This window comes from Streptomyces sp. NPDC002104, assembly GCF_053593795.1.
Genome location: NZ_JBSFDF010000006.1, coordinates 1 through 57,671, shown reverse-complemented (window position 1 = coordinate 57,671; position 57,671 = coordinate 1). Strand labels below are relative to the sequence as shown.

The following is a 57,671-nucleotide window of genomic DNA, read 5'->3' as shown; positions in this document are numbered from 1 at the left end:
CTTCGAGCCGGGCCCGCTGCCCGGCCTCGGTGTAGAAGTCCTCGTCCCGCCAGGGCTCGTAGGGCGCCATGTACGCCCGGTTGCGCGCCAGTGTCTCGGCCCTCCCGGCGGCGTCTTCCAGCCGCAGGGCCCGCATCACCACACCGTCAATGATCATCCGGGCACGCTAACGGACGGCCCGGTCCCCGGCCAGACCCCGGCTCCTCACACGTCCCCGTACTTCGTCTCGGCGGCCGCGTCCAGGGACAGCCGGTAGCCGCGCTTGACGACGGTCTGGATGAGGTTCGGTGCGCCCAGGGCCACGCGCAGGCGGGCCATCGCCGTTTCCACGGCGTGCTCGTCGCGGCCGGCGCCCGGCAGGACGCGCAGGAGTTCGGAGCGGGCCACGACCCAGCCCGGGCGCCGGGACAGGGCCCTGAGCAGGGCCATCCCGGCCGGCGGCACGGGGCGCAGCTCGCTGTCCACGAGGACCGCGTGGCCGCGCAGCTCCAGCCGGTGCCCGGCCACCGGGAGCACGCGGGCCCGGCCGGGGAGTTCCTGGCACAGGAGCTGCACGAGGGGTCCGAGCCGGAACCGCTCGGGCTGCACCGTGGGCACGCCCTCCGCCTGCAGCGGCAGGGCCGTCACCGGTCCCACGCACGCGGAGAGCACCGCTCCGCCGGTCAGCGCCGCGAGCACCTGGTCCCGTACGCCCCGCTCGGCGGCCCGGGTGAGCAGCGAGGCCGCGGCCGGGGCGGAGGTGAAGCTCACCGCGTCCACCCCGCCCGCGGCCACCGCGTCGAGCAGCCGGTCCAGCGGCCCGAGGTCCTCCGGCGCCATCCACCGGTAGACGGGTACGCCGACCACCTCGGCCCCGCCGGCGCGCAGGGCCTCGATGAACCCGGGCAGCGGCTCCCCGTGCAGCTGGAGGGCGATGCGCCGGCCGGCCACCCCGGCCGTGAGCAGCCGGTCCAGTACCTCGGCGAGCGATTCCGAGCGCGGGGACCAGGTCTCCACGAGCCCGGCGGCCCGGATCGCGCCCTTCACCTTCGGTCCGCGCGCCAGCAGTTCGGTCTCCCGCAGCCGCCCGAGCAGTTCCTCGCCCAGGCCCCACCCGTCGGCGGCCTCGATCCAGCCGCGGAAGCCGATGGCGGTGGTCGCCACCACCACGTCGGGCGCCAGGCCGATCAGTTCCTTGGTGGCGGACAGCAGTTCGGCGTCGTCGGCGAGCGGCACGATCCGCAGCGCGGGCGCGTGCAGCACGGTGGCCCCGCGGCGGCGCAGCAGGGCGATGAGCTCGTCGGCCCGCCGGGCGGCGGTGACCCCGACGGTGAATCCGGCGAGCGGGCCGGCCGGCGGACCGGTGGGGGTGTCGTGGTCGTGCATGGTGACCTGCCTCGCGCAGTGGTCGGGTCCGGTGTCGGGGTCCGGTGCCGGGTCCGGTATCGGTTCCGGTGTCGCGGTCACACGCAGTCGTGACGCTCGCGTGGACCGAGCCTGCCCTGGGGGCGTATCAGGCTCGGTTCACGCGTATTTCGGTGCCGTTAACCGGCGTGTGCCCGCCGTTACACCGAGGTGAGCTGCGGCTTCGCCTCCGCCCCGGCCGTGGGGACCGTGACCTGGGCGGGCCGGCGAAGGTATACCGCCCAGGTGACGGCGCAGCACACCGCGTAGAAGCCGAGGAAGGTCACGAAGGCCGCCGTGCCCGAGCCGGAGCTCAGGAACGCCTCGCGGAAGACCAGGTTGATGCCGAGTCCGCCGAGGGCGCCGACCGCGCCGATGAGTCCCATGGAGGCGCCGGACAGCCGCCGCCCGTACGCGGCCGCTTCCTCGCCGCTCATCCCGCGGGCCAGCGCCTTCGCCTGGAAGATGCCGGGGATCATCTTGTAGGTGGAGCCGTTGCCGAGCCCGCTGAGGACGAACAGCCCCACGAAGCCGACCAGGAACACCGGCAGGGATTCCCGTACGGAGGCCAGGATCACCACTCCGGTGGCCGCCGCCATCGACACGAAGGTGCCCAGGGTGATCCAGGCGCCGCCGAAGCGGTCCGCGAGGGCCCCGCCGACCGGGCGGATCAGCGAGCCGAGCAGCGGTCCGACGAAGGTGAGCGAGGCCGCCTGCAGCGGGGTGCGGCCGAACTGCGTCTGGAGCACCAGGCCGAAGGCGAAGCTGTAGCCGATGAAGGAGCCGAAGGTGCCGATGTACAGGAACGCCATGATCCAGGTGTGCCCGTCGCGGACGGCCTCCCGGACGGCCCCGGTGTCGTTGCTCACGGGCGCCAGGTTGTCCATCCGCAGTGCGGCGAGCGTCGCGGCGAGCACGATGAGCGGGATGTAGGCGCCGAGCAGCAGCCGCGGGTGGCCGGCCCCGGCCGTGCCGATGACCAGCAGGGCGGCGAGCTGGACGACGGGGACGCCGATGTTGCCGCCGCCCGCGTTGAGGCCGAGCGCCCAGCCCTTCTTGCGCAGCGGGAAGAAGGCGTTGATGTTCGTCATCGACGAGGCGAAGTTGCCGCCGCCGACCCCGGTGAGCGCGGCGACCAGCAGGAAGGTGGTGTACGAGGTCCCGGGCTCCATCACGATCCAGGCGGCGGCCGTCGGCGCGAGCAGCAGCAGGGCGCTGACGACGGTCCAGTTGCGGCCGCCGAAGCGGGCCACGGCGAAGGTGTACGGCACGCGGACCAGGGCGCCCACGCAGGTGGCGGTGGCGATGAGGAAGAACTTCCCTGCGGGGTCGATCCCGTACTTCGGTCCCATGAAGAGCACCATCACGGACCACAGGGACCAGATCGAGAACCCGATGTGCTCGGAGAGCACGGAGAAGATCAGGTTGCGGCGGGCGGTCCTCTCGCCCGTCTCCCGCCAGAAGGTCTCGTCCTCGGGGTCCCACCGCTCGATCCAGCGGCCACCCTTGCGCGGTGCGGTCGTACTGGTCATCACACGCCTCCACAGCTGCTGCGATCACGTCGCGCTCGTCGCGTCTCGTCGCGTTCCGTCGCGTTCCGTCGCGTCGCGTCCCGTCCGTGGTGCCGACCGTAGGAAGGGCTCGTTTCGGCCCCGGTCCCCGCCGGATGACCGGCGGGAAACCTTGCACTCACCCGCCGCCCGGGTCTGCTGTGAGCGCGGCCGGTGCGAGCGCGGGCAGCCAGCTGTCCGGGGGCACCTCCAGCCAGCCCTGCCCGGCCCCGAGCTCCGCGGCGGCGCGGCGCAGCGCGTCGAGCCCGGGATGGCTCGATCCCTTCCGCCACACCATGGAGAGCGGCGACAGCGGCACCGGGGCCGTCAATGGCCGCTTGACGCAGCCGGGCAGGTCGACGAAGCCCACCGTGGCGAGGACGGGATGGCCCGTCTTGGCCATGACCCGGCGGAACTCGTCCTTGCCCACCGCGACCGGCGCGGGCGGCGCGGCCCCGATGCCCCGGCCGGCGAACAGCTCGCGCGCCAGCCCGGTCCACTCCCGGGTCCGCGGGTTTCCGGCCCCGGTGTACACCGTCTCGCCGCGCAGCGCGTCCAGCGGTACGGCGTCCAGCGCGGCCAGCGGGTGCCCCTCGGGCAGCAGCACGGCGAGCGGCTCGTACCGTACGGGCGTCCGCGCGAGGCGGGCCCGCAGCGCCGGGTCGAGGCCGTCGGCGTACCCGAAGGACACGTCGAGGCGGCCCGCGGCGATCTCGGCGGCGGCGTGCGTGAGCCCGGACTCGAAGCGGGCCATCAGCTCGCATTCGGGGGCCAGTTCCCGGGCCCGGTCCAGCACGCTGCGGGCGGTGCCGGGGCCGTCGGTGTTGAGGTCGACGAGCAGCGGCCGGGGCCCCGCGAAGGCCCCGGCCAGCTCCTCGTGCGCCCGCAGCACGCCCCGGGCCAGGGGCAGCAGCCGCTCCCCGTCCGGGGTCAGCTCGACGGCGCGGGTGGTGCGTACGAACAGGGGCGCGCCCAGGGCCTGTTCGAGCCGGCGCACGTCCCGGCTGAGGGCCTGCTGGGCCACGTAGAGCCGGGCGGCGGCACGGGTGAAGTGCAGTTCCTCGGCCACGGCGAGGAAGGCGCGCAGCAGGCGGGGTTCCACGTCTCGGGGCGTCACCAGCGGAGACTAACAACCCCGGGTCCACTCACAACACGGAGCGGTGAATCACTCCCGAACAGGTGTTGGACCGCCGGCGGCCCCCGGCCCGAGCCTTGGCCCATGCCCTCCGCAGCCCCGCACCCCGCCACCCCGCGCCCCGCCACCCCTGCCACCGCACCTGCCGCCGGCGCCCCGGCGGCGCCCGCCCGCCTGATGGCCGTCACCGGCTCCACCCTGGTGCTCGCCGCCGCCCCGACGCGGCGCGCGCGGCCGGCCCGCGCCCCGGGCCCGTACCGCCGGCTCTTCGCGCTCCCCGGCACGCGCGGGTTCACCACCGGGAACCTCATCGCCCGGCTCCCCATGGGCATGTTCGGCGTCAGCGCCGTGATGATGATCGCCGGGCAGCGCGGCTCGTACGCCCTCGCCGGCGCCGTCGTGGCGGCCGGCCTGGCCGCCACCGCCGTCGTGGCGCCCTGGACGGCCCGGCTCGTGGACCGGTACGGGCAGGCCCGGATCGCCGTTCCCGCCACCCTGATCGCGGTCCTCGGCTCGCTCTGCCTGATCGCGTGCGTCCGTACCGGCGCCCCCGCGTGGACCCTCTTCGCCTCCTACGCCGCCACCGCGACCACCCCCAACATCGGCGGCATGTCCCGCGCCCGCTGGACCCACCTGCTGCGCGACGACCCGGCCTCCCGGCACACCGCGATGTCCTTCGAGCAGGCCGCGGACGAACTGGCGTACATGCTCGGGCCGGTGGCCGCCGCCTTCCTGTGCACCGCCGTCTTCCCGGAGGCCGGCACGCTCGCCGGGGCCGTCCTGCTCCTCACCGGGATGCTGGTGTTCACGGCGCACCGCGCCACCGAGCCGCCGCCCGCGCCCGCGGTCCGGGGGCCGTCCCCGCTCCGCGCCCTGGGAGGGCTGCTGCCGCTGTTCCTCGCCCTCGGCGCGATGTTCGGCTCCCTGGAGATCACCTCCATCGCCCACCTCGGCGCCCACGGCCTCGGCGGGCTCTCGGGCCCGGTCCTCGCCCTCCAGGCGGCCGGCTCCTGCGCCGCCGGCCTGCTCTACGGCACCCTGCGCCCCCGCACGCTCCCCGTCTGCCTCGGCGCCTTGGCGCTCGCCATGGCCCTCCCCCTGGCCGCGGCCGCCACCGGCTCCCTGCTCCCCCTGGGAGCGGCCCTCCTGCTGGCGGGCATGGCCACGGCTCCGGTCATGGTCACCGCGATGTCCCGGATCCACGCCGTCACCCCGCCGGGCCGCCTCAACGAGGGCATGACCCTCGCCGTCACCGCGCTCTTCGCCGGCATCGCGGCGGGCTCGGCGACGGCCGGCGCGGCGATCGACCACTGGGGCACGACGACCCCGTACGTCCTCCCGGCGGCGGCGGCCCTGCTGGCGCTCCTCCTGGGCAGCACCAGCTGAAGGAGATGGCCGGGGGCGAGGAGTGAGGAGCGTCCACTTCGACCCCGCGGCCTGGGACGATTTCCTCTTCCGGCTCTCGTCGGACCGGAAGACGGCCCGCAGGATCACCCGCCTGATCGGCCAAATCCAGCGCGACCCGTTCGGCGGGATCGGTAAACCCGAACCCTTGAAGGGCGGGCTGTCGGGCTACTGGTCCCGCCGGATCGACGACGAGCACCGGCTCGTCTACCGGGCCGACGAGAAGGAAGTGAAGATCCTGAAGGCCCGCTACCACTACTGACACCAGGGCACGACAAAGGCCCCGCAGCCTGAGGGCCGCGGGGCCTTTACCCAACATGGGGGTTGTGGAGATGGCGGGAATCGAACCCGCGTCCAACGGTGCAGAAGTAGGGCTTCTCCGAGCGCATTCCGCTGCGCTTTTCTCGGCCCCGGAGATCACACGGACAAGTCTCCGACGGGCTCAGTCACTGTTTGATTTCCCTCTATCCCCCGTGACCGGGGTTAGAGGTTTAGATCCCTAATTGACGCCAGGATCCGGACCGGGACCACTTCCGGGCTGACGCTCCTCACAGAGGCTTCAGCTCACTGTTATTAGGCAGCGAGGGTGAAGCGGGAGTTATCGCTCTTGGAGTTGGCGATTATTGTTTGCGACATATGGTTAACGAGATCATTGCCGCTTCCTCGGCTCGCTTCCCCTACATCGACATCCGCTGTCGAAACCGATCATCCCCATGTTTCACGCTGTTCAGTTATGAGATCCAGCAGGCGCTCTCCATGCGTCCCGCCCGACCGGCACCACCCGCAAGCGCGTGGTGCTGACGCCATGGTACGCGAAGTGGACCACTGCGTGCCAGGACATTAAAGCTGGCCGCGCTCCTTGCGCTTCACGGCCGAGATCACCCGGTTCGTCTCGCGCGTGTCCTGCTTCTCGCGCAGCGCCTGCCGCTTGTCGTACTCCTTCTTGCCCTTCGCCAGCGCGATCTCGATCTTCGCCCGGCCGTCCTTGAAGTACAGGGCGAGCGGCACGATCGTGTTGCCCGTCTCCCCCGTCTTCGACTCCAGTTTGTCGATCTCCTCGCGGTGCAGGAGGAGCTTGCGCTTGCGCCGCGCGCTGTGGTTGGTCCAGGTCCCCTGGCTGTACTCCGGCACGTGCACGTTGTAGAGCCAGGCCTCGCCGCTCTCCACCGACACGAAGCCGTCCACCAGCGAGGCCCGTCCCTGACGCAGGGACTTGACCTCGGTACCCGTGAGCACGAGGCCGCACTCGTAGGTGTCGATGATCGTGTAGTCGTGCCGCGCCTTCTTGTTCTGGGCGATCAGCTTGCGCCCTGTTTCCTTAGCCATAGTGCGGTCATTTTCGCACTACGGACCCACTCCGATGCCACCCAATACCGTGCGGGCCCGTTCCTCGACCCGGTCCGCCGCCGCCAGGTCCGGGGTGATGCCCGCGCCGTCCAGACTGCGGCCCGCCGGAGTGCGGTACGTCCCCACCGTCAGCTCCGCCACCGATCCGCCCGGCAGCTCCGTCGGCATCTGCACCGAGCCCTTCCCGAAGGTGCGGGTGCCGACCGCCACCGCGCGGCCGCGGTCCTGGAGGGCTCCGGTGACCAGTTCGGCCGCGCTCATCGTGCCGCCGTCGATCAGCGTCACCAGCGGCCGGGCCGTGTCGCCGCCCGGGGCCGCGTACAGGGCCCGCTGCGCCCCGCGCACGTCGTACGTCGCCACCAGCCCGCCGTCGAGGAAGGCGGAGGCGGCCGTCACGGCCTCGGTGACCAGACCTCCGGTGTTGCCGCGCAGATCGAGCATGACCCCGCCGCCGGCCGGGGCGGCACGGACCGCGGAGCGGACCTGCTCACCGGACCCCCGGGTGAAGGAGGCGACCTTGATGACCGTGATCCCGCCGGGCAGTTCCCGTACGGTCACCGGCTCGCTGCGCAGTTCCTCGCGCCGCACCGTCTGCGTCAGATCGGTCCCGCCGCGGGTCAGCTTCAGCTCCACGGGGGTGCCGGCCTCGCCCCGCAGCAGGGCCACCACCTCGGCCACCCTGAGCCCGGTCACGCCCTGCCCGTCGATGCTGAGCAGCCGGTCCCCGGCGCGCATCCCGGCCCGCGCCGCGGGACTGCCGGGCTGGACCCGGTCGATCTCGATGCGGCCGTCGCGCAGCCGCCCGGCCCACAGGCCGACGCCCGTCCAGCGGCCGTCCAGGTCGTCGGCGAAGGCCTCGTACTCGCCCTGGTCGTACACGGCGGCCCAGCGGTCCCCGCTGCGGCTGACCACGTCCTGGGCCGCCGACTTGGCCGACTTGCCCTCGGCGACGGCCTCGGCGACCGCCCTGGCCACCGCGTCCCGGTCGGCGGTGGCCGCCTCGCGCGGCGCCTGTGCGGGGGCCCGCGGCCCGGGCGGGGCGGCGGAGGCTTCCGTACCCACCAGCAGCGCGGCGGAGCCCCCCGCGTACTCGGCGGCCCCGGAGCCGGAGCGCCCCCAGCTCCCGGTCCCCGCACCCACCCCCACGGCGGTGAGGAAGAGCAGCGTCACAACAGCCCCGCGACGCACGTCGCGGGGCTGGATACAGAGAGCGGGGATACGCGGCAGACCCGGCATGGCGCCGAGTCTAGGACAAGGCCCCGGGCGGTACGGGTGGTTGGCCCTACCGCTCACGGGGCGCTCGTCACACCTTCAGGTACTTGCGCAACGCGATGAAGGCGGCCAGGGAGGGCATCAGCACGCCGATGACCAGGACCAGCGGCAGCTTGGTCAGGACCGAGTCCCAGCCGATGAAGTTGATGAGCTCCATCTTCTCGCGCAGTGCGGCGCCGTGGTCGATCACGAAGTACTGGCCCGCGCCGAGCATGCCGCAGGCGAGCAGCGCGCCGATCAGGCCGGCGAAGGCCGCCTCCATGATGAACGGCACCTGGATGTAGAAGCTCGAGGCGCCCACCAGGCGCATGATCCCGGTTTCGCGCCGTCGGCTGAAGGCCGAGACGCGCACCGTGTTGACGATCAGCAGCAGCGCCACGATCAGCATGATCAGCATGATGCCGAGGGCGGCCAGGTTGAGGTAGCCGAGGAGCTTGAAGAGGTTGTCCGTCACACTGCGCTGGTCCTCGACGGACTGGACGCCGTCACGGCCGGAGAAGGAGGTCGTGAGGACCTTGTACTTCTCGGGCTGCTTCAGCTTCACCCGGAAGGACTCCTGCATCTGGTCCGGGGTGATGGAGGCCGCCAGGGCGGTCTTGCCGAACTGCTCCTGGTAGTGCTTGAAGGCCTCGTCGGCGGATTCGTAGGTGACGGCCTTCACGAGGTCCATGCCCTTGAGCTCGGCCTCCAGGGCCTTCTTCTGCTCCGGGGTCACCGCCCCCTTGGCACAGGCCGAGCCGCCCTCCGCCTCCGCGTCGTGCTTGTTGCAGAGGTAGATGGAGACGTTGGCCTTGTCGTACCAGTACCCCTTCATCTTGCTCACCTGGTCGCGCATGAGCAGGGAACCGCCGAACAGGGCCAGCGACAGGGAAACGGAAATGATGACCGCGAAGGTCATGGTCAGGTTCCGGCGGAGACCGACCCCGATCTCCGACATGACGAACTGGGCGCGCATCGCGTCTCAGGAGCCTTTCAGTGCTGGTAGCCGTAGACGCCGCGCGACTGGTCGCGGACGAGACGGCCCTGCTCGAGTTCGATGACGCGCTTGCGCATCTGGTCGACGATCTGCTGGTCGTGGGTCGCCATGATCACGGTGGTGCCGGTCCGGTTGATCCGGTCCAGCAGCTTCATGATGCCGACGGAGGTCTGGGGGTCCAGGTTGCCGGTGGGCTCGTCCGCGATCAGCAGCGCCGGCCGGTTGACGAAGGCGCGGGCGATGGCCACGCGCTGCTGCTCACCACCGGAGAGCTCGCCGGGCATGCGGTCTTCCTTGCCGCCGAGGCCGACGAGTTCCAGGACCTGGGGAACGGCCTTCTTGATCTCGCCGCGCGGTCTGCCGATGACCTCTTGGGCGAAGGCCACGTTATCGGCCACCGACTTGTTGGGCAGGAGGCGGAAGTCCTGGAAGACGGTCCCCAGCTGGCGCCGCATCTGCGGAACCTTCCAGTTGGAGAGCTTGGCGAGGTCCTTGCCCAGGACGTGCACCTGGCCGTGGCTCGCCCGCTCCTCGCGCAGGATGAGCCGCATGAAGGTGGACTTGCCGGAGCCGGAGGAGCCGACCAGGAAGACGAACTCGCCCTTCGCGATGTCCAGGGAGACATCTCTGAGTGCGGGGCGGCTCTGCTTCGGGTAGGACTTGGAGACGTTGTCGAATCGGATCACGGGTGCACCACGGTCGCCGGGAGTAGGTGTCCGTGACCATACGCGAACCGGCGCGAGGTGTGGACCCGGCGTCCGGAGTTGCCCGATATATCCCCTGGTCCGAGAGGTGCGCGACCGCGATTGCGCGGAGGGGCCGCGCCGAATGTCGCCGGAGCTGGCACAGTGGTAGGGGAACCGACCGGCTCCCGCTGCCGTTGTAACCGAGGGGACGAAAGGAGGAGCGCATGACATATGACCGGCTCGTGTGCGCGAACTGCGCCGGACCTGTCAGCCAGGGTCGCTGCCGAGTGTGCCGGGCGAACCGGGAGCGCCTCCAGCAGGAGGGCCCCTTCTCCGGTGGTATCAACCCGATGGCGCTCATCGCGCTGCTGGTGATCCTGGTCGCCGCGCTGGCACTGGTGGCTCAGCAGACGGTGTAGCTCCTCAGCCGCCACGTCCCGATCAGACGCAGAAGACGCAAGACGCAAGGGCCCGGACACCTCACGGTGTCCGGGCCCTTCCGGCTGTCTGTTCGTCTGTACGTCCGCTGGTCCGCTGGGTCCGTCGGTCCGTCCGGAGAACCTACGCGGTCTGCTCCTGCTGCTTGCGCCAGCGGATCCCGGCCTCCAGGAAGCCGTCGATCTCGCCGTCGAGCACCGCCTGCGGGTTGCCGACCTCGAACTCCGTCCGCAGGTCCTTGACCATCTGGTACGGGTGCAGGACGTAGGACCGCATCTGGTTGCCCCAGGAGCTTCCGCCGTCCTTGAGGGCGTCCATCTTGTCCTTCTCCTCCTGGCGGCGCCGCTCGAGCAGCTTGGCCTGGAGGACGTTCATCGCGCTGGCCTTGTTCTGGATCTGCGAGCGCTCGTTCTGGCACGAGACCACGATGCCGGTCGGCAGGTGCGTGATGCGCACCGCGGAGTCGGTCGTGTTGACGCCCTGGCCGCCGGGGCCCGAGGCGCGGTACACGTCCACGCGCAGCTCGCCCTCGTCGATCTCGACGTGGTCGCTGGACTCGACGACCGGCAGCACCTCGACGCCCGCGAAGGACGTCTGGCGGCGGCCCTGGTTGTCGAAGGGCGAGATCCGGACGAGGCGGTGGGTGCCCTGCTCGACGGAGAGGGTTCCGTAGGCGTACGGGGCCTTGACCACGAAGGTGGTCGACTTGATGCCGGCCTCTTCCGCGTACGAGGTCTCGTAGATCTCGGTCGGGTAGCCGTGCCGCTCCGCCCAGCGCAGGTACATGCGCTGCAGGCGCTCGGCGAAGTCCGAGGCGTCCACGCCGCCGGCCTCGGCACGGATGTTTACCAGCGCCTCGCGCTCGGCGTACTCGCCGGAGAGCAGGGTGCGGACCTCCATCTCGTCCAGGGCCTTGCGCACGGAGATCAGCTCGGTCTCCGCCTCGGCGAGGGTGTCCGCGTCGTCCATTTCCTGGGCGAGGTCGAACAGCACCGCGAGGTCGTCGATCCGCCCGCGCAGGCTCTCGGTCTTGCGGACCTCCGCCTGGAGGTGCGACAGCTTGCTCGTGATCTTCTGGGCGGCCTCCGGGTCGTCCCACAGGGACGGCGCGGCGGCCTGCTCCTCGAGCACGGCGATTTCTGCCCTCAGCTTGTCCAGGTCCAGGACGGCCTCGATCGACCCCATGGTCGAGGAGAGGGACTTCAGCTCTTCGGAAACATCGACGACTGCCACGGGTCCAGCGTAGCCGGTCCCCGGGGGCCGCTCTCCGGCCAGGCCGGATCACCCGTACTAATGGCGGGTCGCACGGGCGTACGCTCACGATATGACCGTCTTCCTCGTCAAGCGCCGCCATGTGGACCACATGCGTGTCACGACGACCAGCTGTCTGCCGCCGGACCATCCCCAAGCCTGATCCACACCGATCCGACTTGGTCCTGTACGCGGCCTCGCGGCCCCGGCGCCAACCCTGCCGGCGGCCCTCCCCAGCCGCGACCCCCGCCACCCCTGGGGACAGGACCCCGTGACATCCGAAACGGAGCCGTCATGCCGTCCGCGCACCCTTCTCCCGCTTCTCTCTCCGCTTCCTCCGCTTCCTCCGCTTCGCCGGAGGCACCCTCCCTTCCGGTCCTGGACCTCTCCCAGGCCCATGATCCGGCGCTGCGCGACTCCTTCCGCGAGGAACTGCACGCGGCCGCCCGGGACAGCGGTTTCCTGCACCTCACCGGGCACGGGGTGACCGCGGCCGAAACCGCCCGCATCCTGGCTGTGACCAGGGAGTTCTTCGCCCTCCCGGAGGCGGACCGGCTGGCCGTGAGCAATCTCAACTCCCCGCACTTCCGCGGGTACACCCGCATCGGGCACGAGCTGACCGGCGGAGCCTCCGACTGGCGCGACCAGCTCGACGTGGGCGCGGAGCGGCCGGCGCGGGACGTGGGCCCGGACGACCCGGCGTACCTGTGGCTGGAGGGCCCGAACCAGTGGCCGGCGGCGCTTCCGGAGCTGCGGGAGGTCGTACTGCGGTGGCAGTCCCGGCTGGCGGCGGTGGCCCACCGGCTGCTCCAGGAACTGCTCGCCTCGATCGGCGCCCCGGCGGACTTCTTCGACGACGCCTTCGCGGACCGGCCCCACCTGCACACGAAGCTGATCCGGTACCCGGGGGCCGCGCCGACCGGCACCGACCAGGGGGTCGGGGCCCACAAGGACTACGGCTTCCTCACCCTCCTCCTCCAGGACTCGGTGGGCGGGCTGCAGGTGGTCAGGGACGGGGCCTTCCTCGACGTGCCCCCGCTGCCCGGGGCCTTCGTGGTCAATCTGGGCGAGCTGCTGGAGATCGCCACGGAGGGGTACCTGACGGCGACGGACCACCGGGTGGTGAGCCCGGCGGGGGGTGTGGAGCGGTTCTCGGTGCCGTTCTTCTACAACCCGCGCCTGGACGCCGTCATCGAGACGGTCCCGGGCGACTACCTCGGCGCGGCGCCGGGGATAGCGCACGACGCGTCGAACCCGCTGCACGCGGAGTACGGCCGCAACGAGCTGAAGGGCTGGGTCCGGGCGCACCCGGCGGTGGCCCGCCGCTGGCACCCGGAACTGGTCACCGGCGCGTAGCCGCGCACCTCCCCGGCCGTGGCCGGAGCCGCACGGGGACACAGCCCCGGACCGGCTCCGGGTGCCAGCGGCCCCGCAGCCTCGCCCGGCCGTGGCCGGGGAGCCCTGCGGGGCTGTCCCCTACCCGCCCTTCCACCGTTCCCCGGGCTCTGCCCGGACCCGCGCCTCACACGCCGGCGGGGCCGGAGTTGCCGACCCGGTGGACGGGCGGGTAAGGGACCCGGCACCGCAGGGCGCAGCAGCGCCCCCGGCTACGGGGCCGTGGAGCCCGACTGCTTGTTGTCCTGGGGCGGCGCCGAGTCGGAGGAGGTGGCCAGCCAGCTGCCGACACCCACCGCGGCCGCCAGGGCCACCGCCGCCGCCGACAGCGCCAGCCGCCGCTTGCGGACGGTCTCGGCCCGGTGCCGGGCGGAGCCCGGCCGGTGGCCGCCCGCAGGGCGCGGGACCCGGGCCGTGCCCAGCGCGCCCCCCGCCAGCTCGTCCGGCCCCGGCACCCGCATCGAGGTGTGGGTGTCCCGGTTGGAGTCCGTCGAGGAGCCCGGCACCAGCGGCACCACACCCCGGCGCCGCACCGGATCGGCGGTCACCGCCTCCGGCTCCGCGAACTCCGCCTGCTCCGGCTCGTCGGGCTCGTCCACGTCCAGCGGCGGCATCCCCGCCAGCAGCGGCAGCAGGTCCCGCAGCCGCAGGGAGAGTTCCGAGGCCCGCAGCCGCGAGGCCGGGGCCTTCGCCAGGCACTGCACCATCAGCTGCCACAGCTCGTCGGGGATTCCGGGCAGCGGGACGACGGTCTCCGTCACGTGGCGCCGCAGCACCGCCCCGGGGTGCCCGCCGCCGAACGGCGTGAAGCCGGCGAGGAGTTCGTACAGCACGGTGGCCAGCGCGTATATGTCCACCGCCGCGCGCGGCGGGAGCCCCTCCACGATCTCCGGCGCCAGGTAGTCGGGCGTGCCGATGATCCGGGTGGTCGGGGCGGAGGCCCGGCCGCCGGTGGAGCGCCGGGGCGAGTCGATGAGCTTGGCCACGCCGAAGTCCGTGAGCAGCGCCGGGTGCGCGCCGCCCGGGCCGAGCGGGCCCTGCATGTCGAGCAGGACGTTCTCCGGCTTCACGTCCCGGTGCACGACCCCGGCCGCGTGCGCCGCGGCCAGCGCGTCGGCGACGTCCGCGACGATGGCGACGGCCGCCTCGGGGGCGAGCCGCCGCTCGCGGTCGAGGCGTGTGCGCAGGTCCGTACCGCGGACCAGGTCCATGACGAGGGCGAGGTCGTTGCCGTCCACGACGAGGTCGCGGACGCAGACGACGTGCGGGTGCTCCAGACCCAGGAGCGCGCTGCGCTCCTGGACGAACCGTCCGACGAGTTCCTGGTCGGACGCGAGGTCCTCGCGCAGCAGTTTGACGGCGACGGGGCCGTCAGGCCCCTCGCCCAGCCACACCGTGCCCGCGCTGCCGCGTCCCAGGATCTGGTGCGCGGTGTACCGGCTGCCGATCTTCCGTGCCACAACTGCTCCCTCAGCGGCTGGCCTACGCACCAAAGCTACGCGGCCAGGTGGGTGTTGGAGTCCACGGATCGCGGCGGCCTTCACTTCTGCGGGCGAAATCACGTCCCAGAAGTCGACAAATCCACGAAGTCACCGGTACAAGGCCCGGTTCGGGTGGATTGTGCCGGTGCGCGGCACGCTCAGGGGTGCGGTGGGATCAGCCCGTCGAACCGCCGTTCGTGGAGTCTCCGATCGCGGTGACCCAGTCCACGGCGTCCGAGCCCCAGGTCCACACCTGGTCCCACCAGCCGCGTCCGGTGCCGACCCACTCCTGGAGCGGGGTCAACTCCCAGACCAGCCAGCCCGCGACGAAGAACACCAGGATCATCACCAGGCAGCCCTTGAGGCATCCCAGCCCCGGAATCTTCACCGGATTCGCACTGCGGCGCGGCTCGCGGGGCTCCCGCCGCGCCGGCTGCTGACGCGGCGGCGGACCCTGCGGGGGCTGCTGCTGAGGCTGCTGGGGCTGGCGGTACTGGGGCTGCCCCTGCGGCTGCTGGTACTGCTGGGGGTGCTGCTGCTGCGGCTGGTAGTGCTGCGGAGGCGGCTGCGGCGCGTACTGCTGCTGCTGGTACTGCTGAGGCTGCTGGTACTGCTGCGGCGGCGGAGCCTGCCGGTACGGCTGCTGCTGCGGAGGCTGCTGCGGCCGCTGAGGCTGCTGCGGGGACCGCTGCGGCTGCTGGTACTGCTGCTGCTGCGGCGGCGGGGCCTGGCGCTGCGGCCGGCGGCGCAGCGGGTCCTCGCTCGGGTCCAGGTAGTGCATCTGCGTCTGCTCGTTGCGGTCGCGGGCCGCCTGCAGCTGCGACTGCCACGGGTGCGGCGCGTCCGGCCGCTGCACGGGCGGCATCACCGAGGTCGGGTCGGCGCCGGGCGCCCCCGTGCTCGGGAGCACGGACGTGGCGTCGGCCGCGCCGACCGGCGGCATCACGCTGGTCATGGCGTTGGGGTCGTAGGCCCCTGCCGGGGAGGCCCCGGCGGTGCCGGGCAGCATCTGCGTCGCGTCCGCGGCGCCCGGGGTCTCGGGCACCGGCGCGGGCGAGGGGTCGGGCGCGAGCAGCGCGCCGACGCCGAGGGCGGCCTCGACCTGGGCGGGCGTGGAGTGCACGCCGATGCCGGAGGCGACCACGCGCAGGCCGCGCGCCAGGGTCTCCGCGCTCGGGCGCTCGTACGGCTCCTTGCGCATGCAGCGCTCGATGACCGTCCACAGCGGCTCGGGCACGTTCGGCGGGCGCTGCGGCTCCTCGCTGAGGTGGCGGTGCAGGACCTCCAGCGCGGTGCCGCCCGCGAAGGGCGGCCGGCCGGTGAGGAGCTCGTAGAGCAGGATGCCGGCGCCGTAGATGTCGACGGCGGAGGTCTGCGGGCGGCCCTCGGCGGACTCGGGGGCGACGTAGGCCGGGGTGCCGACGAACTCGTGCGTGCGCGTCAGGCCCGGGGAGTCCGCCAGGCGCGCGATGCCGAAGTCGGTGAGCATCGGCTTCATCTGGCCGTCGCGCTCGTCGACCAGGACGTTCGCGGGCTTCAGGTCGCGGTGGACCACGCCGTCGGCGTGGCTGGCGGCGAGCGCGTCCGCGATCTGGGCGGTGAGCAGGCTCGCGGCGACCGGGCTGAAGGGACCGTTCTCGCGCAGGTACCGGTGCAGGTCCGGGCCGTCGATCAGGTCCATGACGAGGGCGAGGAGATCGCCCTCGACGACGAGGTCGCGGGTGCGGACGATGTTGGGGTGCGTCAGGCGCAGCAGGACGGAGCGCTCGCGCAGGAAGCGCATGACGATGTCCGGGTCCTGGGCCAGCTCCTCCTTGAGGACCTTGATGGCCACGGTCTCGCCGGGGTGGCCCGCCACGGCCGCCTCCGCGCCGGCCGCCTCACGCTGGCGGGCGCGCCAGACGGTGCCCGTGGCGCCGCGCCCGAGCGGCTCCTCGAGCAGGTACTTGCTGCCGACTGGCCGCACGTCACGCGCTCCCTGCTGTCGTCGATTCCGGCGAGCGATCCACGCGTGATCCACGCGTGATCCAGGCCTGATCTGCGAAATGGTTTTCCGGCCCACTCTAGGGCTTGTCCCGAGGGAAGACGCGGGGTGAGGGAGGTTGGTTGCCGCACATATGCGCGAAGGGTGATGTTTGCGGCGTATGCCGGGGGCGATTTTCCCGGCCATCCTGTCCGTATCCGATCGGCCCGCTTGCAGGTCCGGTGCCGGTCGGCGACCGATCAAGATCACTTGCCGGTGGGTGGCGGGCGTGTTGAGGACGACAGGTGCGAGGATGCACCCGTACGGAAAGGCCGGGACGGGAGCCCCGCCTTCCGGGCAGACCTGACCGGACGACGCGTCCGTGCCGGGTGGGGGCGGACGGACGGTCACCGCGTGCGAACGGCACGGGTGATCCGTCCCACGGATCCCTGCCGGGCGCACGCACCGCGCACCGCGCAGAAGGGACCGCTGACGGCGATGCAGATCCGGCTGACCGTCCTTGGGTCGGGGTCGCGCAGCGGCCACCAGACCGCCACCGCGACCGCCTCCGGCGGGGGCACCGGCGGAGGAGGGAGCCCGGCGAGCTGTGACGTGCTCGTCACCGCGCCCGCCGGTACGGCACTGTCCGCGGTGGCCTCCGGGCTCGCGGCGACCGTCGGCGGCCCCGACACCGGTGGCACGGTCGTGCTGTACGCCGGTACGGAGCGCCTGGACCCCGCGCGGTGCGCGCTCGGCGAGCCGCCGCTGGTGGACGGGGCGGTGCTGTCGCTGAACGTTCCCGGCCCCGACGTCCGCACGGACGGGACCGCGGCCGCGACCGCCCTCGGCGACGGGCCGCAGCTGCACGTCGTGGCCGGGCCGGACGCGGGCGGGGTGCACCTGCTGCACCCGGGGGCGATCCGGATCGGGCGCTCGGCCGACGCGGACGTCCCGCTGGACGATCCGGACGTGTCGCGCCTGCACTGCACCGTGACGGTGCTCCCCGACGGGCGGGTCGCGGTGGCCGACCTCGGGTCGACGAACGGTACGACGCTGGACGGCGCGGTGGTCGGCGCGGAGCGGGTGGCGCTGGCGCCGGGGGCGCTGCTGCGGGTCGGCGAATCCACGCTCCGCCTGGCCATGGGCCCGGCGCCCTCCCCCCTGCCCCTCACCCCGGACCTGGAGGGCCACCTCTCCGTCTCCCTCCCGGGCCACCCCGACCCCGTCCCCCCGGGCGCCATGCCGCCCCCGGCGGCGGGGCCGCCCGCCGGAGGCGGAGCCTGGGCGGGCGCTACGCCCGGCACCGCGGCGGGGTCGCACGCCGAGGGCGGAGCCTGGGCCGGTTCCACGCCAGGCAGCGCGGCCGGGTCACACCCCGACCGTGGCGGCTCCGGCGGAGCCTGGTCCGGGTCTACGCCGGGCAGCGCGGCCGGGTCACACCCCGACGGGGGCACCTCCGGCGGAGCCCGGGCGGGATCCACGCCGGGCACCCCGGCGGGGTCGCACGCCGGAGGCGGAGCCTGGGCCGGCGCTACGCCGGGCACCCCGGCGGGGTCACACCCCGAGCGTGGCGGCTCCGGCGGAGCCTGGGCCGGGTCTACGCCGGGCAGCGCGGCCGGGTCGCACGCCGACGGCGGCACCTCCGGCGGAGCCTGGGCCGCAGGGGCGCGCCCCGACGCGGGGGGCCGGGGGGCGCAGGGGCATATCCCCCACCCCGCCCCTTCCCGAAACGGGGGCTCCGCCCCCGACCCCGTCCGGTCCGGCTCCGCGGCCGGTGGCCCCGGGTACGCGAACCCGGGTGCGCCCGCGGCGCACTGGGACGGCAGCACCGGAACGGTCCCGGCCGCCCGGGGCGCCGAGCCCCACTCCGCGGGCGGCCGGGGCCCGTCGGGCCCCGTTCCCGCGGACCCCTGGCCGTACGGCGAGGCCGGCCGGGACGGCGAAGCCGACCCGCACCGCGCGGGCCGCATCGCCAGGCCCGCCTCCGGTGCCGGGGGCGCCGGACACCACTCGCTCCCCGACCGCCCCGACGCCGGACCGGCACAGGGCGGCGGAGTCCCCGGCCAGTACCCGGGACCGGCACACCCCGGCAGCACCCCCGGCCAGCACACCGGACCGGCACACCCCGGCAGCACCCCCGGCCAGCACACCGGACCGGCACACCCCGGCCGGTACGCGGAATCGGCACAGGCCGCCGGCACGCCCGACCGACGCGCCGGAACCGCACACCCCGGCAGCACCCCCGGCCAGTACCCGGGACCGGCACAGCCCAGCGGCACCCCCGGCCAGCACACCGGCCCGGCACACCCCGACCGGTACGCGGCATCGGCACAGGCCGCCGGCACCCCCGACCGACACACCGGAACCGCACAGCCCGACCGGCACGCCGGACCGGCACACCCCGGCAGCACCCCCGGCCAGTACACCGAACCGGTGCACCCCGGCCGGCCCGACGCCGGCCAGTACGCCGGACCGGCGCACCCCGCCGGCGCCCCCGGCCAGTACGCCGGGCCGGCCCACCCCGGCGCAGCCCCCGGGCAGCAGCCCGGGCAGCCCGGCCCGCGCCCCGGAGCCGCCGACCCCTACGCCGGAGCAGGGCAGGGCGGCGGAGCGGCGGACCCCTACTCCGGGGCGGCCCGCCCCGCCGGAGCAGGGCACGGTGGGGCGGCGGGATTCCCCGCGGCGGCCCACCCGGCCGGAGCCGCCCGGTACGACGGGCCCGGGGCCGCGCAGCGGACCGGGGTCGAGCATCACGGTGCGGGGGGCTGGGAGGAGCCCGGGGCGGGCGGCCGGGAGGCCGAGCCCCGGCGTGCGGGGCGGCGCGGTATCGGGGCCTGGGCGCGCAAGTGGGTGCGCGGGGCCGATGCCGCCGAGGTGGAGGTCGTCGCCGAGGCCGCCGCCGCCGTCATCGCGCGGCCCGGCTCCGACGATCCCGCGAGCCTGCTGCTCACCGCCCTCGGGCCGGCCCCGCGGCTGTGGGCCGGGCCCCCCGGGCTGGAGGTCACGCTCGGCGCGGGCAGCGAGGTCCCGCTCCGCGAAACCGGCGCGCTCGGCATCGCGGGGCCCCGGGCCCGGCTGACCGGTGTGGCCCGCTCCGTCATCGCGCGGCTCGCGGCACTGCACGCCCCCGGCCAGCGGCTGGAGATCGTGCTGGTCGCCACCGACCGGGCCCGCCCGCTCGCCGAACGCCGCCGCGACTGGGGCTGGCTCGGCTGGCTGCCCCACGTACGCCCCGCGCACGGGCAGGACTGCCGGCTGCTGCTCGCGTACGACCGCGATCAGGCGGCCGCCCGCGCCGGGGAGCTGACCCGGCGGCTCGACGACGGGCCCCTCGGCACCCACTGGGCCGCCGCGGGGGCGGACGCGGTGCGCGAGGCCTCGTACGCCTACCGGGGCCCGTACACCCTCCTGGTCCTCGACGGGGACCCCGGTCCCGGGCCGCTCCGGGACGTCACCAGCCGGCTGGCCTCGCACGGGCCGGCCGCCGGGATCCACGTGCTGGCCCTGGCCGAGGCTCCGGCGGCGACGCCCGCCTCGCCGGTCACCGAGACCTACGAGGCGGCCTGCGCGGCCTCCCCCGCCTTCCGGGACTGTGCCACGGCCGCCCTGCTCAGCGGTGACGTGGCCACGACGGTACGGACCTTCGCGGTCTCCGGCGGCACACCGGCCGCCTCCGGTACGACGGCCACCGCGGACGCCGTCTCGGCGGCCTGGGCGGAGCGGTTCGCCCGCGCCCTGGCCCCGCTCAAGGCCGACTCCCCCGGACCGGAGGGCGGTTACCGGCCGGCCGCCGCGCATCTGCCCCAGACCTCGCGGCTGCTCGACGAGTTGGGGCTGGCCCGGGCCACCCCGGCCTCACTGATGGCCCGTTGGGCCGCCGCCACCGATCAGGGGCAGCGCGTCGGCGGGCTCGCGGAGCTGGTCCTCGGCAGCGGCCGGCGCGGGCCGGTGGGCGCCGAACTGGTCACCGACGGGCCGCACGTGCTGATCGAGGGGCCCGCCGGCAGCGGCCGTACGGAACTGCTGCGTTCCGTGGCGGCCTCCCTGTCGGCCGCCGCCCGGCCCGACCGGCTCGGCCTGGTCCTGCTCGACGGGGCCGGCGGCGAGCGCGGCGACGGCCTGCTGCCCTGCACGGAGCTGCCGCACGTCTCGGCGCACCTGGTCGCCTCGGACCCGCTGCGGATGCGGGAGTTCGCGCAGGCGCTGGGCGCCGAGCTGAAGCGGCGGGCCGAGTTCCTGGACGGGGTGCCGTTCTCCGAGTGGCACGCCGCGCGCGAGGTCTCCGACCGGATGGTCTCCCCCCGCCCGCCCACCCCGGGCGAGCTGCGCGGCGATCTCGAACCCCAGCGTTCGGGCACCCTGCGGCTGCGCACCTCGGCCACCCGTACGGATCCGGCGGCCGGGCCCAGCCCGCTGCCGCGCCTGGTCGTGCTCGTGGACGACTTCGACGCGCTGGTCGCACCGGGCCTGGGCAGCACGGGCCGGCCCGCCGCCGGTTCGGTGGTCCGCGCCCTGGAGGCGGTGGCCCGCGAGGGCGCCCGCCTCGGGGTGCACCTGGTGGCCACCAGCGCCCGCCCGGACCGGACGGCCGACACCGAGCTGGCCCGGCTCACGACCCTGCGCGTGGAGCTCGACGCCCCCGACCAGCCGGGTCCCGGCCGGGGCGTGCTCCGGTACGCCGACGGGCGGACGGTCCCCTTCCAGGGCGGCCGGGTCACCGGCCGGATCCCCCGGACGGCGACGCTGCGGCCGACCGTGGTGCCGGTGGAGTGGGAGCGGATGGGCGATCCGCCGGCCCGGCGCCCGGTCCGCGAGCTGGGCAACGGCCCGACCGACCTGGCCCTGCTGGCCAGCGCCCTGGACCGGGCCTCGCACCTGGTGTCGGCGGTACCGGTGCTGTTCCCGCCGGCCCCCTGAACGGGCCCGCGAAACGGCGCCCGGGCGGCCCCTGACCGGCACTTGAGCGGCGCTCGGCGCACCCCCGTACACCGCGAGGCGGTATTGCGGGGGTGCGCGGGGCGGCGTAGACCTTGTGGCACGGGACACACCATCGCCAGCGAGGCACCGGGGGCACCGCCATGCGCAAGCAGGGAACGAGCCGCACTACATCTCTCCGCGGGCACCACACGTGGGCCGCTCTGGCCGTGGCCGGCGCGCTGGCGCTCAGCGCGTGCGGCGGCGACGGCAAGGAGCCGGCGAAGGCCGCGGACGGCCCCGGCACCTCGGCCGGGCCGGCCGTCGCCTTACCCCGCCTCGACGGGGAGAAGCTGGAGGTCGCCGCCGTCTGGACGGGCGCGGAGCAGGCGAACTTCGTCAAGGTGCTGAAGGAGTTCGAGAAGCGGACCGGCGCCACGGTCACCTTCGTCCCGGCGCAGGACCCGATCGTCACCTTCCTCGGCTCGAAGATCGCGGGCGGCGCCCCGCCGGACGTGGCGCTGCTCCCGCAGGTCGGGGCGCTGGTCTCGGCGGTGAAGAACAAGTGGGCGCAGCCGGTCGGCGCCGAGGCGCAGGCCCAGCTCGACAAGAACTACTCGCCCGGCTGGAAGACGCTGGGCGCGGTCGACGGCACCCAGTACGGCGTGTACTACAAGGCCGCCAACAAGTCGCTGATCTGGTACAACGCGAAGGCCTTCGAGGCGGCGGGCGTGACGCCCCCGAAGACCTGGAAGGAGCTGCTCACCGCGGCCGACACCCTCTCCGCGTCCGGCACCCCGGCGGTGTCGGTGGCGGGGGCCGACGGCTGGACCCTGACCGACTGGTTCGAGAACGTCTACCTCTCGCAGGCGGGTCCGGAGAAGTACGACCAGCTGGCCAAGCACCAGCTGAAGTGGACGGACGACAGCGTGAAGCAGGCGCTGACCTCGCTCGCCGAGCTGTTCGGCCGCAAGGACTTCCTGGCGGGCGGCCAGAGCGGGGCGCTGGCGACCGAGTTCCCGAAGTCGGTGACGCAGACCTTCACCGGCGGGGACCGGCCGGCGGCCGCGATGGTCTACGAGGGCGACTTCGTGGCGGTGAACATCGCGCAGACCGAGGCGAAGGTGGGCACGGACGCGCTGGTCTTTCCCTTCCCGGCGGTCGGCGCCAAGGCCCCGGTGGTCTCGGGCGGGGACGTGGCGGTCGCGCTGAAGCCCTCGAAGGGCGCGCAGGCGCTGCTGACGTTCCTGGCCTCGGCGGACTCGGCGCGGATCCACGCCCGTGAGGGCGGGTTCCTCTCCCCGAACAAGTCCCTGGAGCCGGCCGCGTACCCGAACGACATCCAGCGCGGCATGGCCCAGGCCCTGATCGCAGCCGGCGACGACTTCCGCTTCGACATGTCGGACCAGGCTCCGGCGGCGTTCGGCGGGACCCCGGGCGCGGGCGAGTGGAAGGCGCTCCAGGACTTCCTGGCGAACCCGGCCGACGTGGCGGGGACGCAGGCGAGGCTGGAGGCGGACGCGGCCAAGGCCTACGGGAACTGATCCCGTGGCGACCTCCCCCAAGGCCAGGGAGACCCGGCGCCGCCGGCTGACGGCCGCGGCGTTCCTCCTGCCCTCCCTCGTCCTGCTCGGCGCGCTCGTCGTGCACCCCATCGGCTACTCGCTGTACCGCAGCTTCTTCGACCGCTCGGGCGAGGAGTTCGTGGGCGCCGGGAACTACGGGGAGATCCTGCGCGACGACACGATCCGCACGGCGCTGGGCAACACGGCGATCTGGGTGGTGCTGGCCCCGGTCTCCGCCACCGTGCTCGGTCTGCTGTTCGCCGTGCTGACCGAACGGGTGCGCTGGGGAACGGCCTTCAAGCTGATCGTCTTCATGCCGATGGCCATCTCGATGCTCGCGGCGGGCATCATCTTCCGGCTCGTCTACGACGCCGACCCCGACCGGGGCGTCGCCAACGCCGTCTGGGTCGGCGTCCACGACACCTTCGCCGAGTCCTCCGCCTTCCCCAAGGCCCGCCCCGGCCGGGAGTCGCCGCTGGTCCCGGCGGACGGGGGCGCGTACGTGACCCGCGATCCGGTCCGGGCGGGCACGGCGGCCCTCCTCCCGCTGGTCGGGATCGCCCCGGACGCGCTGCCCGAGGGCACCGCCACGGCGAAGCCGGCCGGCACCGAGCCCGGGAAGGTCACCGGCACCGCCTGGCAGGACTTCACCCGGGGCGGGGGCGGTACGACGAACAGCGTCGACCCCACCGAGTCCGCCCTGTCGGGGCTGCGCGTCGAGGCGGTCAAGGACGGCCGGGTGGTCGACTCGGCGCGGACCCGGGCGGACGGCACCTTCACCCTGTCCGCGGCGGCCGACGGCGCGACGCTGCGGCTGCCCGCCTCGAACTTCCGGGAGGCGTACGCGGGCGTCGAGTGGCTCGGCCCGACCCTGGTGACCCCGGCGGTGATCGGGGCCTACGTGTGGATGTGGGCCGGGTTCGCGATGGTGCTGATCGGGGCCGGGCTGGCCGCCGTACCGCGCGAGCTGCTGGAGGCGGCGCGGGTGGACGGGGCGAGCGAGTGGCAGGTGCTGCGGCGGATCACGGTGCCGCTGCTGGCGCCCGTCCTGGCCGTCGTCATGGTGACCCTCGTCATCAACGTGATGAAGGTGTTCGACCTGGTCTTCGTGATCGCCCCGGGCGCGGTGCAGGACGACGCCAACGTCCTGGCGCTCCAGTTGTACCGGACCTCCTTCGGCACCGACGCCGATCCGGGGCTGGGCAGTGCCATCGCGGTGCTGCTGCTGGTGCTGGTGGCTCCCGTCATGGCCTACAACATCCGCCGGATGCGCCGGGAGGCCCGCCGATGAGCACACCACCGCGCACCGTGCCGACCTCGCGGTCCCTCGCCGCCCGGGCGGCCGGCGGGGCGCTGCGCGTCTTCCTGGTCCTCACGGCCCTGTTCTGGCTGCTGCCCACGCTCGGGCTGCTGGCCTCCTCGTTCCTCTCCCCCACCGATCTGAACGACGGGGGCTGGTGGCGGGTGCTGACGGCCCCCTCCCGCCTCACGGCCGGCAACTACGAGCGGCTGCTGTCCAACGACACGGTCACGGGCTCGCTGATCGACACGGCGGCCATCGCCGTCCCGGCGACCCTGCTCGTCCTGGCGCTGGGATCGTTCGCCGGATACGCCTTCGCCTGGCTGGAGTTCCCCGGCCGTGACTGGCTGTTCCTGATCGTGGTCGCGCTGCTCGTCATACCCGTCCAGGTGGCGCTGATCCCGGTCTCCGAACTCTTCGGTTCCATCGGCCTGTTCGAGACCACCGCGGGCGTGGTCCTCTTCCACACCGCCTTCGGGCTGCCGTTCGCGGTGTTCCTGCTGCGCAACTTCTTCGCGGAGATCCCGCGCGAGCTGCTGGAGGCGGCCCGGCTCGACGGGGCGGGCGAACTGCGGCTGTTCGCGCGGGTGGTGCTGCCCCTGGGCGGTCCGGCGATCGCCTCGCTCGGCATCTTCCAGTTCCTGTGGGTGTGGAACGACATGCTGGTCGCCCTCGTCTTCGCGGACTCGGCGCACCCGCCCGTCACGGTCGCGCTCCAGCAGCAGGTGCGGCAGTTCGGGAACAACATCGACGTGCTCGCGCCCGGCGCCTTCCTGTCGATGGTGGTGCCCCTCGTCGTCTTCTTCGCCTTCCAGCGGCAGTTCGTCTCGGGGGTGATGGCGGGAGCGATCAAGTAGGCGGCGACAGCCGGGGATCGATCAAGAAATCAGTCTCTGATCATGGTGTTGACGTGCCGGGTTGACGCTCCGTAACCCGAATGCCGCACCCCGCGTAACCCGATCACCACGCCGGGGGTTCCTGGGCCATATGTCCGCGCCGACCCCTGGATGTGCCGTGCCCCGGTTCAGCGTCATCGTGCCCGCGTACAAGGTCCAGGCGTACCTCCAGGAGAGTCTGGACTCGGTCCTGACCCAGTCGTACCCGGATCTCGAACTGATCGTGGTCGACGACGCCTCCCCGGACGCCTGCGGTTCGATCATCGACGACCACGCGGCCCGCGACCCCCGGGTCACCGCCGTGCACCTGGCGCACAACCTCGGCCTGGGACCGGCCCGCAACGCGGGCCTCTCCCGGGCCACCGGCGACTACGTGCTCTTCCTCGACGGCGACGACACCCTGGCCCCCGGCGCCCTCCAGGCCATCACCGACCGGCTCAAGGCCACCGGCTCCCCGGACGTCCTCGTCTACGACTACGCGCGCACCTACTGGTCCGGCGAGCTGGTCCGCAACAGCCAGTCCCACCGCCTCTCCGAGGAGGGTCCGGCCAGTTTCCGCCTCGCCGACCGCCCCGCCCTCCTCGGCATGCTGATGGTCGTGTGGAACAAGGCCTACCGCCGCGAGTACGTGGAGCGCGAGGGCCTCTCCTTCCCGCCCGGCTTCTACGAGGACACCCCCTGGACCTACCCGGCGCTCCTGGCGGCGGAGTCGGTCGCCGTCCTGGACCGGGTCTGCGTCCACTACCGCCAGCGCCGCACGGGCTCGATCCTGACCACGTCCACCCGGCGCCACCTGGACGTCTTCGACCAGTACGACCGCGTCTTCGGCTACCTCGCCACCCGCCCCGAGCTGGAGCGCTGGCGGCCCGCCGTGCACCGGCGGATGGCCGAGCACTTCTGCGCCCTGTACGCGGACCCGCGCCGGCTCCCGCGCGCCGCCCGGGCCGAGTTCTTCGCCCGGGCCTCGGCGCTGCTGCGCCGCTACCAGGTGCCGGGCCCCCGGCCGCTGTCCCTGAGCCGCACGGACCGCACCCGCCACCTCCTGATGCGGCTGGGCACGCGGCGCGCGTACCGCATCCTCTCCCTGCTCCGCTCGGCCTCGCTCACGGCGGGCCGCGCCGGGCTCACCCTGGGCCGGGGCCTGCGCGAAACCGCCCTGCGCCTGCACTACCGCGCCCAGCGGCTGCTCCCGCTCCGCCCGGAGCTGGCGGTCTTCTCCGCGTACTGGCACGGCGGTTACGCCTGCAACCCGGCGGCGATCGAGGCCAAGCTGCGCGAACTCGCCCCGCGCATGCGGACCGCGTGGATCTGCGACCCGGAGCACGCCCCGACCCTGCCCCGCGGCACCACCCCGCTGCGCCCGGGCTCGGCGGCGTACTGGACGGCCCTGGCCCGGGCCACGTACCTCGTCACGAACGTCAACTTCGACCGTGCGCTGGTCAAGCGCCCCGGCCAGATCCTCGTCCAGACGCAGCACGGCACCCCGCTCAAGCGGGTCGGCCTCGACCTCCAGGACCGCCCGGCGGCCACCCCCACACCGGACTTCGCGGGCCTGCTGCGCGGCGCGGACCAGTGGGACTACCTGCTCTCCTCGAACCGTCACTCGACCCTGGTCTGGGAAAAGGCGGTCCCGTCCTCCTACACCACGCTCGAATACGGCTACCCGCGCAACGACGTGTTCCACCGGGCCACCCAGGCGGACGTCCTGGAACTGCGCGAACGCCTCGGCATCCCGCCGGGCTCCACGGCGATCCTGTACGCGCCGACCCACCGCGACTACCGGCGCAGCCGCCCGGCCCACCCGGACTTCGACCGCATCCTGCGCGACCTGGGCCCGCGCTACACGATCCTGACCCGCACCCACCTCACGTACGCGGGCTCACCCGCCCCCGAACCCCACCCGCGGCTCCTCGACGTCTCCGCGCACCCCTCCGTCGAGGAACTCTGCCTGGCCTCGGACGCGCTGGTGACGGACTACTCGTCCCTGATGTTCGACTACGCGGCCCTGGACCGCCCGATCGTCATCCACGCCGACGACTGGGAGGCGTACGAGGCCTCCCGCGGCACCTACTTCGACCTGCGGGCCTTCCCCCCGGGGGCGATCGCGCGCACCGAGGACGAGCTGGTGGACATCTTCTCCACCGGCCACTGGCAGGGCTCCCGCTCCGCCCAGCTCCGCGCGTCCTTCCGGACCCGGTTCTGCACGCACGACGACGGCCGGGCCGCGGAGCGCGTGGTCCGCCGCGTCTTCCTGAGCCAGCCGACGCCCCCCATCACCCCCCTGGAAGACCGCCGCCCCACCCCCGCGGCCCCCTCCGCCACCCCGGAACCCACCCTGGCCCACCTCACCACGGGCCGCTGGCCGTAGTCCGCCCCCGGGGCTCGCCTCCCCAGCCCGTCCGGCGTTCGAGGACCGGGCTCCGGGCAGCGCCCGGGGAACGGGCGAAGGGCGGGTAGGGGAGGCGAGCCCCGCGCAGCGGCGGCGCAGCCTACGCCGCCGGCCCGGCCGTGAGCCCGGCGACCACCGACCGGGCGAGGTCGTCCAGATACCCCCGCGGCACGGTGTCCCGTACGACGACCTGCCGCCAGTACAACGGCCCGATCGCCAGATCGAGCGCCCTCCCCGCGTCAACCCCCACGGGCAGCTCGCCGCGCGACACCGCCTCGGAGATGATCCCCTCCGCCATCCGCCGCTGCCCGTCCAGCAGCGCCCCCCGCACCGCGTCCGCGATCTCCGGATTCCGCGCCGCCTCGACCAGCAGGTCGGGGATCACCGCCGAGGCCACCGGATGCCGCAGCACGTGCGACATCACCTCCAGCAGCGCCCGTACGTCCCCGTAGAGCGAGCCCGTCGACGGCACCGGCAGGCCGTCCGCCGCGAAGGCGCCCACCAGGTCGAGGACCAGGTGCAGCTTCGACTTCCACCGGCGGTACACGGCCGTCTTCCCGACGCCCGCCCGCCGCGCGATGCCCTCGATCGACATCCGCGCGAAGCCCACCGTCGCGAGCTCCTCGACGACGGCCGTCCGGATCGCCTCGGTCACGTCCTCCCGCAGGACGGCGGCCCCCGCGGGGGCTCTGCGGGCGGCGGGTGCGGCAGGGGCGGCAGGGGGCTCAGGCGTCATGAGCAGAGCATAACCCGCGACGCCGATACGGTTGCGTTTCGACGATGCACGACCTACCCTCACCGTAGCGACGATACGGCCCCGTCCCATCGTCGATCCCGACGCACGGACCCCGTCGAAAGCGACTCTCGTGACAGTGACCACCGCGCCACCGCCCGCCCCCTCGCACCGCACGGGCCGGACCACGGGCAAGGGCAGGGACAACAACAAGAGCAGGGCGACGGCCCCGGACCCCGTGGCCGAGCTGGCCGAGGCCCACGGCCTGACCCTCAGCGGAGCCCGCCCCACGCTCCCCCGCTACATCGCGCAGCTCTGGGGCCGGCGCCACTTCGTGACCGCGTACGCCACCGCCCGGATGCACGCCCAGTACAGCCAGGCGAGCCTGGGCCAGGTCTGGCACCTGGTGACCCCGCTGCTCAACGCGGCCGTCTACTACTTCATCTTCGGCATCGTGATGCACGCCCAGCGCGGCGTACCGGACTACATCGCGTTCCTGATCACGGGCGTCTTCGTCTGGGACTTCATCGGAAGCTGCTTCAACGCCTCCACGCGCGCCGTGCAGTCCAACCTCGGCCTGGTCCGCGCCCTGCACTTCCCGCGCGCCTCCCTGCCGCTGTCCACCGTCGTCCAGCTCTTCCAGCAGCTCCTGATCACCATGGGCGCGCTGATCATCCTGCTGCTCATCTACGGCCAGACCCCGGCCCTGAGCTGGCTGCTCGCCGCGCCCACCCTCGTCCTCATGGCCGTCTTCTGCGCCGGCTGCGCCATGGTCATGGCACGGATCGGCGCGAAGCGCCCGGACATCAGCCAGCTGATGCCGTTCATCCTGCGGACCTGGATGTACGGCTCGGGCGTCATGTGGTCGATCGACCAGATGCTGAAGACGGACCACCTGCCGTCCTGGGTCTCGATGGCCCTCAAGCTCAACCCCGCCGCCGTCTTCATCGACCTGATGCGCTTCGCGCTCATCGACTCGTACAAGGCGAGCCAGCTCCCGCCGCACGTCTGGCTGGTGGCCCTGGGCTGGGCCCTGCTCGCCGGCCTCGGCGGGTTCGTTTTCTTCTGGAAGGCAGAGGAGGAGTACGGCCGTGGCTGACACCGCTACCGCAACCGCAAGCACCACAACCGCCGCCACCACCCGGGTCCCGACGGTCATCGCCGACGACGTCCACGTGATCTACAAGGTGCAGGGCTCGGGCGGCCGCAAGGGCGGCGCGACCGCGGCCCTGAGCCGGCTCTTCTCCCGCAAGACCGCCCCCGGCATCCGCGAGGTGCACGCCGTCAAGGGCGTCAGCTTCACCGCGTACAAGGGCGAGGCCATCGGCCTGATCGGCACCAACGGCTCGGGCAAGTCCACCCTGCTGGCCGCGATCGCGGGCCTCCAGCCGGTCGCCGGCGGCCGGATCTTCTCGCACGGCCAGCCCTCGCTGCTCGGCGTGAACGCCGCCCTGCTCAACGACCTGACCGGCGAACGCAACGTGGTCCTCGGCGGCCTCGCCATGGGGATGACCAAGCAGCAGATCCGCGAGCGCTACCAGGAGATCGTCGACTTCTCCGGCATCAACGAGAAGGGCGACTTCATCAGCCTGCCCATGCGCACCTACTCCTCCGGCATGGGCGCCCGGCTGCGCTTCTCCATCGCCGCCGCCAAGGACCACGACGTCCTGATGATCGACGAGGCCCTGGCCACCGGCGACGCCGCCTTCCAGCGCCGCAGCCAGGCCCGCATCGAGGAACTGCGCGAACACGCCGGCACCGTCTTCCTCGTCAGCCACGGCATCGGCACGGTCCGCGAGACCTGCGACCGCGCGATCTGGCTCGAATCGGGCGTCCTGCGCATGGACGGCCCCTCGGAAGAGGTCTGCGACGCGTACGAGGAATTCACCAGGAAGCGCTGAACGGACCACGACGAACGGGCCGGGCCCGGGACCCCCTGAGGGTCCCGGGCCCGGCCCGTTCCGCGCGAGCCCCGCAGGGCTACGCGTGCGACCGGAGCAGCGAGCGCATCGTCCGCATGGCGACGGACAGGTTCGCCAGGTCGAAGTCGTCCGACCCCTGGATCTCGTCCAGAGTCGTCCGCGCGCGCCCGATGATCGCCGCGTTCTTCTCCTCCCACGCCTTGAAGCGCTCCTCGGGAGTCGAAGCCCCGTTCCCGACCGCCAGCACGTCCGCGGTCAGCGCCGCGTGCGCCGAGAACAGGTCCTCGCGGATGGACGCGCGGGCCATCGACTGCCAGCGGTCGGCCCGCGGCAGCTCGATGATCCGGTCCATCAGCTGGGTGATGTCCAGCCGGTCGGCGAGGTCGTAGTACACCTCGGCGACGGCCAGCGGCTCGACACCCGTACGGTCCGCGATCGCCACGATGTCCAGCGTCGGGAAGGCCGACGAGAAGCCGGCCACCTTGGCCGCCAGCTCCTCCGGCACGCCCTCGCCGATCAGCTCGGCCATGACCGCCTCGTACCACTCCAGGTCCGCGCCCCGCACCAGCTTCGGCACGTCCGACCAGACCCGCTCCACCCGCTCCGCGAAGAGCTCGATGGTCTCGGTGATCTGGAGCGGCTGCGGCCGGTTGTTCAGCAGCCAGCGCGTACCGCGCTCGACCAGGCGCCGCGAGTGCAGCCGGATCCGGGTCTGGACGTCTGCGGCGACCTCGTTGTCGAGGGCCTCGACCGCGTCCCACACCGCGGCCAGACCGAAGATCTCGCGGGCCGCGAGCTGCGCCCGGACGATCTCCTCCAGGGAGGCCCCGGTCTCCTCGCGCAGGCGGTGCAGGAAGGTCGAGCCACCGCTGTTGACGGTGTCGTTGACCAGCACCGTGGTGATGATCTCGCGGCGCAGCGCGTGCCCGTCGACCTGCTCGGGGAACTTCGCGAGCAGCGCGCCCGGGAAGTAGGCGTGCAGCAGGCGGGCCAGGTACGGGTCGTCCGGGAGCTCGGTGTGGATGAGCTCGTCCGCCACCGTGATCTTGGTGTAGGCGAACAGGACGGCCAGCTCCGGCTGGGTCAGGCCCTTGCCGTTGTTCAGCAGCTCGCGCAGCTGCCGGTCGTTGGGCAGGAACTCCAGGGCCCGGTCCAGCAGGCCGTCACGGCCCAGGCGGCGCATGAAGCGCTGCTGGGCGTGGAGCAGGCTGGGGGCCTGGGCGGCGCCGTTGGCCAGGGCCACGTTCTGCGCGTAGTTGTTGCGCAGCACCAGGCGGCCGACCTCGTCGGTCATCTCGGCGAGGAACTTGTTGCGCTGCTTGACGGTCAGGTCCCCGTCGGCGACCACCGAGTTCAGCAGGATCTTGATGTTCACCTCGTGGTCGGAGGTGTCCACGCCCGCGCTGTTGTCGATGGCGTCGGTGTTGACCTTGCCGCCCTCGCCGCCGGCGCCGCTGCGCGCGAACTCGATGCGGCCGAGCTGGGTCAGGCCCAGGTTGCCGCCCTCGCCGATGACCTTGGCGCACACATCGGAGCCGTTGACGCGGATGGCGTCGTTGGCCTTGTCGCCGACGTCCGCGTGCGTCTCGGCCGTCGCCTTGACGTACGTACCGATGCCGCCGTTCCACAGCAGGTCCACGGGGGCCTTGAGGATGGCCTGCATCAGGTCGGCGGGGGTCATCTTGGAGACGCCCGCCTCGATCCCGAGGGCTTCGCGCAGGTGCGCGTTGACCGGGATGGCCTTCGCGCTGCGCGGGTGGATCCCGCCGCCCGCGGAGAGCAGCGAGGTGTCGTAGTCCGCCCACGAGGAGCGCGGCAGCTCGAACAGCCGCCGGCGCTCGGCGTAGGAGGTCGCCGCGTCCGGGGTGGGGTCGATGAAGATGTGCCGGTGGTCGAAGGCCGCGACCAGGCGGATGTGCTCGGAGAGCAGCATGCCGTTGCCGAACACGTCGCCGGACATGTCGCCGACGCCGACGACCGTGAAGTCCTGGGTCTGGGTGTCGTGCCCGAGCTCGCGGAAGTGCCGCTTGACGGACTCCCAGGCGCCGCGGGCGGTGATGCCCATGCCCTTGTGGTCGTAGCCGGCCGAGCCGCCGGAGGCGAAGGCGTCGCCCAGCCAGAACCCGTAGGACTCGGCGACCCCGTTGGCGATGTCGGAGAAGGTCGCGGTGCCCTTGTCGGCGGCGACGACGAGGTAGGTGTCGTCCTCGTCGTGGCGGACCACGCCCTTGGGCCGCACGACCTCGCCGCCGACCATGTTGTCGGTGATGTCGAGCAGCGCCGAGATGAAGATCTTGTACGAGGCGATGCCCTCGGCGAGCCAGGCGTCGCGGTCCACCGACGGGTCCGGGAGGTTCTTGGCGACGAAGCCGCCCTTGGCGCCGACGGGCACGATGACGGTGTTCTTGACCATCTGCGCCTTGACCAGGCCGAGGATCTCCGTACGGAAGTCCTCGCGCCGGTCGGACCAGCGCAGGCCGCCTCGGGCGACCTTGCCGAAGCGCAGGTGGACGCCCTCGACGCGCGGGGAGTACACCCAGATCTCGAAGGCCGGACGCGGCGCCGGCAGGTCGGGGATGGCCTGCGGGTCGAACTTCATCGACACGTAGGAGTGCTGCTCGCCCGCATCGTTGAGCTGGAAGAAGTTCGTGCGCAGCGTCGCCTTGATGAGGGTGAGGAAGGAGCGCAGGATCCGGTCCTCGTCCAGCGAGGCGACCTGGTCCAGGGCCCCGTCCAGCTCCTCCAGCATCGCGTCGACGAGCTCGGTGCCGGCGGACTGGCGGCCCGGCGACATCCGGGCCTCGAAGAGGGAGACCAGCAGCCGGGTGGTGTGGACGTTGTTGCGGAGGGTGTCCTCCATGTAGTCCTGGCTGAAGGTGGCGCCGGCCTGGCGCAGGTACTTGGCGTACGCGCGCAGGACCACGGCCTGTCGCCAGGTCAGTCCGGCGCCCAGCACCAGGGTGTTGAAGTTGTCGTTCTCGGCGTCGCCCTGCCAGACCGCCGAGAAGGCGTCCTGGAACCGCTCGCGGGCGTCGTCGCCGAGGTAGTTGGTGGTCCCGGCGGAGTCCCCGTTGCCGCTCTGCAGCGGCATCCGCAGACCGAAGTCGTAGATCCACGCGTTGGTGCGGTCGGTGCAGCGCAGCTCGTACGGCCGCTCGTCGGTGACCTCGACGCCCAGGCGCTGCAGGACCGGCAGGACCGCGGAGAGCGAGACCTGCTCGCCCGTGCGGTAGATCTTGAACCGGCGTTCGCCGGGGCCCGCGCCGACCGGCTCGTACAGCGAGAGCGCGAACTCGCGGTCGCTGGCGTTCAGCCGCTCCAGGTGGCAGAGGTCCGCCACGGCCGAGCGCGGCGAGTGGTCGGCCTTGTAGCCCTCGGGGAAGGAGTTCGCGTACTTGCGCAGCAGCTCGGCGGCGCGCTCCTCGCCCAGCTCGGCGACGAGCGCCTCGCCGAAGCCGTCGGCCCAGGAGCGGGCGGCCTCGACCAGCCGGCCCTCGATCCGCTCGACGTCGGCGTCGGTCAGCACGGGCAGCTCGGTGCCCTGCGGGACGCGGACGACGAAGTGGATGCGGGAGAGGATCGACTCGGTGTTCCAGGCGGTGAAGTCGACGCTGATGCCGTCGAGCTCCTCCTGCAGGATCGCGATCAGCCGCAGCCGCACGCCGGTCGTGTAGCGGTCGCGCGGCAGGTAGACCAGCGCGGAGTAGTAGCGCCCGTACTCGTCCTGGCGCAGGTACAGCCGCAGCCGGCGGCGTTCCTGGAGGTACAGGACGGAGGTGGCGATGGCCTGGAGCTGGTCGACCGGGGTCTGGAACAGCTCGTCGCGCGGGTAGGTCTCCAGGATCTGGAGCAGGTCGCGGCCGTCGTGGCTGGACGGGGCGAAGCCGGCGCCTTCGAGGACCTCGGCGACCTTGCGGCGGATGACCGGGACCCGGCGGACCGACTCGGTGTACGCGGCGGAGGAGAACAGGCCGAGGAAGCGGCGCTCGCCGACGACGTTGCCCTCGGCGTCGAACTTCTTCACGCCGACGTAGTCGAGGTACGAGGGGCGGTGCACGGTGGAGCGGCTGTTGGCCTTGGTCAGCACCAGCAGGCGGTGCTCGCGGGCCTTGGCCCGGGCGTCGGCCGGCAGCCGGTTGAAGGACGGGGAGACGGGGTGCGCCTCGTCCTGGCCGTGGTGGACCGGGTCGGAGCGCAGGATGCCGAGGCCGGTGCCGGGCACGGCGGCCAGGGAGTCGCCGTCGACGAGGTTGTACTCGCGGTAGCCGAGGAAGGTGAAGTGGTCGTCGGCGAGCCAGCGCAGCAGCTCGCGGGCCTCTTCGAGCTCGTACTCGCGAAGGTCCGGGGCGGTCGGCTCCTCGGGCAGCTCCTGCGCGATGCGCAGCGCCGCGTCGCGCATCTTCTCCCAGTCCTCGACGGACTCGCGCACGTCGGACAGGACGCGCTGCAGATCGGCGGTGATCTGCTTGAGGTCGGCCTTGTCGGTCTCCCGGTCGATCTCGACGTGGATCCAGGACTCGACGAGGGAGTCGTGGGGGCGCGCGGTGCGGGGACCGTGCGCGTCGCAGTCGGGGCCGAGGATCTCGATGAGCCGGCCGGTGACGTCGCGGCGGACGACCACCTGCGGGTGGATCACGACGTGGATGCCGCGCCCGTGCCGGGACAGCTCGTTCGTCACCGAGTCCACGAGGAAGGGCATGTCGTCGGTGACCACCTCGACGACGGAGTGGCTGGAGGTCCAGCCGTTCTCCTCCACCGTGGGGGTGTGCACGCGCACGTTCGCCGTGCCCTGCGGACGGTTCTCCGCGAGCCGGTAGTGCGAGAGCGCCGCCCCGAACACGTCGACCGGGTCCCGGTCGAGGAGGTCCTCCGGGGCGGTGTGCAGGTAGTAGCGCTGGAGGTAGGAGAGGGTCGTGTCCCGGTCGGGACGCTCCCCCTGCTCGGACCCAGTCGGAAGTAGCCCCCCGGCCGGGCTGTTCTCAGCTACCCGTGCCGCCCGCGCGAGCAGCTCGGCCTTTGCTTCGTCCAGCTTGGTCTGCATGTCCTCTGGCTCCTGTCGCGCGCCATTGCGTGACGTAGGTGAAGGAAGGAATGGCATAGCACCGCGAGGCGGGGTGTCGTTGTCCGTCCGGGATCGACGCTATGCCGTCGAGAGAACCCACCGGGAGGAAATCGGCCATGATCGGCAGGATGTCCCGGGGGCGGGGATCAGCGAGGGCCCGGGCACGGTGGTGCGCCGGGCGCCGGGCGGAGGCTTCGGTGCCTCCGAGAACTATCGCGCTGATCACGGGTACCAGGCTATCTCGCTCCACCCCCGGCTCGTCATGAGCTGTATGTGTACAAAAGACGGGGGGTAACTTTGACACTCTGGACAGGGCCCCGCCCGGCCGGGCGTGCCAGGCCGGTGCGCCGTCGCTCTCCGCTCATGCGCCGGTCCCATGCGCCGGTCGCTATCCGGCCAGCTCGCGAGCAGTGCGTACGGCCTCCGCCAGGCTGTCCACGACGGGGACACCGGCCGATTCCAGACTGCCCCGGCTGTGCGAACCGCCCGTGTAGAGGACGGCCCGCGCGCCGACGTGCGCGGCGGCCAGCGCGTCGTCCACGGCGTCTCCGATGAGGACCGTACGCCGGGCCGTCACTCCCGTCCCGTCCAGGGCCGCCAAGTGACGTACGAGATGTCCCGCCTTGGTGGTGTGGGAGGGCCCGGTACGGCCGTCGACGCGCAGGAAATGCGTGTCGATCCCGTGCGCCCGGACGAGCGGCACGAGCTTGTCGTGGGGCGCGAGGGACAGCAGGGACTGCGTGAGCCCCTCCTCCTGCCAGCCGCGCAGCAGCTCGCGGGCCCCCTCGGCGAGCCCGGCGTCCTCGGCGGCCGCCCAGTAGTGGCGGTGGAAGGCCTCGTCCATGACCAGCCACTCGGCGTCCGTGGGGAGCCGGCCCATGAGGCGCTCGTAGAACTTCGGCACCGGTACGACGTACAGCTCGCGGTACCGCTCCAGGGTGATCGGCTCGAAGCCGAGCTCGGCGAAGGAGGCGTTGGTGGCGGCTATCACGGCGTCGATGTCGTGGAGCAGCGTGCCGTTCCAGTCCCAGACGATGTGCGGGGCCGCGGGCACGGGGACCGGCGCGGCGGGGGCCGCGGGCGCGGGGTCCACGGACGCCGCCAGGGGCGCGGCGAGCGCGGGACCCTCGGGCGTCGGGACGACCAGCGGTGCGCCTTCGGCACCGGGATCGGATGCGGATGCGGGGTTCCCCGGTGCCGCGCTCACTTCAGCAGCCCCGGAATCTCCTGGACGCCGAACCACAGCAGCTCGTGGTCCTCGGCTGCGTCGACGGTGAACTGCGCGTCCGCGTCGCCCCCGTCCGCGGCCCCGACGGCCGCCACGGCGGCGCTGACGTCCTCCAGGGCGTCCTCGGCGTCCACGTGCACCGCGGCCGCCACGGTGAGCCGTACGGCCCCCGCGAGGGCCACCTGGCCGAGCGTGGCCTCGTCGACGCCGGGGACGGCGGTGGCGGCCTTGTCGTCCACGTCGACGGCCACCACGACCCGGGTGCGTGGCGCGGCCCCGTCCTCGGCGATCATCCGCAGCGAGGCGGCGGCGGCCCGGGTCAGGGCGGCGTACTCCAGCTCCTCGATGTCGTCCGACACGTACCACTCGCGCAGTCCGGGCGTGACGGCGTACGCCCGCAGCGGAGCCGGGCCCAGCTCACCGGCCTGGTGCGCCTCGGCGAGCCCGGGCAGGGTCAGGGGGACGTACACGCGCATGGCCGGCTGCTTTCGGTAGTCGGAAACGCCCCCAGGATACGACCGCCCCCCACCCCTCCTCCTCCCCGATCCCCCCGTCCCGCCCACAGTCCCCCGGCTCCCCCCACCCCGACCCCGCACGGGCGCTCCCCCGCCCCAGCCCCCGGGACCCACGACGGACACGGAGCCGGGATGCGGAGGACGAAGAGGCGTGCCGGACTCCGTCCGTGACGGCCCGCGTCCCCCTTCGGGGTGCCGCGGCGGGTGCGCTCGGCGTCCACTTCGCTCCCCGCGGGACCCGGGGCGGAGCCCTGCGGCGGCCGGGGGCCGACCCGGATAGGTGAAGGCGGGCCGGGTGCGGGGCGGCTCCACGGCGTCGTTGCGGAGCGTGTTCGCGGCCCCGTAGAAGTCCCCTACCAAGTTACCGCCCGGTACCACTCCGGGCCCGACCCCGGGGACGAACCGGCATGACCACCAGCACACCGCGCACCACCACGGGCCCGACCCCCGCAGCCGGCGCCGCCACGGGGGCCGACGGACGCCCCCGCGTGCACGGGCCCAACGGGAGCGCCGCTCCCCTGACCGGCTCCACGGGGACCGCGGAGAGCCCCCGCGGGCCCGGGCTCCACGGGAGCAGCGCACGCGCCGCGAGCACCGCTCCCGGGACCGCGCGGACGACTCGCACCGGCGCGGCCGCCGAAGGCACCGCGCCCGCCGGGGCCTCCCCGCGGCCCGGGATCGCCGGCAGCGGGAGCCCCCGTACGGCCGGCAGCGGCAGCGCCGGCACCGGACCCGGGCGGGGCTCGGCGCGGCCGGGCGGGACCGGGCCCGGTGCCGTGAGGCCCGGCCGCCGGCACGACCGGCGCCGGCCGCCCACGGCGGTCCATCGCGGCGGCGGCCCCCACCACTGGTTCGCCGAGCGGCTGCTCGCCGTCCTCAGCGGACGCCGCCCCGTGCACTCCCTGATCGGCCACACCATCGGCCCGGCCTACGACCAGCTGATCACCCTCGCCCCCGCCGACCCCCCGCACGAGCGCCCGTACGAGCGCCCGTACGAGGCCCGCCGGCTCAGTCCCGTCCTGCACGGCTGCGGCCGCTTCACCCCCGGCCCGGGGGTCATCGAGGCCTTCGCCCGCATCGCGACGGGCGACCGCCTCACCGCGCTGGCCTTCCGCCTGGAACAGGGCCCCGACCTGCGCTGGCGCTGCGCCGCCGTGGAACTCCAAGGCCCCCGCCCGTGAACCCGGTCCCGCACGCGCCAAAGCCGCCGGGGCCGGACCCCACGCTGTGCGTGGTGTCCGGCCCCGGCGGTGGTCCCGCGAGCGGCGCGGGTTACTTCTTGCGGCGACGGCCGCCCGTGGCCTTCGCGGCCTTGCGGCGCTCCGCACGCGTCATACCGGAATCGGCGTCGTCACCGGAATCCGCGTCGAAGTCGCCCTCGACGACACCGCCCTCGCCGTCCACGGTGGGAGCGGAGAAGTGCAGCCGGTCGGGCCGCTGCGGGGCGTCCAGACCCTTCGCCCGGATCTCCGGCTTGGTCAGCGACGGACCGGAGTCCGACACCGGGACCTCCTCGACCTGCTGCTCGACCTGGACCTCCAGGTTGAACAGGTAGCCGACGGACTCCTCCTTGATGCCCTCCTGCATGGCGTTGAACATGTCGAAGCCCTCGCGCTGGTACTCGACCAGCGGGTCCTTCTGGGCCATCGCCCGCAGGCCGATGCCCTCCTGCAGGTAGTCCATCTCGTACAGGTGCTCGCGCCACTTGCGGTCCAGCACCGACAGCACCACGCGCCGCTCCAGCTCGCGCATGATGTCGGAGCCCAGCGTGGCCTCGCGGGCCTCGTACTGCTCGTGGATGTCGTCCTTGACGGACTCGGCGATGAACTCGGCGGTGATGCCCGCGCGGTCGCCCGCGGCGTCCTCCAGCTCCTCCACCGTGACCTTGATCGGGTAGAGCTGCCGGAAGGCGCTCCACAGCCGGTCCAGGTCCCACTCCTCCGCGAACCCCTCGACCGTCTCGGCCGTGATGTACGCGTCGATCGTGTCGTCCATCATGTGCCGGATCTGCTCCTGGAGGTCCTCGCCCTCCAGCACCCGGCGGCGCTCCTTGTAGATGACGGTGCGCTGGTTGTTCAGCACCTCGTCGTACTTCAGGACGTTCTTGCGCGTCTCGAAGTTCTGCGTCTCGACCTGCGACTGGGCCGAAGCGATGGCCCGCGTGACCATCTTGTTCTCGATCGGCACGTCGTCCGGCACGTTCGCCATCGACATGACGCGCTCGACCATCTGCGCCTTGAACAGCCGCATCAGGTCGTCACCGAGCGACAGGTAGAAGCGGGACTCGCCCGGGTCACCCTGTCGGCCGGAGCGGCCGCGCAGCTGGTTGTCGATGCGGCGCGACTCGTGGCGCTCGGTGCCCAGCACGTACAGCCCGCCGAGCTCCTTGACCTCCTCGAACTCCGCCTTCACGGCCGCCTCGGCCCGCGTGAGCGCCTCGGGAAGGGCGTGCGCCCACTCCTCGATGTGCTCCTCCGGGTCCAGGCCGCGCTGGCGCAGCTCGGCCTCGGCGAGGTCGTCCGGGTTGCCGCCGAGCTTGATGTCGGTACCGCGGCCGGCCATGTTCGTGGCGACGGTGACGGCTCCGCGACGGCCCGCCTGGGCGACGATCGTCGCCTCGCGGTCGTGCTGCTTCGCGTTCAGCACCTCGTGCGGGATGCCCCGCTTGGAGAGCTGCTGCGAGAGGTACTCGGACTTCTCGACCGACGTCGTACCGACGAGGATCGGCTGGCCCTTCTCGTGCTTCTCCGCGATGTCGTCGACGACGGCGGCGAACTTCGCGACCTCGGTGCGGTAGATCAGGTCCGCCTGGTCCTTGCGGACCATGTCGCGGTTGGTCGGGATCGGGACGACACCGAGCTTGTAGATCTGGTGGAACTCGGCGGCCTCGGTCATGGCCGTACCGGTCATGCCCGACAGCTTCGAGTACAGGCGGAAGAAGTTCTGGAGGGTGATCGTGGCGAGGGTCTGGTTCTCGTCCTTGATGTCCACCCCTTCCTTCGCCTCGATCGCCTGGTGCATGCCCTCGTTGTAGCGGCGGCCCGCGAGGATGCGGCCGGTGTGCTCGTCGACGATCATGACTTCGCCGTCGATGACGACGTAGTCCTTGTCGTTCTTGAAGAGCTCCTTGGCCTTGATCGCGTTGTTGAGGTAACCGACGAGCGGGGTGTTCACCGACTCGTAGAGGTTCTCGATGCCGAGCCAGTCCTCGACCTTCGCGACACCGGACTCGTGGATGCCGACGGTGCGCTTCTTCTCGTCGACCTCGTAGTCGCCGGTCTCCTCGATGCCCTTGAGGGGCTGACCGGGCTCGCCCTTGGTCAGGCGCGTGACCAGCTTCGCGAAGTCCGCGTACCACTTGGTGGCCTGGTCGGCCGGGCCCGAGATGATCAGCGGGGTGCGGGCCTCGTCGACGAGGATCGAGTCGACCTCGTCGACCACGGCGAAGTTGTGGCCGCGCTGGACGAGCTCGTCCTGCGACCACGCCATGTTGTCGCGCAGGTAGTCGAAGCCGAACTCGTTGTTCGTGCCGTACGTGATGTCGGCGGCGTACTGCTCACGGCGCTGCGCCGGAGACATGTTCGCCAGGATGCACCCGACCTCCAGGCCGAGGAACTTGTGCACCCGGCCCATCATCTCGGAGTCGCGCTCGGCGAGGTAGTCGTTCACCGTGATCAGGTGGACGCCCTTGCCGGACAGCGCGTTCAGGTACGCGGGCAGCGTGCCGACGAGGGTCTTGCCCTCACCGGTCTTCATCTCGGCGACGTAGCCGAGGTGCAGGGCGGCGCCACCCATCATCTGCACGTCGTAGTGACGCTGGCCGAGGACGCGCTTCGCGGCCTCGCGGACCGTCGCGAAGGCCTCGGGCAGCAGGTCGTCCAGGGTCTCGCCGTCCTGGAAGCGCTGCTTGTACTCGTCCGTGAGCGCACGCAAGTCGGCGTCGGAGAGGTTGACGAAGTCCTCTTCGATGGAGTTGACCTGGTCCGCGATGCGGTGCAGTTTTTTGAGGATCTTGCCTTCGCCTGCACGCATGAGCTTGTTGAAGACGGACACCGAGGTTTGTCTCCTTGCCGGTCGGGCCTGGCACTGTATTCGTGCGCGGGCACGGAGGGTGGGCCCCACCGCAACGGCCATCGTAAGCGAGGACGCGGTCGCGTCGGGAGGTCCGCACTGCCGCGGGGCTGGACTGCCCGGAAATGAGAACGTGCGAGGGGCACCGAAGGTGCCGGTATGGGCGGTCCCACTTCCGGAATCCGTTTCCCCGGAACCGTCCTCCCACAGCAGAATCCCCCCATGGAACCGACCACGGACCCGATCACGGAACCGATCACGCTGACCACGGACCGCCTCGTCCTGCGCCCCATCGGCGCCCCGGACACGGACGAGGTGTACGCGGCCATGCAGGATCCCGCGATCCAGCGGTGGATCCCGGTCCCCGTCCCGTACGAACGCACGCACGCCGAGTCCTTCGCGACCCGGATACCCGGCGGGCAGAACGGCTCCGAGTACAACTTCGGGGTCCGGCTCGGCGCCGGCGGCCCGCTGGTCGCCTGCATCGGGCTCGGCGCGCAGGGCGACAACGCCCACGAGGTCGGCTACTGGACCGTCGCCGGACACCGGGGCCGCGGCTACCTGCCCGAGGCGCTGCCGGCCGTACTGCGCTGGGCCTTCACCGAGCTCGGCTGCGTACGCATGATCTGGCGCGCGGGCGTCGGCAACGACGCCTCCCGCCGGGTCGCCGAGAAGGCCGGCTTCACCGTCGAAGGCGTCGCGCGCGCGGGCATGGAACACCGCGGAACCCTGCGGGACTGCTGGACCGGTGCCATGCTCCCCTCGGACCTGGGCCTGCCCTCCCGCCTCCCGTACCTGCCCTCGCCTGTCAGCGGCCGGGCCTAGGCTGCCGTCATGACGTCCGCACCGCTGCCGACCGTGTCCCTCTCCGCCGACGAGGCCCGCCGCGTCGCGCTGCGCGCGCAGGGATTCCTGGGCGCCCCGGACCGGCGCGGCGGGGTCCGCGGCGTCCTGCGCCACCTGGGCGCCGTACAGCTCGACACGATCTCCGTACTGGCCCGCTCCCACGAGCTCGTCCCGTACGCACGCCTCGGCGCGGTCGGGCGCTCCACGGTCGAAGCCTCGTACTGGTCGGACCAGCACGCCTTCGAGTACTGGTCGCACGCGGCCTGCATCCTGCCGATCGAGGAATGGCCGCACTTCGCCTTCCGCCGCCGGGCCCGCAAGGCCCGCGGCCACCGCTGGCACGTCCTGGAGGACAAGGACCGCTCGACGAAGACGGTCCTGGACCGCCTCGCCGCCGAAGGCCCCCTGACCTCGACCGAGCTGGGCGGCGCCAAGAACGGCGGCGAGTGGTTCGAATGGTCCGAGACGAAGATCGCGGTGGAGTGGCTCCTCGACATCGGCGAGGTCGTCTGCACCGAGCGCCGCGGCTGGAAGCGGGTCTACGACCTCCCGGAGCGCGCGGTCCCCTCCGCCCTGCTCCACGACCAACTGGACGACCACGAGTGCAAGCGCCGCCTGGTGGCCCTCGCCGGACGGTCGCTGGGCGTGGGCACCCGCTCCGACATCGCGGACTACCACCGCCTCAAGAACCAGGACTTCGACGCGGTGATCGAGGACACGGGCCTGGTCCCCGTGGAGGTGGAGGGCTGGGGCAAGCCGGCCTGGGCGGACCCCGCGGCCCTCTCCCCGCTCCCCCGGGGCCGCCACCGCACGACGCTCCTGTCCCCCTTCGACTCCCTGGTCTGGGAACGCCCGCGCACGGAGCGGATCTTCGGCTTCACCCACCGCCTGGAGGCCTACGTGCCCAAGCCCCAGCGGATCCACGGCTACTTCGCGATGCCCCTGCTGGCCGGAGGCCACCTCCAGGGCCGCGTGGACCCGGCCCGCGAGGGCACCACCCTGGTGGCCCGCCAGCTCTCCCTGACCAGCCCGAAAGCGGCCCGCCCCATGGCCGAAGCCCTCCACGAAGCCGCGACCTGGGTCGGCTGCGACACGGTCCGCATCGACCGAGCGAGTTCTCACGCGGAAGCCGAAGCGGTAACGGCAGAGCTCTCAACCCTCTGAACCCGGCCCCCACTTCCAGCCGTCCCGGCGTTTGAGGACCGGGGTCCGGGGCGGAGCCCCAGGGGTCCGGGCGCAGCCCGGTACCCCCTCCAGCCCCGCCGGCGTGTGAGGCGCGGGGTCCGGGCAGAGCCCGGGGAACGGTGGAAGGGCGGGTAGGGGACCCAGCCCCGCAGGGCAGCCCACCCGCACCCGGCCAGCGGCCACCCCTACCGGATCTCGAGGATCTTCTCCCGCATCGCGTACACCACCGCTTCCATCCTGGAGTGCAACTGCAGCTTCTCCAGGATGTTCCGCACATGGTTCTTCACCGTGTTCTCGGAAATGAACAACTCCTTCGCGATATCGCGGTTGTTCATCCCGGTGGCCACCAGCTTCAAGACCTCGAGCTCGCGATCCGTCAGCCGCGGCGCGGGCACCAGCCGCCGCTCGTCCGTCCGCTGGATCATCGACTTGAATTCCGTCAGCAGCTTCGACGCCATCGACGGACTGATCTGCGACTGTCCGTCGGCCACCGCCCGGATCGCCGTAGCGACCTCGTCGGTGGAGATCTCCTTCAGCAGGTACCCCGTGGCCCCCGCCTTGATCGCGTCGTAGAGGTCCGCCTCCTCGTCGCTGATCGTCAGCATGATGATCTTCGCGGAGGGCGCCACCTCCTTGATCGAGGTGCACGCCTCGATCCCGCCCCGCCGCGGCATCCGCACGTCCATCAGCACGATGTCCGGCAGCAGATCCGCCGCCTTGTCCACGGCCTCCGCCCCGTCACCCGCCTCGCCGACGACCTGGATGTCCTCCTCCTGCGCGAGGACGATCTCCAGCCCGCGCCGGAACAGCGCGTGGTCGTCGACCACGAGCACCCGGATCGGCTCCGCCACCCGGTCCTCCTCACGGCAGCCCGCACCGTTGTCCTCGCGCACCGGCCCGAAGCTGTCGGCCATCGTTCCTCCCCCTGCACCACGGTGCTGAGCTGCTGGGTCAATCCGACGAGAGCGGCCGCCGGCTGACTGCCCGACATGATTCCATGCCGAAGTAACCGAACGGGGGCCGACGGTTACAGGCCGACCCATACAAGCCACCGTTTCGCAGCCATGACCTCACACGAGTGCCCCCGCGCCCGCCTGGGCGAACGCGGGGGCACCACACCGGCACCGCACGGACCTCCGGATCCAGCCCGGAATCAGTCCGGAATCAGTCCGGAATCAGCGCCTCAGCCTCCGAGCGCGCCACCCGCACCCGCGCCGTCGAGCTCACCCGAGCTGGAGGCGGCGTCGGAGGCGTCGAGGTGGATCACGCCGTAGTCGTAGCCGTGGCGCCGGTAGACGACGCTCGGCATCTTGGTGTCGGAATCGACGAACAGATAGAAGTCGTGACCGACCAGTTCCATTTCGTACAGAGCCTGGTCGAGCGACATGGGTGCGGCCGAGTGCGTCTTCTCGCGAACGACGAGCGGGCCGTCGCCCTGCACTTCCAGCGATCCGATCCGGGTGGTCGGAATCGCGTCCGTCTTCTCGCCGTTGACGGGTTCTCCGTTGCCGTTGAGGGTGGCGGCGTTCGGGACCACGTCGGCGACCTCGGCGGCGGAGAGCCGTCCGGCACCGCGCCGGGTGTAGCGCTTGTCGTGCTGCTTGCGCAGCCGGGCCTCCAGCTTGTCCTGAGCGAGGTCGAGCGCCGCGTACGCGTCGGCGGCGGAGGCCTCGGCACGGATTACCGGGCCCCGCGAACGCAGGGTGATCTCCACGCGGTCGGAACGGTCGGCCTGGCGCGGGTTGTGCTCCTTGGACACCTCGACGTCCAAGCTGATCACCTTCGCGTCGAGCTTCTGGATCCGCTCCGGATTCAGCTTCTCGGCCACGTGCTTGCGGAACCGGTCGGGCACCTCGGTCTTACGGCCCTTGACGACGATGTCCACGCAGAACTCCGTTCCCGGATAGCTCCGCCTCAGGGGCGAAGCGTCTCCCTTTCGCACCAGACCCCGGTGAACACCGGAGCCTCGGACTTGGCGACTTCCACCTCCTCCTCCCCCATCGGCAAGATCAACACCCACCGACTTCGGAGTCGAGGGACAACCTCTGACACGAAGTTTCCGAAACGTACAGACGCTCGAAACGTACGCTCCGATGCGTGGGGCCCAAGGTTCGCCAATTCCTTACAACCGAACATATCCCTCTATGCCGGTTGTCGGCACCCGCTACCGGAACGTACCTCCGTTCAGGTGGCCGTTCCCTCTTACTACCTGCAACGATGCGCCTTCCCTTCCAGTTCCAAATCTATTCACGAGATTTTGGTCTGTTCGAGTTGCGCCCGGGGCGCACCTGCGAAGGAGTCCGCCGGCGCGGCCACCACGGCGGCCACCAGACCCGCCGCCGGACCCGCCCGGCCCGGCACCCCGATCCCCGCGGCGCGCAGCGCCCGCGCCGCCTCCGCCAGGGTGGACCCGGTGGTCACGAGGTCGTCCACGAGGACGATCCGGGCCGCCCCCGCCGTCACCCGCCCGGCGCGGGGCCGCGCCTCCAGGGCCCCGGCGAGGTTCTCCCGGCGCTGCGCCGCCCCCAGGCCCGCCTGGTCGGCCACCGCCCGCCGCAGCCGCAGTACGGGCGCCACGCGCGCGGGCACGCCCTCCCGCCGCAGCCGCGCCGAGGCCGCCAGCGCGATCCTGCGCGCCGGATCGTGCCCGCGCGCCCGCACCCGGTGCCGCGCGGACGGTACGGGAACCAGGACGACGAATCCGCCCGCCCCGCGCACTCCCCCAGCCCCGCGCACTCCCCCCGCCCCGCCCGCTCCCCCGGCGCGGACCGCGGCCGCCAGGGCGGCGCCGAGCACGCCGGCCAGCGGCAGTGCGCCGCGCTCCTTGTGGGCCAGTACGACGGCCCGTACGGCCTCCCGGTACGCGGCGGCCGCATGGACCGCGGGCAGCCCCGCGGGGCACGGAGACGGCCGTACCGGGCCCGCCGCGGCCCCACTGAGCTCCGACCGGCACGCGCCGCAGAGCAGCGCCGCGCCACCGGCCCCGCAGCCGGCGCACCCGACCGGCAGCACCAGCCCGGCCAGCTCACCGGCCAGCCCCCGCCACCACTCCCTCACGCCCACCACTGTGCCGGGCGGGGACAGCCCCCCACCACCCCTGTGGACAACCGCGGAACCACGGAGAAGCGCAGGTCACGGCCGAGCCCGTGACGGCCCTCAGCCCGGGTAGACCGGAGCCCGTCCGCCGGCCACCACCGTGCGCCACTGCGCCCCCGGCGGCAGCCACACGATGCCGTCCTCCAGGGACTCGGCGACCACCGGCTTCTTCTCGTCCTCGCTCGCGGCGACCGCCACCAGCCCGGTCGCCCCGGGCAGCCCGGCCCCGACCATCGAGCCGTCGGCCAGCATGTAGCGGGCCTGCACGACCCCGCCGCTCTCCCGGCCCACCACCAGCAGCCGGCCCCGCGGCGCCCAGCTCATCGCCGTCACGTCCGCCAGCTGCGGAGCGGCCGGGCGCAGCTCGCGCACCGACACCGGCGAGGCGTCGCCCTTCCCGTCGGGCCGCTCGATCCGCCCGGTGTACAGGTACTTGCGGCTCTCCCGCTGCACCAGCAGCGCGATCCGCACCCCGTCGGGGGAGGCCTTCACCCCTGTGATCCGCCCGCCGTCCAGATCGGACACCTCGACCCGTTCGGGCGTCCCGGTGCCGCCGGGCAGCCGCCACAGCGCCGGGGCCTGCGGGTCGGGGTCCGCGACCCACAGGTCGCCCGCCGCGTCCCACGTCGGGGTGGCGAGCCCGTAGGGCTTGGCGCCCTTGCCGGTCAGGATCGGCGGGGGCATCGCTCCGGCGGTGGTCAGGTTGACCACGAACAGCCCGTGCCCGTCCTCGGAGACGACCGCGGCACGCTTCTCGTCGTAGGACACGGCGGCGGAGCCCACCTTGAAGGACGGGTTGCCGGACAGCGGACCGGGAGCCGGTGAGGGAGGATCCTGCTGATCCTCGCGGTTGGGGTCCAGGTTCAGCCGCTGCAACCGGTTCTCGGCGTCCACGTAGTACTGGTGCCCGGGCGAGAGCGGCAGATTGGCGATCACGGCGGCGGACGCCTCGGACACCTGGCAGCTCGTGGTGCCGTCCGAGCGCACGATGTCGACCCGGTCGACCCTAAAGCCCGTCAGATCCTTGACGGTGTAGAGCAGTTGGGTCGCCATCCGCTGGCACTGCGGCTCCGCGACGTCGTCCGCGTTCTTGTTCAGGGGGACGCGCAGCGTGTTCTGGCCGTCGATCGAGAGGGACTTGGTGCCCTCCCGCAGCTCCGTACCGGTCGGGAAGCTCGAAGTGACCACCGGTCCCAGCCACTTGGAGGGACCGGCCAGCAGCGAGGTGACCGTCTGGGTGGTGGGGTCCATCCGGGAGTCCGGGTCGCTGCGCTGGCGCACGTAGACGGGGTCGGCGACGAGCGTGGAGCCCGCGAAGTAGTACTTGTTGACCGGCCGGTAGATGCGCTGGAAGTCGGACTCGCTCAGCACCAGGCTGCTCGGCGGGGTCACGATCCGCCACTCGCCGTCCTTCTGCCCGAGCTGGAGGAACTCCTCGTAGCGCTTGTCGCCGGTCTCCGGCTGGTACGCGCTGCGCTCGTCCACCGTGGCCAGCATCTTCCCCGAGATCTTGAACCGGGGCGCCGCCGCGGCGTCCTTCTCGCCCGGTACGGAGACCCGGTCCAGGCCCGCGGAGAGCACGGTGACGGCCGCTCCGGGCTTCCAGTTCTTCGCCGCTTCCTCGGTGAGGTACTTGCGGGCGGTCTGGAGCTGCGGATCGTCGCTCGTCATGGCCTCCAGGAAGCCGTCGACGATCTCCTGCGGACTGGCCTTGGCGGCCGGCGGCACGCCGAAGACCCGGACCTGGGAGTCGACGCCCTGGGAGGCCTCCACGGGGCGGACCTCACCGTGGTCGGGCATGGAGGCGCAGCCGGCGAACAGCAGCCCCGCCGCACCGAGAGCGAGGGCCCGTACGGCGCTGCGGGCGCGCGGCGTGCGCCGGCGCGGCCGGCCGGCCGGCTCACCGCCCATGCGACCCGCCCCCCGCGCCCGCTCCGCCCGCTGGACCCGCTCCGCCCGATCCGCCGGTTCCACCGCTGCCACCCTCTCGGTCGGTTGCTCCCGCCGCCCCGCCGGAGCGCGCGTTCGCCGCCCCGCCGCCGGAGGCCTGCCCCTGCTCCGCCGGCCGGGTCACGACCCGCGCCCCGTTGCCCGGCAGCGCCGTCGGGTCGGCCGGTACGGGCACCGCGCCCGCGACCGGGGACCGCGGCGGTATCGGCGACCGGTCGGCGCGCCCCGCCTGCTGCGCCTGGCGCCCGGCCTCCGCGGAGCCCTGTGCGGCTCCCGCGGCGTCCGCGGCGGCCCTGGCCCGGTTGGCCCGGGAGTCCTCGGGCTCCAGCGGGATCGGCGATCCGCGCAGCGGCTCGTCGGCGGTGCGCGGCAGCGTCAGCCGGAACTGCGAGCCGCCGCCGGGCTCGCCCCACGCCTGGAGCCAGCCCCCGTGCAGCCGGGCGTCCTCGACGGCGATGGACAGGCCGAGGCCGGTACCGCCGGTCGTGCGCGCCCGCGCCGGGTCGGCGCGCCAGAAGCGGTTGAAGACGCGGGTGGCCTCGCCGGGCTTGAGCCCGACTCCGTAGTCCCGTACGGCCACGGCGACGGCCCCGCCCGCCGAGGCGAGCCGGACGACCACGTCGCGGCCCTCGCCGTGCTCGACGGCGTTGACGACGAGGTTGCGCAGGATCCGCTCCACGCGCCGGGCGTCGGCCTCGGCTATCACCGGCTGGGTGTCGCCGAGGACGCGGATCCGGGTGTTCTTGTGCTCGGCGAGCGGCTCGGCCCCGCCGATGACCCGGCGTACGACGTCCCGCAGGTCGATCGGCTCCGCCTCCAGGGCGGCGGCGCCCGCGTCGAACCGGCTGATCTCCAGCAGGTCGGCCAGGAGCGACTCGAAGCGGTCGAGCTGCCCGGCGAGGAGTTCGGCGGAGCGCGCGGTGACCGGGTCGAAGTCGGCGCGCGCGTCGTGGATGACGTCCGCCGCCATACGGACCGTCGTGAGCGGGGTGCGCAGCTCGTGGGAGACGTCCGAGACGAAGCGCCGCTGCAGCCGGGAGAGGTCCTCCAGCTGCTGGATCTTGTTCTGGAGGGTCTGGGCCATCTTGTTGAAGGCCTCGCCCAGACGGGCGATGTCGTCCTCGCCGGTGACCTTCATCCGCTCCTGGAGCCGCCCGGCGGAGAGCCGCTCGGCGATCCCCGCGGCCATCCGGACGGGGGTGACGACCTGGCGCACGACGAGCCAGGCGATCCCTCCCAGCAGGACGACGACGAACAGGCCCGCGGTGGCGATGGTGACCTTGACCAGGTTGAGGGACTCCTCCTCCTGCGTGAGCGGGAAGAGGTAGTACAGGTCGTACGGGTCGCCGTTGATGTCGGTGAGCCGCTTGCCGATGACCAGCGCGGGCTCGGGCAGCTTGTCCCCGGCGTCGGTGTAGCGGATCTGCGAGAAGGTCTTGAAGGCGCCGGTCGCGTGGTTGACGTCGCGGCGCAGCCCCAGCGGGACGCTGGCGGCCGGGTCCACGTTGCCGGAGGCGCGGGCCCCGCGGACGCCACCGAGGGCGCCTCGGGCCGGCGGTTCCTCGCCGGTTCCGGTGCCGGCGCCCAGCGCCGCCACCTCGAAGGCGCTCTGCCCGCCACTGGCGAGCTGTTTGACCAGGGAGTTCATCCAGGTACTGGCGTCCCGGCCGACCTTGTTGTCGGAGGCGTCGGTCACGTCCGCCGCGTAGGGCGTGTTGGCCTTCTCCTGTGCGACCGCGAAGCCGCCCGCGGCCTGGCTCTGCGCGGCCTCCTCCTTGGCGTCGAGGAGGCCCTTGCTGACCTGCGCGATGACCACGAACCCGAGGGCGAGGACCACGGCGAGGGAGATCAGCAGGGTGGCGGCGACCACCCGGAGCTGGATGTTGCGGCGCCACAGCCGGACAGCCGGAAGCAGCGGCCGGCGTACGAGGCGTACGAACAGCCGCAGCACGGGGCCGCCGGGCGCTCCGGCCGTGTCGAGGCGGAGCTGCCGGCCGCCCCGCAGCGCTCCCCACCGGGAGCGGCCACGGGGCTTGCCGGGTGTCATGTCAGCTCGGTCCGGCCTTGTAGCCGACCCCGCGCACCGTCACGACGATCTCGGGGCGCTCCGGGTCCTTCTCGACCTTGGAGCGCAGTCGCTGGACGTGCACGTTGACCAGGCGGGTGTCGGCCGCGTGGCGGTAGCCCCAGACCTGCTCCAGCAGCACCTCGCGGGTGAAGACCTGCCAGGGCTTGCGGGCGAGCGCGACCAGCAGGTCGAACTCCAGCGGGGTCAGCGCGATCGAGGCGCCCTCCCGCTTCACCGAGTGCCCGGCCACGTCGATGACCAGGTCACCGATGGTCAGCTGCTCGGGCGCCGGCTCCTCCGAGCGGCGCAGGCGGGCCCGGATGCGGGCCACCAGCTCCTTCGGCTTGAACGGCTTGACGATGTAATCGTCGGCCCCGGACTCCAGGCCCACGACCACGTCCACGGTGTCGCTCTTGGCGGTGAGCATCACGATCGGTACGCCAGACTCGGCGCGGATCAGCCTGCACACCTCTATGCCGTCCCTACCGGGCAGCATGAGGTCGAGCAGCACGAGATCCGGCTTCGCCTCCCGGAAGGCAGCCAGTGCCTTGTCGCCGTCCGCTACGAACGACGGCTCAAAACCTTCTCCACGCAGCACAATGCCGAGCATCTCGGCCAGCGCGGTGTCGTCGTCGACGACAAGGACGCGTCCCTTCATGGTTGACATCATCCCATTAGCTAATCGTTACCCGGCGGTGAGCTGTCCCACAGCCAAAGGGGCTGGAAATCGTCCCTCGGACCTGCGTGGAGATCAGGGCGCCCAGTGTGCCCCGGATCCGCCCGTCAGACGAAGGCGCGAACGTCCGTGATCCATCCGGGCCCCAGGAGACCCCTGGTCCGTTCGGGACGGCTGGTCCGTTCGAGGTTGTCACATGGCACGATGGCAGCCGGACCAAGCGCCCGCACCCCGCGTGCACGTGAAGGAGCGACGATGAACGACTCTCCGGGCTGGGCTACGCCCGGATCCTCCCCGTCCGACGGCGAGGGCTCCCACGGTACGCAGCCGCCCGCGAGCGGAACCGGCGATTCCAAATGGTCCGCCGAGCAGCCCCCGCCCGGCCAGTGGTCGAGCCCGACCCCGGGCCAGAGCCAGAGCCCCCAGACCCCGCAGCAGCAGCCCCCGGCCCCGCAGCCGGGCACCGGCTGGGGTTCGTACGGCCCGGGCCCCCAGAGCGGCGGCCAGGGCGGCTGGGGCCACCACGACCAGGTGGCGAAGCCCGGCGTGATCCCGCTGCGGCCGCTGGGCGTCGGCGAGATCCTCGACGGGGCCGTCAGCACCATGCGCAAGCACTGGCGCTCGGTCCTCCCCATCACCCTGGTCGTGGCCGTCCTCGTCCAGCTCGTGAGCGTCCTCTCCCAGAAGTACGTGTTCGGCGACCTCGTGCTGGACACGTCGAGCACCGCCACGGACGCCGAGCAGCTCGAATCCTTCGGCAGCATGCTCGGCGTGAGCGCCCTGGACGGTTTCATCCAGCTCGTCGGCTCCATCATCGCCACCGCCATGCTCACGATGATCTTCAGCCGCGCGGTGCTCGGCCACGGCTCCGCCATCGGCACCGCCTGGCGCGAGGCCCGCCCGCAGCTCCTGCGGCTCTTCGGCCTCACCCTCCTCCTGGGCATCGGCGCGGCCCTGGTCGTCACCGTGCTGGTGCTGCCCGGCGCCCTGGCCGGAGAGCCGAGCCTCGCCGTGCTCGGCGGTCTCGTCGCCCTGGGCCTGATCCTCTGGATCTGGATCAGGTTCGCCCTGGCCTCTCCCGCCCTGATGCTGGAGAAGACGACGGTGCGCAAGGCCCTCGCCCGCTCCTCGAAGCTGGTCAACGGCTCCTGGTGGCGGATCTTCGGCATCACCTTCCTGACCGGCCTCATCACGTCCCTGCTCTCGGCCCTCATCGTCCTGCCCCTCACCCTCGTGGGAGGGCTGGTGTTCGGCGGCGGCCTCGAAGGCATGGCCGACGGCAGCGGGGCGACGAACTGGGGCTACCTGATCCTCGCGGGCATCGGCGGGATCATCGCCCTGACGATCACCATGCCGGTCCAGGCGGGAGTCACCGTCCTGCTCTACATCGACCAGCGCATCCGCCGCGAGGCCCTCGACCTGGAACTGGCCCGGGCGGCGGGCATCGAGAACTACGGCACCACCACGCCGCCGACCGGAGGCTGACGCGGGAATGAGGAGCACGGGGGGCCTGCTCGCACCACCACCCACGCCGCAACCCGGCATCGGCCGCGAGGCCGCCCGCGAGGCGGCCCGCCGCGAGCTGTCCAAGCCCGCCTACCACGAGAACGACCCGGGGCTGGTCCGCAGGGCCCTGAACCGCTTCTGGGAGTGGGTGGGCGACCTCTTCGACCGCGCCTCCGGCGCGACCCCGGGCGGCACGCTCGGCCTGCTGGCCATCGCCCTGTTCGTCCTCCTCGTCGTGGCCGCCCTGTGGTGGCGCATGGGCGCCCCCGGCCGTACGGCCCCGCGCGCCGCGGGCACCCTCTTCGACGACGGCATCCGCAGCGCGGCGGACCACCGTGCCACCGCCGAGGCACTGGCCGGCGAGGGCCGCTGGAGCGAAGCCGTCCAGGAACGCATGCGCGCCGTGGTCCGCTCCCTGGAGGAGCGCACCCTCCTCGACCCCCGCCCGGGCCGCACCGCGGACGAGGCGGCCGCCGAGGCCTCCGCGGTCCTCCCGTCCCACGCCACGGCCCTGCGCACGGCGGCCCGCACCTTCGACGACGTCACCTACGGCGCCCACCCGGCCACCCCCGAGATGTACGCGTCCCTCACCACCCTGGACCAGGCCCTGTCCCGAACCAAGCCCCTCCTGACAGGCCCCACCCCATGACCGACACCCCCGACGACCCGAACCCCCAGGCCCCGAACACGGCCCCCGCCCCGAACCCCCAGGCCCCGGACGCGGCCCCCGCACCCCCCGGCGACCCGGCAGCACCCCCGCCGGGCGCAGCCCCCGTTCCCCCGGCCCACTCGGCAGCACCCCCGGGAACGGAACCCACCGAACCGCACGCAGCCCCGGCGGCGGGCCGCCCGGCCCCGGGCGCGCCCCCCACCCCCGCCCACCCGGCCGGACCCACGGGAGCCCCGAACGGGGGCGCGGCCCTGCTGCTCCCGGGCCACCCGGCAGCGACCGGCACGTCCGGTCCCGCCGGGCCGGCTGCGCCCGCCGGAGCCACCGCCGCGGCGGCCGGCGAGGCCGGCGCCCCTCCCCGTACCACCGCCGCAGGCGCATCGCCCCGGGACCTGTGGACCCGCTCCCGCGGGTTCCTCCTCGCGCTCGCGGTGCTCCTCGCCGCCGGGCTGACCCTCGCCGCCCTGAACTCCGGCGCCCGGCACGGCCACCTCGACCCCCGCTCCGCCGACCCCGCCGGCAGCCGGGCCGTGGCCGAACTCCTCGCGGACCGCGGGGTCACCACCCGGGTCGTCACCACCGCCGCGGAGGCCGCCGACGCCGCCGGCCCCGACACGACCCTGCTGGTCACCGACCCCGACCGGCTCGGCGAGAGCCAACTGCGCGCCGTGCGTTCCGCGATCGACCTCTCCGGCGGCCGCACCGTCCTGCTCGCGCCGAGCTCCCTCAGCCTCCCCGCCCTGGCCCCCGGCACCCGCACCCACGGCGACGCCCCGCGCACGAACCTCGACCCGGGCAGCTCCTGCACCCTCCCCGCCGCCACCACCGCGGGCCGCGCCGCGACCGGCGGCGGCCCCAGCTACACGACCACCACCCCCGGAGCCACCGGCTGCTACCCCGGCGCCGGCCACCCCACCCTCCTCGTCCTGCCCACCGGCGTCCCCGGCGGCGACACCGTCCTCCTCGGCTCGCAGGACGTCCTCCTCAACGAGAACCTCGCCAAGGAGGGCAACGCCTCCCTCGCGCTCCAACTCCTCGGCTCCCGCCCGCACCTCGTCTGGTACCTGCCGTCCCTCGCCGACAGCAACCCGGACGCCGCCGAAGGCTCCGGCGAGCGGAGCTTCCTCGACCTGATCCCGGCCGGCTGGAGCTGGGCCCTGCTCCAGCTCTTCCTCGCCGCCGCCGTCGCCGCCCTCTGGCGCGCCCGCCGCCTCGGCCCGCTCGTCACCGAACGGCTGCCCGTCCTGATCCGCGCCTCCGAGGCCACCGAGGGCCGCGCCCGCCTGTACCGCAAGGCCGGCGCCCGCGACCGCGCGGCCACCGTGCTGCGCGCCGCCGCCCGCGAACGCCTGGCCGCACTGGTCGGCGTACCGGCCTCCCGGGCGCACGATCCCGCGTCCCTGGTCCCCGCCGTCGCGGCCCGCCTCACCCCAGGACGGCCCCCGCACGACCCGGACGCCCTGCTCTTCGGCACCGCCCCCACCACCGACGCTGCGCTCATCGCGCTCGCCGACCACCTCGACGCCCTCGAAAGGGAGGTCCGCACCTCATGACGGCCACCACGGACAGCGCCCGCTCCGCCCTGGAGGCGCTCCGCACCGAGATCGGAAAGGCCGTGGTCGGCCAGGATTCCGCCGTCACCGGTCTCGTCGTAGCCCTCCTGTGCCGCGGCCACGTCCTCCTCGAAGGCGTCCCCGGCGTCGCGAAGACCCTCCTCGTACGGGCTCTGGCCGCCTCCCTCGAACTCGACACCAAGCGCGTCCAGTTCACCCCCGACCTGATGCCGAGCGATGTCACCGGCTCCCTCGTCTACGACGCCCGCACCGCGGAGTTCTCCTTCCAGAACGGCCCGGTCTTCACCAACCTCCTCCTCGCCGACGAGATCAACCGCACGCCCCCCAAGACCCAGTCCTCCCTCCTCGAAGCGATGGAGGAGCGCCAGGTCACCGTCGACGGCACCCCCCGCAAGCTCCCGGAGCCCTTCCTGGTCGCCGCCACCATGAACCCGGTCGAGTACGAGGGCACGTACCCCCTCCCCGAGGCCCAGCTCGACCGCTTCCTCCTCAAGCTCACCGTCCCGCTGCCCTCCCGCGAGGACGAGATCGGCGTACTGACCCGCCACGCGGCCGGCTTCAACCCCCGCGACCTGCACGCCGCCGGCATCCGCCCGGTCGCCGGCCCGGCCGAGCTCGAATCGGCCCGCAAGGCCGTCGAGGCCACCAGCGTCTCCCCGGAGATCACCGCGTACGTCGTCGACATCTGCCGCGCCACCCGCGAATCCCCCTCCCTCACCCTCGGCGTCTCCCCGCGCGGCGCCACCGCGCTGCTGGCCACCGCCCGCGCCTGGGCCTGGCTCGTGGGCCGCGACTACGTCACCCCCGACGACGTGAAGGCCCTCGCCCTGCCGACGCTGCGCCACCGCGTCCAGCTGCGCCCCGAGGCGGAGATGGAAGGCGTCACGGCCGACGCGGTCATCACCGCGATCCTCACCCACGTCCCCGTCCCGCGCTGATGACGTTCACCGGACGCGCCGCACTGCTCGCGGCCCTCGGCAGCATCCCCGTCGGAGTCCTCGGACCGAGCTGGACGGGGATGCTGGCGGTCAACGCCCCCCTCGCCCTGGCCTGCGCGGTCGACTACGCCCTCGCCGCGCCGGTCCGCAGGCTCCAGCTGGCCCGCTCCGGCGACACCTCGGTCCGCCTCGGTGAATCCGCCGACGTCCACCTCACGGTCACGAACCCCTCCCCGCGGACCCTGCGCGCCCGGATCCGCGACGCCTGGCCCCCGAGCAGCTGGATCCCCGGCACCGAAGTCGCCGCCTCCCGCCACACCCTGACGGTCCCTCCGGGCGAACGCCGCCGCCTCACCACCCGCCTGCGGCCCACCCGCCGCGGCGACCGCCGGGCGGCCCGCGTCACGATCCGCTCGTACGGCCCGCTGGGACTGCTGGCCCGCCAGGGCCACCACACGGTCCCCTGGACGGTCCGCGTGCTCCCGCCCTTCACGAGCCGCAAGCACCTCCCTTCCCGCCTGGCCCGCCTGCGCGAACTCGACGGCCGCACCAGCGTCCTGACGCGCGGTGAGGGCACGGAGTTCGACAGTCTGCGCGACTACGTACCCGGCGACGACACCCGTTCCATCGACTGGCGGGCCACCGCCCGCCAGCACAAGGTCGCCGTCCGCACCTGGCGCCCGGAACGCGACCGCCACATCCTGATCTGCCTCGACACCGGCCGCACCGCGGCCGGCCGCGTCGGAGACGCCCCGCGCCTGGACTCGGCCATGGACGCGGCCCTGCTCCTCACGGCCCTGGCCACCCGCGCGGGCGACCGCGTCGACCTGCTGGCCCACGACCGCCGCCCCCGCGCCCAGGTCCAGGCCCGCTCGGCGGCCGACACCCTGCCCGCCTTCGTGAACGCGATGGCCACCCTCGAACCGGAACTGGTCGAAACCGACTCCCGCACCCTGGTCTCCACAATCCTGCGCAGCGCCCCGCGCCGCTCCCTGGTGGTCCTCCTGACCAGCCTGGACGCGGCTCCCGTCGAGGAGGGCCTGCTGCCGCTCCTCCCCCGCCTCACCCAGCGCCACACGGTCCTCCTGGCCTCGGTCGGCGACCCCCACGTCGCCGAGATGACGAAGTCCCGCGGCACGGTGGACGCCGTCTACGAAGCCGCCGCGGGCACCCAGTCCCAGTCCGCCCGCCGCCGCACGGCCGAACAGCTCACCCGCCACGGCGTCCACGTGGTCGACGCCACCCCCGACACCCTGGCCCCGTCCCTGGCGGATGCCTACCTCGCCCTCAAGGCCGCCGGCCGCCTCTGAAAGGGGTGCCCGACTGGCTACGCTGCTCGGGCCCCCACCAGGAGGACACCGTGGCCGACTTCACCGCAGATCAGACGCGCCGCATGCAGGACTTCGCGGAGCGGCTCGCAGAACTCGCCGAGCACCAGGAAGACCGCTGGAAGGTGGAGACCACCGACGGCCAGATCCTCCTCACGATGCTGACCCCCACAGCGCCCCACGGCTTCAACGTGATGCGGCTGCGCCGTCAGATCGAGGCCCAGGCACGCGATGCCGCAGCTCTCACCAACACGAACATGCACGACCCGCTGACCGGCCTGACCAAGGTCCCCGACCTCATGGTCCTCCCGGAAGAAGACACGGATGACGCCGCCAAGGCGGTCAACTCCCGCGATGTCCTGATGGTGGTCGAGGTCGTCTCCCGTACGAACTCCCTCACCGGCATCCGCGACAAGCTCCACGACTATCCGCGCATGGGGGTCCCCGTATATGTCGTGGTGGACCCCCGCAGCAACAAGAAGACAACCACGGTCCACAGCGACCCCTCGGGCGGACCTGACGGCATCCACTACCGCAGGACAATGCCGTTCGCCTTCGGAGACATCGTCACCGCCGGCCACTGGACCTTCGACACAAGCCACCTCAAGGGCTACCCCTCCACCTGGTAAGCACCGTCGGGTAAACGCAGAAAAGCCCCGCACCGAACCCGTAAGGGTTGGTGCGGGGCTTTCCCACAATGATTGTTCGGCGGCGTCCTACTCTCCCACAGGGTCCCCCCTGCAGTACCATCGGCGCTGAAAGGCTTAGCTTCCGGGTTCGGAATGTAAACCGGGCGTTTCCCTAACGCTATGACCACCGAAACACTATGAAGTTAACCAACCGGATATGAACACAGTTCGTTACTTCAGAACTAACACAGTGGACGCGAGCAACTGAGGACAAGCCCTCGGCCTATTAGTACCAGTCAGCTCCACCCGTTACCGGGCTTCCACATCTG

At 72.9% G+C, this 57,671-nt stretch carries 42 protein-coding genes, 1 rRNA gene and 1 other RNA gene (1 of these 44 running past the window's edge); 20 read left to right on the top strand and 24 right to left on the bottom strand.

Annotation, left to right across the window (positions count from 1 at the left end; all coding sequences use genetic code 11):
* The 4 genes from ACWCP2_RS07480 to ACWCP2_RS07465 all read right to left on the bottom strand — a co-directional run.
* On the bottom strand, window positions 1-157 hold the start of the coding sequence (locus ACWCP2_RS07480; RefSeq protein WP_450907642.1) for a GNAT family N-acetyltransferase. The gene continues 389 nt to the left of window position 1, outside the view; the window shows 157 of its 546 coding nt (coding positions 1-157); it begins with the start codon at window positions 155-157; the stop codon falls past the left edge of the window.
* 47 nt (window positions 158-204) lie between these two features.
* Window positions 205-1,365, bottom strand: coding sequence for a uroporphyrinogen-III synthase (locus tag ACWCP2_RS07475; protein WP_450907641.1), 1,161 nt, complete (start codon window positions 1,363-1,365; stop codon window positions 205-207).
* Between the two features lie 179 nt (window positions 1,366-1,544).
* Window positions 1,545-2,915, bottom strand: a complete 1,371-nt coding sequence (locus tag ACWCP2_RS07470; protein WP_450907640.1) for a nitrate/nitrite transporter — start codon at window positions 2,913-2,915, stop codon at window positions 1,545-1,547.
* A gap of 157 nt (window positions 2,916-3,072) precedes the next feature.
* Window positions 3,073-4,050, bottom strand: coding sequence for a LysR family transcriptional regulator (locus ACWCP2_RS07465; RefSeq protein ID WP_450907639.1), 978 nt, complete (start codon window positions 4,048-4,050; stop codon window positions 3,073-3,075).
* A 102-nt stretch (window positions 4,051-4,152) separates the two neighbouring features.
* On the opposite strand from ACWCP2_RS07465, the gene ACWCP2_RS07460 reads away from it, so the two are divergent.
* Window positions 4,153-5,454, top strand: coding sequence for an MFS transporter (locus ACWCP2_RS07460; protein ID WP_450907638.1), 1,302 nt, complete (start codon window positions 4,153-4,155; stop codon window positions 5,452-5,454).
* 22 nt (window positions 5,455-5,476) lie between these two features.
* Window positions 5,477-5,734, top strand: a complete 258-nt coding sequence (locus ACWCP2_RS07455) for a Txe/YoeB family addiction module toxin (RefSeq protein WP_450907637.1) — start codon at window positions 5,477-5,479, stop codon at window positions 5,732-5,734.
* 62 nt (window positions 5,735-5,796) lie between these two features.
* On the opposite strand, the gene ssrA is transcribed toward ACWCP2_RS07455, so the two are convergent.
* The 5 genes from ssrA to ftsE all read right to left on the bottom strand — a co-directional run bounded on the left by ssrA (window position 5,797) and on the right by ftsE (window position 9,753).
* Window positions 5,797-6,185: a transfer-messenger RNA gene (ssrA, locus tag ACWCP2_RS07450) on the bottom strand.
* A 127-nt stretch (window positions 6,186-6,312) separates the two neighbouring features.
* Window positions 6,313-6,798, bottom strand: coding sequence for an SsrA-binding protein SmpB (gene smpB / locus ACWCP2_RS07445; RefSeq protein ID WP_399384519.1), 486 nt, complete (start codon window positions 6,796-6,798; stop codon window positions 6,313-6,315).
* 18 nt (window positions 6,799-6,816) lie between these two features.
* Window positions 6,817-8,055 (bottom strand): S41 family peptidase, encoded by a 1,239-nt coding sequence (locus tag ACWCP2_RS07440; RefSeq protein WP_450907636.1) that lies wholly within the window; start codon window positions 8,053-8,055, stop codon window positions 6,817-6,819.
* Window positions 8,056-8,122: 67 nt separating this feature from the next.
* Window positions 8,123-9,046 (bottom strand): permease-like cell division protein FtsX, encoded by a 924-nt coding sequence (gene ftsX / locus ACWCP2_RS07435; protein ID WP_450907635.1) that lies wholly within the window; start codon window positions 9,044-9,046, stop codon window positions 8,123-8,125.
* A gap of 17 nt (window positions 9,047-9,063) precedes the next feature.
* Window positions 9,064-9,753, bottom strand: coding sequence for a cell division ATP-binding protein FtsE (ftsE, locus tag ACWCP2_RS07430; protein WP_243337359.1), 690 nt, complete (start codon window positions 9,751-9,753; stop codon window positions 9,064-9,066).
* A 224-nt stretch (window positions 9,754-9,977) separates the two neighbouring features.
* Here ftsE and ACWCP2_RS07425 point away from each other — a divergent pair, with 224 nt between their 5' ends.
* Window positions 9,978-10,172 (top strand): hypothetical protein, encoded by a 195-nt coding sequence (locus ACWCP2_RS07425; protein ID WP_450907634.1) that lies wholly within the window; start codon window positions 9,978-9,980, stop codon window positions 10,170-10,172.
* Window positions 10,173-10,314: 142 nt separating this feature from the next.
* Here the strand turns inward: ACWCP2_RS07425 and prfB are convergent, their stop codons facing one another.
* Window positions 10,315-11,424, bottom strand: coding sequence for a peptide chain release factor 2 (gene prfB, locus ACWCP2_RS07420; protein WP_450907633.1), 1,110 nt, complete (start codon window positions 11,422-11,424; stop codon window positions 10,315-10,317).
* A 312-nt stretch (window positions 11,425-11,736) separates the two neighbouring features.
* Here prfB and ACWCP2_RS07415 point away from each other — a divergent pair, with 312 nt between their 5' ends.
* The gene (locus tag ACWCP2_RS07415) at window positions 11,737-12,798 is read left to right on the top strand and encodes an isopenicillin N synthase family dioxygenase (RefSeq protein ID WP_450907632.1); all 1,062 of its coding nucleotides are present in this window, start codon (window positions 11,737-11,739) and stop codon (window positions 12,796-12,798) included.
* 251 nt (window positions 12,799-13,049) lie between these two features.
* On the opposite strand, the gene ACWCP2_RS07410 is transcribed toward ACWCP2_RS07415, so the two are convergent.
* Both ACWCP2_RS07410 and ACWCP2_RS07405 read right to left on the bottom strand, forming a co-directional pair.
* Window positions 13,050-14,297 (bottom strand): serine/threonine-protein kinase, encoded by a 1,248-nt coding sequence (locus tag ACWCP2_RS07410; RefSeq protein WP_450907631.1) that lies wholly within the window; start codon window positions 14,295-14,297, stop codon window positions 13,050-13,052.
* 196 nt (window positions 14,298-14,493) lie between these two features.
* Window positions 14,494-16,284 (bottom strand): protein kinase domain-containing protein, encoded by a 1,791-nt coding sequence (locus ACWCP2_RS07405; RefSeq protein ID WP_450907630.1) that lies wholly within the window; start codon window positions 16,282-16,284, stop codon window positions 14,494-14,496.
* A 411-nt stretch (window positions 16,285-16,695) separates the two neighbouring features.
* On the opposite strand from ACWCP2_RS07405, the gene ACWCP2_RS07400 reads away from it, so the two are divergent.
* The 5 genes from ACWCP2_RS07400 (at window position 16,696) to ACWCP2_RS07380 (ending at window position 27,324) form a co-directional block, all read left to right on the top strand.
* The gene (locus ACWCP2_RS07400) at window positions 16,696-21,198 is read left to right on the top strand and encodes an FHA domain-containing protein (RefSeq protein WP_450907629.1); all 4,503 of its coding nucleotides are present in this window, start codon (window positions 16,696-16,698) and stop codon (window positions 21,196-21,198) included.
* A gap of 161 nt (window positions 21,199-21,359) precedes the next feature.
* Window positions 21,360-22,739, top strand: coding sequence for an ABC transporter substrate-binding protein (locus ACWCP2_RS07395; protein ID WP_450907628.1), 1,380 nt, complete (start codon window positions 21,360-21,362; stop codon window positions 22,737-22,739).
* Between the two features lie 4 nt (window positions 22,740-22,743).
* Window positions 22,744-24,051 carry a carbohydrate ABC transporter permease gene (locus ACWCP2_RS07390; RefSeq protein WP_450907627.1) on the top strand — a complete coding sequence of 436 codons (1,308 nt, stop codon included), beginning with the start codon at window positions 22,744-22,746 and terminating at the stop codon, window positions 24,049-24,051.
* Window positions 24,048-24,917, top strand: coding sequence for a carbohydrate ABC transporter permease (locus tag ACWCP2_RS07385; RefSeq protein ID WP_450907626.1), 870 nt, complete (start codon window positions 24,048-24,050; stop codon window positions 24,915-24,917). Before ACWCP2_RS07390 ends, ACWCP2_RS07385 begins: the two co-directional genes overlap by 4 nt.
* 157 nt (window positions 24,918-25,074) lie before the next feature.
* Entirely contained in the window at window positions 25,075-27,324 is a 2,250-nt protein-coding gene (locus tag ACWCP2_RS07380; protein WP_450907625.1) for a bifunctional glycosyltransferase/CDP-glycerol:glycerophosphate glycerophosphotransferase, read from the top strand.
* A 121-nt stretch (window positions 27,325-27,445) separates the two neighbouring features.
* On the opposite strand, the gene ACWCP2_RS07375 is transcribed toward ACWCP2_RS07380, so the two are convergent.
* Window positions 27,446-28,081, bottom strand: a complete 636-nt coding sequence (locus tag ACWCP2_RS07375) for a TetR/AcrR family transcriptional regulator (RefSeq protein WP_450907624.1) — start codon at window positions 28,079-28,081, stop codon at window positions 27,446-27,448.
* 235 nt (window positions 28,082-28,316) lie between these two features.
* On the opposite strand from ACWCP2_RS07375, the gene ACWCP2_RS07370 reads away from it, so the two are divergent.
* Together ACWCP2_RS07370 and ACWCP2_RS07365 are read left to right on the top strand one after the other, a co-directional pair.
* Window positions 28,317-29,177, top strand: coding sequence for an ABC transporter permease (locus ACWCP2_RS07370; RefSeq protein WP_450907786.1), 861 nt, complete (start codon window positions 28,317-28,319; stop codon window positions 29,175-29,177).
* A complete protein-coding gene (locus ACWCP2_RS07365) occupies window positions 29,170-29,979 on the top strand; it encodes an ABC transporter ATP-binding protein (RefSeq protein WP_450907623.1) in 810 nt (269 codons plus the stop codon). Before ACWCP2_RS07370 ends, ACWCP2_RS07365 begins: the two co-directional genes overlap by 8 nt.
* A gap of 79 nt (window positions 29,980-30,058) precedes the next feature.
* On the opposite strand, the gene ACWCP2_RS07360 is transcribed toward ACWCP2_RS07365, so the two are convergent.
* The 3 genes from ACWCP2_RS07360 to ACWCP2_RS07350 form a co-directional block, all read right to left on the bottom strand.
* Window positions 30,059-35,041 carry an NAD-glutamate dehydrogenase gene (locus tag ACWCP2_RS07360; RefSeq protein ID WP_450907622.1) on the bottom strand — a complete coding sequence of 1,661 codons (4,983 nt, stop codon included), beginning with the start codon at window positions 35,039-35,041 and terminating at the stop codon, window positions 30,059-30,061.
* 409 nt (window positions 35,042-35,450) lie between these two features.
* Window positions 35,451-36,116, bottom strand: a complete 666-nt coding sequence (locus tag ACWCP2_RS07355) for an HAD family hydrolase (RefSeq protein WP_450907785.1) — start codon at window positions 36,114-36,116, stop codon at window positions 35,451-35,453.
* Between the two features lie 149 nt (window positions 36,117-36,265).
* Window positions 36,266-36,766: a DUF6912 family protein gene (locus tag ACWCP2_RS07350; protein ID WP_450907621.1), complete on the bottom strand. Its 501-nt coding sequence runs from the start codon at window positions 36,764-36,766 to the stop codon at window positions 36,266-36,268.
* Between the two features lie 446 nt (window positions 36,767-37,212).
* Here ACWCP2_RS07350 and ACWCP2_RS07345 point away from each other — a divergent pair, with 446 nt between their 5' ends.
* A complete protein-coding gene (locus ACWCP2_RS07345) occupies window positions 37,213-37,986 on the top strand; it encodes an Rv3235 family protein (protein ID WP_450907620.1) in 774 nt (257 codons plus the stop codon).
* Window positions 37,987-38,077: 91 nt separating this feature from the next.
* Here ACWCP2_RS07345 and secA read toward each other — a convergent pair whose 3' ends face one another.
* A complete protein-coding gene (secA, locus tag ACWCP2_RS07340) occupies window positions 38,078-40,858 on the bottom strand; it encodes a preprotein translocase subunit SecA (protein WP_450907619.1) in 2,781 nt (926 codons plus the stop codon).
* 240 nt (window positions 40,859-41,098) lie between these two features.
* Between secA and ACWCP2_RS07335 the strand changes: the two genes are divergently transcribed.
* Window positions 41,099-41,701, top strand: a complete 603-nt coding sequence (locus ACWCP2_RS07335; protein WP_450907618.1) for a GNAT family N-acetyltransferase — start codon at window positions 41,099-41,101, stop codon at window positions 41,699-41,701.
* 9 nt (window positions 41,702-41,710) lie between these two features.
* Complete coding sequence (locus ACWCP2_RS07330; protein WP_450907617.1) at window positions 41,711-42,886, top strand: winged helix-turn-helix domain-containing protein; 1,176 nt, start codon at window positions 41,711-41,713, stop codon at window positions 42,884-42,886.
* Window positions 42,887-43,092: 206 nt separating this feature from the next.
* Here the strand turns inward: ACWCP2_RS07330 and ACWCP2_RS07325 are convergent, their stop codons facing one another.
* From ACWCP2_RS07325 to mtrA, 6 genes are all read right to left on the bottom strand, one after another.
* Complete coding sequence (locus ACWCP2_RS07325) at window positions 43,093-43,821, bottom strand: response regulator (protein ID WP_450907616.1); 729 nt, start codon at window positions 43,819-43,821, stop codon at window positions 43,093-43,095.
* Between the two features lie 269 nt (window positions 43,822-44,090).
* Window positions 44,091-44,792 (bottom strand): ribosome hibernation-promoting factor, HPF/YfiA family, encoded by a 702-nt coding sequence (gene hpf, locus ACWCP2_RS07320; protein WP_450907615.1) that lies wholly within the window; start codon window positions 44,790-44,792, stop codon window positions 44,091-44,093.
* 362 nt (window positions 44,793-45,154) lie between these two features.
* The gene (locus ACWCP2_RS07315; RefSeq protein WP_450907614.1) at window positions 45,155-45,964 is read right to left on the bottom strand and encodes a ComF family protein; all 810 of its coding nucleotides are present in this window, start codon (window positions 45,962-45,964) and stop codon (window positions 45,155-45,157) included.
* Between the two features lie 99 nt (window positions 45,965-46,063).
* Entirely contained in the window at window positions 46,064-47,914 is a 1,851-nt protein-coding gene (locus ACWCP2_RS07310) for an LpqB family beta-propeller domain-containing protein (protein WP_450907613.1), read from the bottom strand.
* Entirely contained in the window at window positions 47,904-50,000 is a 2,097-nt protein-coding gene (gene mtrB / locus ACWCP2_RS07305; RefSeq protein ID WP_450907612.1) for an MtrAB system histidine kinase MtrB, read from the bottom strand. Before mtrB ends, ACWCP2_RS07310 begins: the two co-directional genes overlap by 11 nt.
* 1 nt (window position 50,001) lies before the next feature.
* Window positions 50,002-50,691 (bottom strand): two-component system response regulator MtrA, encoded by a 690-nt coding sequence (mtrA, locus tag ACWCP2_RS07300; RefSeq protein ID WP_274552971.1) that lies wholly within the window; start codon window positions 50,689-50,691, stop codon window positions 50,002-50,004.
* 261 nt (window positions 50,692-50,952) lie between these two features.
* Here mtrA and ACWCP2_RS07295 point away from each other — a divergent pair, with 261 nt between their 5' ends.
* From ACWCP2_RS07295 to ACWCP2_RS07270, 6 genes are read left to right on the top strand one after another with little or no spacing between them, the layout of a single operon-like run.
* Window positions 50,953-52,182: a glycerophosphoryl diester phosphodiesterase membrane domain-containing protein gene (locus ACWCP2_RS07295; RefSeq protein WP_450907611.1), complete on the top strand. Its 1,230-nt coding sequence runs from the start codon at window positions 50,953-50,955 to the stop codon at window positions 52,180-52,182.
* 7 nt (window positions 52,183-52,189) lie between these two features.
* The gene (locus tag ACWCP2_RS07290) at window positions 52,190-52,852 is read left to right on the top strand and encodes a DUF4129 domain-containing protein (protein WP_450907610.1); all 663 of its coding nucleotides are present in this window, start codon (window positions 52,190-52,192) and stop codon (window positions 52,850-52,852) included.
* Window positions 52,849-54,426, top strand: a complete 1,578-nt coding sequence (locus ACWCP2_RS07285) for a DUF4350 domain-containing protein (RefSeq protein WP_450907609.1) — start codon at window positions 52,849-52,851, stop codon at window positions 54,424-54,426. The genes ACWCP2_RS07290 and ACWCP2_RS07285 overlap by 4 nt, the downstream gene beginning before the upstream one ends.
* Window positions 54,423-55,385, top strand: coding sequence for an AAA family ATPase (locus tag ACWCP2_RS07280; RefSeq protein ID WP_450907608.1), 963 nt, complete (start codon window positions 54,423-54,425; stop codon window positions 55,383-55,385). Before ACWCP2_RS07285 ends, ACWCP2_RS07280 begins: the two co-directional genes overlap by 4 nt.
* Window positions 55,385-56,695 (top strand): DUF58 domain-containing protein, encoded by a 1,311-nt coding sequence (locus tag ACWCP2_RS07275; protein WP_450907607.1) that lies wholly within the window; start codon window positions 55,385-55,387, stop codon window positions 56,693-56,695. The genes ACWCP2_RS07280 and ACWCP2_RS07275 overlap by 1 nt, the downstream gene beginning before the upstream one ends.
* Before the next feature lie 50 nt (window positions 56,696-56,745).
* Window positions 56,746-57,342 carry a Uma2 family endonuclease gene (locus ACWCP2_RS07270; RefSeq protein WP_450907606.1) on the top strand — a complete coding sequence of 199 codons (597 nt, stop codon included), beginning with the start codon at window positions 56,746-56,748 and terminating at the stop codon, window positions 57,340-57,342.
* 74 nt (window positions 57,343-57,416) lie between these two features.
* Here ACWCP2_RS07270 and rrf read toward each other — a convergent pair.
* Window positions 57,417-57,534 (bottom strand): 5S ribosomal RNA (gene rrf / locus ACWCP2_RS07265).
* Window positions 57,535-57,671: the final 137 nt, after the last annotated feature.

Excerpts from the sequence above, each read along its gene's own strand:
- ACWCP2_RS07475 (WP_450907641.1), bottom strand. The coding sequence starts at position 1,365 with ATGCACGACCACGACACCCCCACCGGTCCGCCGGCCGGCCCGCTCGCC.
- ACWCP2_RS07470 (WP_450907640.1), bottom strand. The coding sequence starts at position 2,915 with ATGACCAGTACGACCGCACCGCGCAAGGGTGGCCGCTGGATCGAGCGG.
- ACWCP2_RS07460 (WP_450907638.1), top strand. The coding sequence starts at position 4,153 with ATGCCCTCCGCAGCCCCGCACCCCGCCACCCCGCGCCCCGCCACCCCT.
- smpB (WP_399384519.1), bottom strand. The coding sequence starts at position 6,798 with ATGGCTAAGGAAACAGGGCGCAAGCTGATCGCCCAGAACAAGAAGGCG.
- ACWCP2_RS07440 (WP_450907636.1), bottom strand. The coding sequence starts at position 8,055 with ATGCCGGGTCTGCCGCGTATCCCCGCTCTCTGTATCCAGCCCCGCGAC.
- ftsX (WP_450907635.1), bottom strand. The coding sequence starts at position 9,046 with ATGCGCGCCCAGTTCGTCATGTCGGAGATCGGGGTCGGTCTCCGCCGG.
- ACWCP2_RS07425 (WP_450907634.1), top strand. The coding sequence starts at position 9,978 with ATGACATATGACCGGCTCGTGTGCGCGAACTGCGCCGGACCTGTCAGC.
- ACWCP2_RS07415 (WP_450907632.1), top strand. The coding sequence starts at position 11,737 with ATGCCGTCCGCGCACCCTTCTCCCGCTTCTCTCTCCGCTTCCTCCGCT.
- ACWCP2_RS07395 (WP_450907628.1), top strand. The coding sequence starts at position 21,360 with ATGCGCAAGCAGGGAACGAGCCGCACTACATCTCTCCGCGGGCACCAC.
- ACWCP2_RS07385 (WP_450907626.1), top strand. The coding sequence starts at position 24,048 with ATGAGCACACCACCGCGCACCGTGCCGACCTCGCGGTCCCTCGCCGCC.
- ACWCP2_RS07375 (WP_450907624.1), bottom strand. The coding sequence starts at position 28,081 with ATGACGCCTGAGCCCCCTGCCGCCCCTGCCGCACCCGCCGCCCGCAGA.
- ACWCP2_RS07360 (WP_450907622.1), bottom strand. The coding sequence starts at position 35,041 with ATGCAGACCAAGCTGGACGAAGCAAAGGCCGAGCTGCTCGCGCGGGCG.
- ACWCP2_RS07350 (WP_450907621.1), bottom strand. The coding sequence starts at position 36,766 with ATGCGCGTGTACGTCCCCCTGACCCTGCCCGGGCTCGCCGAGGCGCAC.
- ACWCP2_RS07345 (WP_450907620.1), top strand. The coding sequence starts at position 37,213 with ATGACCACCAGCACACCGCGCACCACCACGGGCCCGACCCCCGCAGCC.
- ACWCP2_RS07335 (WP_450907618.1), top strand. The coding sequence starts at position 41,099 with ATGGAACCGACCACGGACCCGATCACGGAACCGATCACGCTGACCACG.
- ACWCP2_RS07330 (WP_450907617.1), top strand. The coding sequence starts at position 41,711 with ATGACGTCCGCACCGCTGCCGACCGTGTCCCTCTCCGCCGACGAGGCC.
- ACWCP2_RS07325 (WP_450907616.1), bottom strand. The coding sequence starts at position 43,821 with ATGGCCGACAGCTTCGGGCCGGTGCGCGAGGACAACGGTGCGGGCTGC.
- ACWCP2_RS07310 (WP_450907613.1), bottom strand. The coding sequence starts at position 47,914 with ATGGGCGGTGAGCCGGCCGGCCGGCCGCGCCGGCGCACGCCGCGCGCC.
- mtrB (WP_450907612.1), bottom strand. The coding sequence starts at position 50,000 with ATGACACCCGGCAAGCCCCGTGGCCGCTCCCGGTGGGGAGCGCTGCGG.
- mtrA (WP_274552971.1), bottom strand. The coding sequence starts at position 50,691 with ATGATGTCAACCATGAAGGGACGCGTCCTTGTCGTCGACGACGACACC.
- ACWCP2_RS07295 (WP_450907611.1), top strand. The coding sequence starts at position 50,953 with ATGAACGACTCTCCGGGCTGGGCTACGCCCGGATCCTCCCCGTCCGAC.
- ACWCP2_RS07290 (WP_450907610.1), top strand. The coding sequence starts at position 52,190 with ATGAGGAGCACGGGGGGCCTGCTCGCACCACCACCCACGCCGCAACCC.
- ACWCP2_RS07285 (WP_450907609.1), top strand. The coding sequence starts at position 52,849 with ATGACCGACACCCCCGACGACCCGAACCCCCAGGCCCCGAACACGGCC.
- ACWCP2_RS07280 (WP_450907608.1), top strand. The coding sequence starts at position 54,423 with ATGACGGCCACCACGGACAGCGCCCGCTCCGCCCTGGAGGCGCTCCGC.
- ACWCP2_RS07275 (WP_450907607.1), top strand. The coding sequence starts at position 55,385 with ATGACGTTCACCGGACGCGCCGCACTGCTCGCGGCCCTCGGCAGCATC.